The 57,671-nt window shown below is 63.7% G+C and carries 42 protein-coding genes and 1 pseudogene; 35 read left to right on the forward strand and 8 right to left on the reverse strand.

Annotated elements, in window-relative coordinates; all coding sequences use genetic code 11:
* Window positions 1-983 precede the first annotated feature (983 nt).
* From CR105_RS27965 to CR105_RS22160, 17 genes are all read left to right on the forward strand, one after another.
* On the forward strand, window positions 984-1,319 hold the full coding sequence (locus tag CR105_RS27965; RefSeq protein WP_131021790.1) for a hypothetical protein: 336 nt from the start codon (window positions 984-986) through the stop codon (window positions 1,317-1,319).
* 534 nt (window positions 1,320-1,853) lie between these two features.
* Complete coding sequence (locus CR105_RS22085) at window positions 1,854-2,894, forward strand: sensor domain-containing diguanylate cyclase (RefSeq protein ID WP_180288267.1); 1,041 nt, start codon at window positions 1,854-1,856, stop codon at window positions 2,892-2,894.
* Between the two features lie 34 nt (window positions 2,895-2,928).
* Window positions 2,929-3,789, forward strand: coding sequence for a sensor histidine kinase (locus CR105_RS22090; protein ID WP_131021791.1), 861 nt, complete (start codon window positions 2,929-2,931; stop codon window positions 3,787-3,789).
* Window positions 3,776-4,441 carry a response regulator gene (locus CR105_RS22095; RefSeq protein WP_099792264.1) on the forward strand — a complete coding sequence of 222 codons (666 nt, stop codon included), beginning with the start codon at window positions 3,776-3,778 and terminating at the stop codon, window positions 4,439-4,441. The genes CR105_RS22090 and CR105_RS22095 overlap by 14 nt, the downstream gene beginning before the upstream one ends.
* Before the next feature lie 130 nt (window positions 4,442-4,571).
* Entirely contained in the window at window positions 4,572-5,273 is a 702-nt protein-coding gene (locus tag CR105_RS22100) for a helix-turn-helix domain-containing protein (protein WP_180288268.1), read from the forward strand.
* A gap of 692 nt (window positions 5,274-5,965) precedes the next feature.
* Window positions 5,966-6,772: a GAF domain-containing protein gene (locus CR105_RS22105; RefSeq protein WP_131502011.1), complete on the forward strand. Its 807-nt coding sequence runs from the start codon at window positions 5,966-5,968 to the stop codon at window positions 6,770-6,772.
* An 18-nt stretch (window positions 6,773-6,790) separates the two neighbouring features.
* The gene (locus CR105_RS22110; RefSeq protein ID WP_099792270.1) at window positions 6,791-7,645 is read left to right on the forward strand and encodes an AMP-binding protein; all 855 of its coding nucleotides are present in this window, start codon (window positions 6,791-6,793) and stop codon (window positions 7,643-7,645) included.
* A gap of 48 nt (window positions 7,646-7,693) precedes the next feature.
* On the forward strand, window positions 7,694-15,118 hold the full coding sequence (locus CR105_RS22115; RefSeq protein WP_099792272.1) for a type I polyketide synthase: 7,425 nt from the start codon (window positions 7,694-7,696) through the stop codon (window positions 15,116-15,118).
* Window positions 15,119-15,164: 46 nt separating this feature from the next.
* On the forward strand, window positions 15,165-16,385 hold the full coding sequence (locus CR105_RS22120) for a 3-oxoacyl-[acyl-carrier-protein] synthase III C-terminal domain-containing protein (protein WP_099792274.1): 1,221 nt from the start codon (window positions 15,165-15,167) through the stop codon (window positions 16,383-16,385).
* The gene (locus CR105_RS22125; protein WP_099792276.1) at window positions 16,385-18,130 is read left to right on the forward strand and encodes a polyketide synthase dehydratase domain-containing protein; all 1,746 of its coding nucleotides are present in this window, start codon (window positions 16,385-16,387) and stop codon (window positions 18,128-18,130) included. The genes CR105_RS22120 and CR105_RS22125 overlap by 1 nt, the downstream gene beginning before the upstream one ends.
* A gap of 14 nt (window positions 18,131-18,144) precedes the next feature.
* On the forward strand, window positions 18,145-18,888 hold the full coding sequence (locus tag CR105_RS22130; protein WP_099792278.1) for an ABC transporter ATP-binding protein: 744 nt from the start codon (window positions 18,145-18,147) through the stop codon (window positions 18,886-18,888).
* Complete coding sequence (locus CR105_RS22135) at window positions 18,882-20,132, forward strand: ABC transporter permease (protein ID WP_099792280.1); 1,251 nt, start codon at window positions 18,882-18,884, stop codon at window positions 20,130-20,132. Before CR105_RS22130 ends, CR105_RS22135 begins: the two co-directional genes overlap by 7 nt.
* A 19-nt stretch (window positions 20,133-20,151) precedes the next feature.
* Window positions 20,152-20,913: an outer membrane lipoprotein-sorting protein gene (locus CR105_RS22140; RefSeq protein WP_099792281.1), complete on the forward strand. Its 762-nt coding sequence runs from the start codon at window positions 20,152-20,154 to the stop codon at window positions 20,911-20,913.
* 9 nt (window positions 20,914-20,922) lie between these two features.
* The gene (locus CR105_RS22145; protein WP_131021793.1) at window positions 20,923-22,128 is read left to right on the forward strand and encodes a hypothetical protein; all 1,206 of its coding nucleotides are present in this window, start codon (window positions 20,923-20,925) and stop codon (window positions 22,126-22,128) included.
* Window positions 22,129-22,148: 20 nt separating this feature from the next.
* Entirely contained in the window at window positions 22,149-23,495 is a 1,347-nt protein-coding gene (locus CR105_RS22150; protein ID WP_229414069.1) for a glycosyltransferase family 4 protein, read from the forward strand.
* Between the two features lie 31 nt (window positions 23,496-23,526).
* Window positions 23,527-24,921 (forward strand): HsdM family class I SAM-dependent methyltransferase, encoded by a 1,395-nt coding sequence (locus CR105_RS22155; RefSeq protein WP_099792285.1) that lies wholly within the window; start codon window positions 23,527-23,529, stop codon window positions 24,919-24,921.
* Window positions 24,914-25,171 carry a hypothetical protein gene (locus CR105_RS22160; RefSeq protein ID WP_099792287.1) on the forward strand — a complete coding sequence of 86 codons (258 nt, stop codon included), beginning with the start codon at window positions 24,914-24,916 and terminating at the stop codon, window positions 25,169-25,171. The genes CR105_RS22155 and CR105_RS22160 overlap by 8 nt, the downstream gene beginning before the upstream one ends.
* A gap of 82 nt (window positions 25,172-25,253) precedes the next feature.
* On the opposite strand, the gene CR105_RS22165 is transcribed toward CR105_RS22160, so the two are convergent.
* From CR105_RS22165 to CR105_RS22180, 4 genes are all read right to left on the reverse strand, one after another.
* The gene (locus tag CR105_RS22165) at window positions 25,254-26,423 is read right to left on the reverse strand and encodes an HlyD family type I secretion periplasmic adaptor subunit (protein WP_099792289.1); all 1,170 of its coding nucleotides are present in this window, start codon (window positions 26,421-26,423) and stop codon (window positions 25,254-25,256) included.
* Complete coding sequence (locus tag CR105_RS22170) at window positions 26,420-28,531, reverse strand: ATP-binding cassette domain-containing protein (protein WP_218968742.1); 2,112 nt, start codon at window positions 28,529-28,531, stop codon at window positions 26,420-26,422. The genes CR105_RS22165 and CR105_RS22170 overlap by 4 nt, the downstream gene beginning before the upstream one ends.
* A 40-nt stretch (window positions 28,532-28,571) precedes the next feature.
* Entirely contained in the window at window positions 28,572-29,855 is a 1,284-nt protein-coding gene (locus tag CR105_RS22175) for a TolC family protein (protein WP_099792291.1), read from the reverse strand.
* Window positions 29,856-29,978: 123 nt separating this feature from the next.
* Window positions 29,979-31,544, reverse strand: a complete 1,566-nt coding sequence (locus CR105_RS22180) for a hypothetical protein (protein ID WP_099792292.1) — start codon at window positions 31,542-31,544, stop codon at window positions 29,979-29,981.
* Window positions 31,545-31,961: 417 nt separating this feature from the next.
* Between CR105_RS22180 and CR105_RS27970 the strand changes: the two genes are divergently transcribed.
* The 4 genes from CR105_RS27970 (at window position 31,962) to CR105_RS22195 (ending at window position 35,506) form a co-directional block, all read left to right on the forward strand.
* Window positions 31,962-32,144 (forward strand): hypothetical protein, encoded by a 183-nt coding sequence (locus tag CR105_RS27970; RefSeq protein ID WP_131021794.1) that lies wholly within the window; start codon window positions 31,962-31,964, stop codon window positions 32,142-32,144.
* A 242-nt stretch (window positions 32,145-32,386) separates the two neighbouring features.
* The gene (locus tag CR105_RS22185; RefSeq protein ID WP_099792294.1) at window positions 32,387-33,775 is read left to right on the forward strand and encodes a flavin-containing monooxygenase; all 1,389 of its coding nucleotides are present in this window, start codon (window positions 32,387-32,389) and stop codon (window positions 33,773-33,775) included.
* Between the two features lie 4 nt (window positions 33,776-33,779).
* On the forward strand, window positions 33,780-34,592 hold the full coding sequence (locus tag CR105_RS22190; protein WP_099792296.1) for an alpha/beta hydrolase: 813 nt from the start codon (window positions 33,780-33,782) through the stop codon (window positions 34,590-34,592).
* Entirely contained in the window at window positions 34,535-35,506 is a 972-nt protein-coding gene (locus CR105_RS22195; RefSeq protein WP_229414070.1) for an SDR family NAD(P)-dependent oxidoreductase, read from the forward strand. Before CR105_RS22190 ends, CR105_RS22195 begins: the two co-directional genes overlap by 58 nt.
* Before the next feature lie 88 nt (window positions 35,507-35,594).
* Here the strand turns inward: CR105_RS22195 and CR105_RS22200 are convergent, their stop codons facing one another.
* The 3 genes from CR105_RS22200 to CR105_RS22210 form a co-directional block, all read right to left on the reverse strand.
* Window positions 35,595-36,881 carry a YihY/virulence factor BrkB family protein gene (locus CR105_RS22200; protein WP_229414071.1) on the reverse strand — a complete coding sequence of 429 codons (1,287 nt, stop codon included), beginning with the start codon at window positions 36,879-36,881 and terminating at the stop codon, window positions 35,595-35,597.
* A 219-nt stretch (window positions 36,882-37,100) separates the two neighbouring features.
* Window positions 37,101-37,226, reverse strand: coding sequence for a PEP-CTERM sorting domain-containing protein (locus tag CR105_RS22205; RefSeq protein ID WP_180288270.1), 126 nt, complete (start codon window positions 37,224-37,226; stop codon window positions 37,101-37,103).
* Window positions 37,227-37,511: 285 nt separating this feature from the next.
* Window positions 37,512-38,447 carry a helix-turn-helix domain-containing protein gene (locus tag CR105_RS22210; RefSeq protein WP_099792370.1) on the reverse strand — a complete coding sequence of 312 codons (936 nt, stop codon included), beginning with the start codon at window positions 38,445-38,447 and terminating at the stop codon, window positions 37,512-37,514.
* Between the two features lie 87 nt (window positions 38,448-38,534).
* On the opposite strand from CR105_RS22210, the gene CR105_RS22215 reads away from it, so the two are divergent.
* From CR105_RS22215 to CR105_RS22265, 11 genes and pseudogenes are all read left to right on the forward strand, one after another.
* Entirely contained in the window at window positions 38,535-39,959 is a 1,425-nt protein-coding gene (locus CR105_RS22215) for a cytochrome P450 (protein ID WP_099792302.1), read from the forward strand.
* A gap of 77 nt (window positions 39,960-40,036) precedes the next feature.
* Window positions 40,037-40,426, forward strand: coding sequence for a hypothetical protein (locus tag CR105_RS22220; protein ID WP_099792304.1), 390 nt, complete (start codon window positions 40,037-40,039; stop codon window positions 40,424-40,426).
* 140 nt (window positions 40,427-40,566) lie between these two features.
* On the forward strand, window positions 40,567-41,481 hold the full coding sequence (locus CR105_RS22225; protein ID WP_218968743.1) for an MBL fold metallo-hydrolase: 915 nt from the start codon (window positions 40,567-40,569) through the stop codon (window positions 41,479-41,481).
* A gap of 91 nt (window positions 41,482-41,572) precedes the next feature.
* Window positions 41,573-43,384, forward strand: a complete 1,812-nt coding sequence (locus tag CR105_RS22230) for a CIA30 family protein (protein ID WP_099792306.1) — start codon at window positions 41,573-41,575, stop codon at window positions 43,382-43,384.
* Between the two features lie 18 nt (window positions 43,385-43,402).
* The gene (locus CR105_RS22235) at window positions 43,403-44,497 is read left to right on the forward strand and encodes a sensor histidine kinase (protein ID WP_099792308.1); all 1,095 of its coding nucleotides are present in this window, start codon (window positions 43,403-43,405) and stop codon (window positions 44,495-44,497) included.
* Window positions 44,498-44,499: 2 nt separating this feature from the next.
* Window positions 44,500-45,105: a response regulator transcription factor gene (locus CR105_RS22240; RefSeq protein WP_180288271.1), complete on the forward strand. Its 606-nt coding sequence runs from the start codon at window positions 44,500-44,502 to the stop codon at window positions 45,103-45,105.
* A gap of 419 nt (window positions 45,106-45,524) precedes the next feature.
* Window positions 45,525-47,393 (forward strand): annotated as a pseudogene (locus CR105_RS22250) (CHASE domain-containing protein); the annotation flags it as partial.
* Window positions 47,388-48,362: an ATP-binding protein gene (locus CR105_RS29265; protein WP_370660700.1), complete on the forward strand. Its 975-nt coding sequence runs from the start codon at window positions 47,388-47,390 to the stop codon at window positions 48,360-48,362. The pseudogene CR105_RS22250 and the gene CR105_RS29265, both read left to right, overlap by 6 nt.
* A 12-nt stretch (window positions 48,363-48,374) precedes the next feature.
* The gene (locus CR105_RS22255) at window positions 48,375-48,764 is read left to right on the forward strand and encodes a DUF2946 domain-containing protein (protein WP_229414074.1); all 390 of its coding nucleotides are present in this window, start codon (window positions 48,375-48,377) and stop codon (window positions 48,762-48,764) included.
* 134 nt (window positions 48,765-48,898) lie between these two features.
* Window positions 48,899-51,178: a TonB-dependent receptor gene (locus CR105_RS22260; protein ID WP_099792316.1), complete on the forward strand. Its 2,280-nt coding sequence runs from the start codon at window positions 48,899-48,901 to the stop codon at window positions 51,176-51,178.
* A 12-nt stretch (window positions 51,179-51,190) separates the two neighbouring features.
* Window positions 51,191-52,522 (forward strand): PepSY-associated TM helix domain-containing protein, encoded by a 1,332-nt coding sequence (locus CR105_RS22265; RefSeq protein ID WP_099792318.1) that lies wholly within the window; start codon window positions 51,191-51,193, stop codon window positions 52,520-52,522.
* A 33-nt stretch (window positions 52,523-52,555) separates the two neighbouring features.
* Here CR105_RS22265 and CR105_RS28475 read toward each other — a convergent pair whose 3' ends face one another.
* Window positions 52,556-52,732 (reverse strand): hypothetical protein, encoded by a 177-nt coding sequence (locus CR105_RS28475; RefSeq protein WP_180288272.1) that lies wholly within the window; start codon window positions 52,730-52,732, stop codon window positions 52,556-52,558.
* A gap of 243 nt (window positions 52,733-52,975) precedes the next feature.
* Between CR105_RS28475 and CR105_RS22270 the strand changes: the two genes are divergently transcribed.
* The 3 genes from CR105_RS22270 to CR105_RS22280 all read left to right on the forward strand — a co-directional run bounded on the left by CR105_RS22270 (window position 52,976) and on the right by CR105_RS22280 (window position 57,532).
* Entirely contained in the window at window positions 52,976-53,860 is an 885-nt protein-coding gene (locus CR105_RS22270) for a CAP domain-containing protein (protein ID WP_180288273.1), read from the forward strand.
* 79 nt (window positions 53,861-53,939) lie between these two features.
* On the forward strand, window positions 53,940-56,312 hold the full coding sequence (locus CR105_RS22275; RefSeq protein WP_099792374.1) for a DNA polymerase II: 2,373 nt from the start codon (window positions 53,940-53,942) through the stop codon (window positions 56,310-56,312).
* Between the two features lie 143 nt (window positions 56,313-56,455).
* Window positions 56,456-57,532: a tartrate dehydrogenase gene (locus CR105_RS22280; protein WP_099792322.1), complete on the forward strand. Its 1,077-nt coding sequence runs from the start codon at window positions 56,456-56,458 to the stop codon at window positions 57,530-57,532.
* Window positions 57,533-57,671: the final 139 nt, after the last annotated feature.

Consider the following 57,671-nt stretch of genomic DNA (forward strand, 5'->3'; position numbering starts at 1 on the left):
ACGGGGCTCGTCAACAGGAGACCAAGGTGAAGCCGATGGTTTCCACGACAGTGAAGAACTCGATCGACCGGGTTGAACACAGATGAACGCAGGCATGGCGCGCCGGGTTCGGTGCCATGACGTCAACCGTTCCAACCGCCCGGTGCGGACCCGCATGCCGGGTGGTGTGGCAGGGGAGCGGCCTTCGGGCCGTCCCCTATGCCGATCCTCCGACATACCCAGTTGGAGAAACGCCAAGCATACCGCGCAGTGCAAAACGTCACTGGCAAACCGATGCATCCCCCGGTGTTCTGCGGTCTGACGGCAGCGGACCCAAAGCGCGCTCGTGTGTGAGAGCGGTAGCGGCCTGACCGACTTCGACCACCCGGCCGACATTACCCGTACCAGCAACTTCGTGCAGCGCCTTCAGCTGGCGCGCAGCGACCTTCAATTGTGAACCCGTATTGCCAGGCTCGACCGCGCCGACCTGTCGCTGCCGTACGGCTCGAGAAACGTCCAGTGCTGCGTCAGAATCCTGCAGATCTGCACGAGCCGGACCAATGATGCCGCGCCGGTGCGGGGCAAGAGGCAGCAGCATGTTCGCTCAGGCTGCATGGCAGGGAGTGGGCGTGTGGCAACTGGCCAATCAATGTTGTGCACTGTTTCAGATGGTTTTCTCGGATGGTTGCATTTTTTTAACTTCATCGAATAGCTGCATTTGTTCATCTCTGTTGAGTATGCGGTGACGAATCGCACAGTGTGAAACGGGATCCGCCGAACTATGTTGCGTCGCACCAGCGGAATTTAAGTACGCTTGGTATTTGGCAATTTTGGTTCTATCGGATCGGTTGGATGCGTTTATTGGCTAGTTCGCGGCAAAATCAGCTATAGCGAATGAATTTGATTAGATGCAGTTTTTTCTGTAACGGCATCCGGTTAAGATGTGCAGACCAAACACTCTGCGGTTAAACGGACCACCACCAAATAAATGTAGAGGAGAAATAATGACTTCGCGCACCGATGCCCCATATAAGCCGAGTCAACTTTTCGATGCACTTTGCAATATGCACGAATTGAAAACCGATTCTCAATTGGCGATCTTCCTTGGTGTTGGAAGTGCACAGATTTGCAAGGTCCGGCATGGCGTTCAGCCGATTTCGGCACCACTGCTGATCCGGGTCCATGAGGTCACTGGTATGGAGATCCGGGAAATCAAAGCGTTGATGGGCGATCGCAGAAGCAAGCAGCGTCCTTCGAAGAACAAGCTGGTCGTTTTCGATGCGCTTCGAGGGCAAGAACAATCGCACTGGCCATCATCGCCGCGCCAGGCAGTGGGCTAGGCAAAGCCGGCGACAATCGTATCGGCGCATGTCCGTATATATCGCCCGTCTACATAAACAGATTGGCATCTCCCGTCAATTAGTCCTCTAAAAAAATATTCTACTGCCAGCGAACAGTTTTCTGTAGTGCTCTTCCTGGCATTATAGGACGCCTGATATATGTCTCCGCAAATGGACGGGCAATAATAGAACTATCAGCAATATTTTATTTAACTCGTTATCGTTGGTCTCGTATTGTTAATAACAATACTGCGCAAATCATATACATTTCTGTAAATATGTATTGATTATCTGCGTCAATAAAAATTGCCATTTGGAATTTATGTGTCATTTCGCGGTAGCATAAGATAGTCAGTGCTGCGTCGCACCATTTTTGTTATTGTAGAGGTTTCGGTACTAATGAAATAATTCATTTTTATGCTTGGTGCATGGCTCTCCCAGCCAGTGTTCTTATGCGGGTGGATACCAGAAAAATGCCCGAAGACAGCAAAATGTGCCGCCGGAGTATTTAATGTTTGTCAATTGGAGAGATTGATGGCGCACGAATTGAACGATACATATCCTGTTCGCCCCCCGAGCATCTGTGCCCTGCTTGCGCAGGCCATTGATTCGGCAGGCGACGCGATCCTGATCATTGATGCGAACGATCGGGTAGTGTGGGCGAACCGGGCGTTTGCGCGCTTGAGCGGCTTTCAGCCGCACGAAGTCATCGGAGAACACTGCGCCACCCTGCGCGCACAAACTTCGCCCGCTGATTGCTACAGCGCTCTGCGCCACAGCCAACCGTCCCATATGGGGACCTGGCAGCGGGAATTGTGCAGTGTCCGGCGCGATGGAACCACCTATATTGCCGACGAGATCGTCACGCCATTGTGGGATCAGGGTGGAAAGCTCACCCATTTTGTAGCTGTACTGCACGATGTCACCCGAAGCAAGGAGGCGCTGCAGAAGGAGAGATTGCTGGCCAGCCAAGACATGCTGACGGGTCTGGCTGGTCGTGCACGTGTCACTGAGCTGTTGACCTCGGCCATTGCCGAAGCACAGCAGTCCGGTCGAATTCTTTCGGTTCTGTTCGTCGACCTCGATGGGTTTAAGAAGATCAACGATTCCCACGGTCATAGCGTCGGCGATGCGGTTCTCAAAGCCGTTGCAAGCAGGCTACAAAGCGTCATTCGGTGCAGTGATACCGTCGCCCGATTTGGTGGCGATGAGTTTGTGATTTTGCTTCCCACTGTTGCCAGCCGCCGGGTAGCCAGGCGGATTGGCATGCACGCAGTGGACCAGTTGTCGCAGCCATTTGCAGTTGGAATCGGACGTCACTCGCTTAGCGCGAGCGTCGGTCTGGCGTTTTTTCCGGAGCACGGCAGGTCATCCGAGTCGCTATTGAACAGCGCCGATGAGGCCATGTATCGGGCCAAAAGGCAGGGAGGCAGCCAGTTTCAAGTTGCCGATCTTGCCGCCGAGCCCATGCACCACGGCCGGTTTCGTGAAATCAGCGCGGTCGAACATTCGGCCGATCTGAACGGCTCGCACACTGACGAGCGCGGAAATCCCGGCACCCTTGTCGGCGGTTGACATAGGTCTTTTCATCTTCTACCAGAAACGCACCATGACGCTATTCGATCCAGATACTCAACCGACGGCATCCCCAAGTTCGGCCAGCCAGCCGCCGGGTGGCGCCAGGACCGCAGCATCGCCTGGCGTCAACGAAGCGATTCGAATGTCGCTGCCGGGCGATCTGAGGGGGGCGGCGGCGCCGTCATCGTTCGGCCGGGGCCACGCGCAATCCCGCCAGTCGAAACGCAGGTCGCATGCCGAGGACGCGCGATTTGCCGCCGTTCGGGAAGACGAACGTCAGCAAATCGCTCAGCAGATTCATGATGATCTGGGCGGCGTACTGACGGGGTTGAAGGCGTGTATTTCCGTAGTGATGGATCGCGCGACGCGTGCCGGTGCCGCGCCCGATCCGCTGCTGGTCGACGCCGCGGCGCTCGCCGACCTGGCGTTCCAGACGGTGCGCAAAATTGCCATGAATCTGTCGCCGCCGATGCTGGAACAAATGACTATCTGGACGGCGCTGGAATGCCAGGTCACCCGCTTGTCACGCCGCACAGGGATTGACATTGATTTTTCGATCGACCCAAACTTGGCGTCCATCGCGCTCGGGGAAGCGCGCATGACGGCTGTTTTTCGCCTGATTTGCGAGGCACTGACCAACATCGAGAAGCATTCGCAGGCGTCGAGGGGCTCGGTGCGGGTGGCTGCAACCGGCCGCTCGCTTAGCGTTACTGTCAGCGACAACGGAATCGGCTTGCGCCAGGGTGCGTACCGGAGCGGCATGACGCTTGGAATTTCAGGAATGAGTGAGCAGGCAAAGCGATTCGGCGGCGAACTGGTGCTGACGACTGACTGCGACGGTGGGACGGTAGTGCAATTGGCCATGCCGCTTGGACTCGATGATGGCGCCTAACACGGTCACGGTTGTCATTGTTGATGACCATCCGCTGGCGCGCACCGGGGTGCGCCGGATGTTGGACACTGCCGACGATCTCCACGTGGTCGCTGAAGCCGGCTCCGTCGAAGATGCTCTGGTCGAGATTGGCAAGGTGAATGTTCAAGTGGTCGTTCTCGACATCAGCATGCCGGGCACAAGCGGCATGAACTTGTTGCGCATCTTAAAGCGGACTCGACCGGAAATCGCAGTGCTGATGTTAAGCACGTACGCCGAAGAAACCTATGCCATCAGGGCATTGAAGAGCGGAGCGTCGGGATATCTTACCAAGGATGCGCCAATTGCGAGCCTGATCGCCGCCGTGCGCAAGGCCGCACTCGGAGGGCGACATTTCAGTACATCGTTCAACGAGCGCCTGGTGCAGCAGGTGCAAAACGGGGCCGTCAGCGGTCATCACGAACTGTCGCTGCGCGAATTCGATGTGATGCTGCGCCTGGCAGTCGGCGAATCGGTCACATCGATTGGCTTGGCAATGTTCCTGAGCCCCAAAACCATTTCGACATATCGCAGCCGCATCCTTGAAAAGCTCAACATCCATAACAACGCTGAATTGACCAGATACGCCATCGAAGAGGGATTGATACCGACTGACGGCCCGTGGACTGGTTAGCTATTTTACGAGTGTATACATCATGCATAGCACAACGAAACTGCTTCGCTTCGACGAGTCACGCGCCACATCTGGAATCACGGACATTTATGCCAGCCCATGTATGGCTTGCAGCGCTCGAAAAGCGTGCGTGTCCAATCTGTTTAGCGCGCAAGAATCATTGCAGTTCGAACAGCTTGTCGTCGGGCGCCGGCGGGTGGCTCGGCACGCCAGCCTATATCACGAGCACGACCGATTCGAAATGCTGTACGCGGTGCGCTACGGACAGTTCAAGCTATTGAGTCGCGATGCCAACGGCTCGCAACGCGTGGCGCAATTCTGCATGCCGGGGGACTTGGTCGGGCTAGATGCGATCGCTACCGGAAGGCATAACTTTCGGCTGATGGCGCTGGAGAACAGTGAAGTGTGTGAAATTCCTTTTGCGGGAGTCACGAAGATGATGGCGTCCGAACCGGCAATTCAGCGACGCTTCCTGCAATCGATGAGCCTGGCGCTAAACGACCAGTACGGGCGTTCCTCGCTGTTGTCTCTCGCCTCGCTGGATGAACGTTTTGCGAGCTTTTTGTTGCAAATGGGCGAACGTTACAGCAGGCTGGGATACTCGGAGAAGTCGTTTCGCCTCAGTATGACCAGGGGCGACATTGGCAGCTATCTCGGCACGACGGTGGAAAGCGTTAGTCGGCTAGTTTCGCGGTTCAACGCCCAAGGCGCCGTTTCGATTACCGGCCGCACCGTCGATTTGATCGACCGCGACCACCTGTTGTCGATCCTTAGCAGCGAGGATCCACCCTTCCAGGCAGCCAGCAACAATCTTAGCGGATCGCGCCACTGATCCACAATCACGCGGTTCGCGGTTTTGGATCCGCCGGGCTTTTTTTTGAGTGTGCACTCGTACCGATCCGTAAGGCATCCCCGACGCCCCGTCGCGCCACATGTCGCGGCATAACCACACATCCATCGCCAGCGCCGCCTTTTATCGGCCAGACAGGTGTCGTACCCGCTTTCGCCGCGCGCTTCAAAGCGGTCATTTCGACACATTTGCACTGTTGGTAGCCAAAAAACGACAGCGTAATGACACGTCTGCTGCCATGCACCAATTTGGATCATTTTCTATATGTGTCCGATTATCTCGACGATCTCTTGAGCGGGCATCCGGCATATTTTTCTATAAATCACAAGTGCCGGTTTCTGATTGGTGTGATTTGTGGTGATTTGATCGCTGGGATTGCAGAGTTGATTTTGCTCAAACGGGCGAATTTATCGAATGTTAATATTTACATGCGGTGTGGGCAATAATTCGTAAAGCGACGTTTTAATGATAGGTTGGATCGAAGATGCTTGAACAAGCGCGGGCGTGATTGGATCCGTTTTATGCCTCCTGTTGTGACGAATTCGGTGAATCGTTGTTGGCGGTGCGAGGGGGTCTGCCCAGCTGATGATGCGACCGCGATTCATGGGTTTTTCTTTGGCGACGACTAAGGTCGTGGGATCTGCGTGGAACACGAAATGGGGAGTGCGATTAATATGAGCGAGAATGAGGTTCTGAGATTGTGCAACGAGTTCGCGCGGGTCGAATCGCGCGGCAGTATGGAGGAATGCCTCGACGAATTATCCGGATTGGCCGCAAGGATACTCGGTGCGAAGGCCTGTACCATTTTACTGCTGAGCGAAGAGGACGTGGCCCGGGCCGGATTGCGCGACGGCCCCACGTTCGGCCTCCTGTCCGATCGCCTGGCATCACGCACATCGCTGCCGCAGCCGCTGACACCGCACGGCGCCCAGATCGTATCCATGGTGAGGGGCGGGCATGGCGAGATGGAAAGTATGGTCTCTCCGATCGTCTTGCGCGACAGAATCATTGGCGTCGTTCATGCCTGTCTACCGCTGCACGTGAACGGTTTCACGAATGCCGACCTGAATTTGTTCGGAATGATTACGCCGCTGATTACTAAATCGATCCAGGTGATTCAACTGCAGTACGTCTTGAAATCGCGGTTTGCGCAAATTGCGTTGACCAAGTCGAATGAATCGAGTGTGCGGGATTTGATTTCCGGTGTGTTGCAAAGCCCGAACCAGATTGCTCGGATCCTGGCCAAATCGTTTTATCGCGAAATGCTGAACGCAGGATTTAATACCGCACAGATTATCTTTGCTGCCACTGAGGTGATATCAGAACTGAGCGTCAGCTTGCGAAAGCATAGTGCCAGCAAAAAAAATCGGGACAGGCGTGCGGAAGAGGCGCTCGAGCTTGTATTTACTTCCATGGGCGAATCGCCGGGCGCGCTGTCGCAACCATCCCCAGTCAATGCCAGATCCAATGTTGCCGCATGAGGCGATTCAGTTGTTTCAATGTGCGCATCGAAGGCGGGTTCGGAGGAAATGATGGCAAATGGTGAGCGCGGATTCAGTATTGACGACAATTTCTTCGTATTATATGTGGACGACCAGTTATTGTATGCGGCATCGCAACAAAATATCGGCATCGATCATCGCGCCGATGAGGCGAGGCCGGTCTCTGGGCTGGCAGCGCACTTGACTGCCGTCTTGCGCGCCTACGCCCTCGCCTGGAATGCCTCGGCACACGGCGCGCCGCTGGCGCCCCTGCAGCGTCGCTTCGAAATCATCGCACGCACCAACCCGGGCGCGACGGCGGTTAGCTTCAAAGGCCGTGCGCTGACCTACGGCGAACTGGACGAGCAGGCCGATGAATTGGCACTGTATTTGCAACGCGATGGCCTGCTGCCCGGCAGTTTTTGTATGCTCAGGCTGGAACCGTCGCTGGCGCAGGTACGGGTAATGCTTGCCGTACTTAAAGCCGGAGCTGCCTGTCTGCAGTGCGATCCGGCTCTCCCACGTCAACGTATGGCTGCCGTGCTCGCGATGTTCCGGCCTGCGGTGCTGTTCGTGCGCGACGGTGCCGAATCCGACAGCGGCGCGCCAAGGACCATTCGCTGCCATGAAGAGGCCGCGTTACTGCCATACGGCTGGCCGGACGAAGTTCCCGTCGATGCCGCCACCCCGGCGCATGTGTTTGTCAGCCTTTCGGACCGCGGCTGCCTGTGCATCTCGGTGCGAACCCATCAGGCCCTGGGGGCGCAGCTGGAGAAGGGCGGCAGCGGCCGCTCCCCAACCGCCACCGACCCTGCCAGTTTTTGGCGCCCCCTGTCGGCCGGCGCTTCGCTGACGATCGTGTCGCGCCCGTAACCGGCAGCAGCAATAGCACATACCACGTTACAGAACCTGGAGACTTAAATGAAATCAGCTATATCGACCGGCACCGTGGCGCCCGCAGTCATCGCATTGAGCCCGCAACACCGGCTCGCGCCACAGATCGCGATCGCGGCCTGTCGCGCCGGTGCCCTCGGTTTGCTCGACATCGGCATTCGCGGCTTCGATGCCGACACCCGGCTTGCCGTGTCCGAACTGGTGCGTTCGACCCAGCTATTGGAGAATTGGGGCCTTCGTTGCGACCTGTTCGACGACGCCAGCAGCGCGCTGACAAAACTGGCCGGGCAAATCGGGCTGGCGACGCCGGCGCCGGTGCTGCTGCTGGCCGGGATCCGGTTCGACGAAATCGGCCAGGCCTGCGCCGCGGCGCGCGCGCTTGCACGCAGCGTCCTGCTCGAAGTGCGCAACCTGCCGGAGGCGCTCGCGGCGCAGCGCGCCGGCTACGACGCTGTGATCTTGAAGGGCAATGAAGCCGGCGGTCGCGTCGGCCAGCAGTCCGCCTTCATGCTGGCGCAGGAGTGCGCCGGCAAGCTGGACCTGCCGTATTGGATCCAGGGCGGGATCGGCGTGCATAGCGCTGCCGCCGTGGTGCTATCGGGCGCCGCCGGCGTGGTGCTGTGCGAGCAGCTGTGGCTGGCCGTGGAGGCGCCGCCGGCGCCGGCCGCGATCAGCTGGGACTTGCTCGACGGCAGCGAGACCGTACTGGCCGGCGCCGAGCGCACACCTTATCGCTGTTTCAGCCGCGCCGGACGCGACCGGTTGCGCCAGCTCGAGCGTGCAGTCGCGCAAGACGACGACTGGCAAGCGCTGTTGCTGGCGGGCTTGCGCGATCCTGACGCTGGGCTGCTGGCTACCGGCCAGGACATCGCGCTGGCGGGCCCGCTGGCCAGGCGCTACGGCACGGTGGGGCGGATCGTGACGGCGATCGGCCGCAGCATCGGCGAGCGCCTCGCGCTGGCGGCCGCGCAGCGCGCCCTGGCGCCGGACACGCCGCTGGCGCGCTCGCATGGCACACGCTTTCCGATCGCTCAGGGACCGATGACCCGCGTCAGCGACGTGGCGCCGTTCGCCAACGCCGTCGCCACTGAAGGCGCCTTGCCCTTCGTCGCGCTGGCCGTCATGCGCGGGCCGGAAGTGGCGACCATGCTCGCCGCCACCCGCGCAATCATGGGCGCGATGCCTTGGGGCGTCGGGATCCTTGGGTTCATGCCGCGCGAACTGCGCGATGAACAGCTCGCGGTGCTGCGCGAGATCAGGCCGCCGTTCGCGATCATCGCCGGCGGGCGCCCCAGCCAGGCGCGCGAACTCGACGCACTGGGCATCGTGACGTACCTGCATGTGCCGTCGCCAGGTTTGCTGCGCGGTTTCCTCGACGCCGGCGCGCGCCGCTTTATCTTCGAAGGCAGCGAATGCGGCGGCCATACCGGCCCGCGCACCAGCTTTGTGCTATGGCAGCAAGCCATCGACATACTGCTCGACGCGGCACTGAAAGACGCCGGCGCGGTGCACGTGCTGTTTGCCGGCGGCATCCATGATCCGCTGTCGGCTGCGATGGTCGCGCTGATGGCCGCGCCGCTGGTGGCGGCCGGCATGAAGATCGGCGTCCTGATGGGAACGGCCTATTTGTTTACCGACGAGATTGTGGCGAGCGGCGCCATCGTGGCAACGTTTCAGCAGCAGGCGATCGCCTGCGAGGAAACGTCGTTGTTGCAGTCCGGGGTCGGCATTTATACCCGCTGCGCCACCACCCCGTTCTGCGACGAGTTCGAGGCGTTGCGGCGCCAGCTCGTCATTGACAGCAAGTCCGATGAGGAAACCTTGATGGCGCTCGAGCTGATGAACATCGGCCGCCTGCGCATCGCCGCCAAAGGCATCACGCGCAATCGCGATCCCGCCGCGTCCGCCGAATCGCGCTATGTGCCGGTCGACGCCGAAGGACAACGCCACGAAGGCCTGTACATGTTGGGCGATGTGGCGCGCCTGCGTCAGCGCTCCGGCAGTCTTGCCGACCTGCACAGCGACGTCACGCTCGGCAGCATGGCGCTGCTCGACGCCCAGCTCGCGCGCAGCGCGCCGGCAGCGCGGCCGCGTGCGCGCGAGCCGATCGCCATCGTCGGCATGGCCTGCCATTTCCCAGGTGCACAAGGACTGCGCGAGTACTGGCAAAACATCGTGCGCGGGGTAAACGCGATCCGCGAGGTCACCGATGACCGCTGGTCGGCGGACCTGCTGTTCGATCCGCGCCGTGGTGTCGCCGACAAAGTGTACGCCACAGCGGGCGGCTTCCTCGACGATGTCGCCTTCGATCCACAGCGCTACGGCATCGCGCCGGCCAGCCTGAGCTCGATCGAGCCGGCACAGTTGCTGACGTTGGAGGTGGCGCGTCAGGCACTGGCCGACGCCGGCTTTGCCGATCGCCCGTTCGCGCGCGAACGCACCGCGTGCATCATCGCGGTGGGCGGCATGAACGACCTCGGCACGATCTACAATTTCCGTGCGCTGCTGCCGCATTACCTGGCCAAGGTCGAAGGCCTGCCCGAGGCGACCCGGCGCCACATCATCGACACCCTGTTCGCGCATGAATTGCCGAAGTGGACCGAGGACACCTTTCCCGGCATCCTCGGCAATGTCGTGGCCGGACGCATCGCCAACCGGCTCGACCTGGGCGGCAGCAATTTTACCGTCGATGCCGCCTGCGCCGCATCGCTCGCCGCGCTCGAGGTCGGGTTCCGTCAGCTACGTGACGGCGTTGCCGACGTCGCCCTGGTCGGCGGCGTCGATTGCACCAACAGCCCGATGGGGTTCATGTGTTTTTCCCAGACCTACGCGCTGTCTGCGCGTGGCCGCTCGCAGCCGTTCGACGCCGGCGCCGACGGCATCGTGATCAGCGAAGGGGTCGGCGCTGTCGTGCTCAAACGCCTGAGCGACGCCGAACGCGATGGCGACCGTATCTATGCCCTGGTCCACGGGGTCGGCAGCGCCAGCGACGGCCGCCATCGTAGCCTGACTGCGCCGCACCCACCCGGCCAGGTGATGGCGCTGCAGCGCGCCTACCACGATGCCGCCATCGATCCGGCCGCCGTCACCCTGATCGAAGCGCACGGCACCGGCACGGCGCTGGGCGACCAGTCCGAGGTCGCCGCGCTGACTGCGCTGCTGGGCGAGAGCGCCACCCCGGCGTGCGCGCTTGGCTCGGTCAAATCGATGATCGGCCATACCAAGGTCGCTGCCGGCATGGCCGGCCTGATCAAGGGTGTGCTGGCGCTGCAGCACCGGCTGCTGCCGCCGAGCATCGGCGTCGAGCGGCCGATCGCCGCCCTGCAGGCGGCCGGCTCGTCGTTGTATCTGAACAGCGAAGCGCGGCCATGGCTGCACCTCGGCCGCGCCCATCCGCGCTACTGCGGGGTCAGTGCCTTCGGTTTTGGCGGCACCAATTTTCACGCCGTGCTGGGCGAGTACACCGGCGCCTACCGGCCGGCCGACGCGCGCAGCCTGCAGCCGCGCGAGGCCGAGCTGTTCGCCTTCGCCGGCGCCAGCCGCGCCGAAATCGTCGGCGCGCTCAGGCACCTGCTCGATGGCCTGGCGCTGGCGCCGCAGGTGGACCTGGCCCAGCTGGCCTATTCGCTGTACCGTGAGCAGCATCTGATCCGGCGCGCCAATGGCGGCCAGCCGTGCCGGCTGGTGCTCGGCGCGGTCTCGCCCGACGACTTGCGCCAGAAACTGGCGCGTGCGCTGGCGCTGCTGGCCGAGCATGCGCCGTTCCCCAAGGCGCCCGGCATGCACTACCGCGAAAGCGTCGGCGCGGTGGGCGGCGTGTGTTTCCTGTTTCCCGGCCAGGGGGCCCAGCGCATCAACATGCTGCGCGAACTGGTGTCCGGCCTGCCGGCGCTGCATGCTTGCTTCGCGCAGCCCGACGACGCAGCGGCGGCGCCGCGCATCGCCGACCTGATCTATCCGCGACCGGCCTTCAGCGATGCCGAACGCAGCGTCCAGCAGCAGGCCCTGAACGCCACCGACATCGCCCAGCCAGCGCTGGGCATGGTCAACCTGGCCGCGTTCGATGTCTTGACCAGCTATGGCTTGCAGGCCGATTTCATGGCTGGCCACAGCTACGGCGAATATGTCGCCTTGTGTGCCGCCGGCGCGATCACCCGTGAGGAACTGGTGCGCCTGTCGCTGGCGCGCGGCCGCCTGGCGGCGGCGGCGCCGGAGGGCGCCATGGCTGCGCTCGACATCGGCGCCGCCGACGCGACCGCGGCGATCGGTCGCCACGGCCTGGCGCTGTCGGTGGCCAATCTGAATGCGCCGGACCAGACCATTGTCGCCGGTAGCATCAGTGTGCTCGAGGCGGCGCTCGCGCCGCTGGCGCAACAGGGCATCCGCGTCAAGCGGCTGGCCGTGGGCACCGCTTTTCACTGTGCCCACATGGCAGGGGTCGGCGTCGCGCTGGAGGCCGAACTGGCCAAGGTGCAATTCGTCGCCGCCCGCGTCGCCGTGTTTTGCAACGTGACGGCGGCGCCGTACCCGGCCGACGGCGCCCAGATGCGCGCGCTGCTGGCGCGTCATATCGTCGAGCCCGTGCGCTTTGCCGACGAAATCGAGGCGCTGTATGCCGCCGGTGCGCGCGTGTTCGTCGAGTGTGGGCCTGGCCTGACGCTCACCGGCCTGACCGCGCGGATCCTCGGACCGCGCGCCCATACGGTGCTGGCGCTCGATGCGCCGGAACGCGACGGCTGGGTCCAGCTGGCCCAGTTGCTGGGCCAGGCGGTGGCGGCCGGCTTGCCGGTCGATCTGTCACCCTGGTTTGCCGGGCGCGGACTGGCCGAGCGCCGCCTCGACGAGGTGTTTGCCGACGCCGTCCGGCGCACCAACCACGGCGCGCTGATCTGGCGCGTCAACGGCGGGCGTGCGCTGCCGTGGACGCATGCCGCCGGGGCGGTCGCCGGCGCGCGCTTGCGCTCGCCGGCGGCAGCTCCGGCGAGCGCCCTCGTCGCCGCACTACCGCGCACTTTGCCGGCCGCACTGCAGCCGGTCGCCACCCCCATCCACTACAGGAGAATCACGATGAGCACAGATGAACTCGGCCCAAAACGCCTTCCGCAACATGGCGCCGCCGCGGCACCGCCGGCCCACCCCGGACCGGCCGGGCAGCTAGAGCAGATCCAGGACGGCGTGGCACGCATGCTCGACTTTCAGAGCGAGCAACAGCATAGCTTGCGCCATTTCCTCGACTTCCAGGCACAGTTGGCGGGAATGCCCGGGCTGGCGCGGTCGCAGCCAGCCGCGCCGGCCCAGCGCCCCGGCGTGGCGCCGCCGATCGCGCTGCAGCAGCCACCCTTGCCGGCGCGCGCCGCGCCGCTCATGCAACGCAAGCTGGTGCGTCCGCCAGTGCTGCCAGCGCTGCCCCAGCGGGCAGCGGCGGCGCCGTCCACGGCCGCGTCCAGTGCGTTGGCGGCGGCCGTGGCGGCGCCCGCCGCGCCGCCTGCAGGCAACGCCACTGCGGCTGAATTCTCGGCCGAACTGCTGAAGGCGGTGTCGGCGCGTACCGGCTATCCGGTCGAGATGCTCGATATGGACGCCCACATGGAAGCTGACCTTGGCATCGATTCGATCAAGCGGATCGAGATCTTCAGCGGCCTGACGCAGCGCCACAGCCTGGTGGGCGAGGGCGACGAGGAACAGATGATCGAAGCCTTGTCCGGCTTCAAGACGCTGCGCGAGGTCGTCGCCTGGTATGCCGACCTGCTGGTGGCGCAACCGGCGCTCGTGGCAGGAGGTGCCTTGCCAAAAAAAGCGCCGACTCCACTTTCTCTGCAGCATGAGGAAGTGGAGTCGACCGACCCGTTGGCCCAGTCCGATCCGGTGCGCAGCTACGTCGTGCAGGCGCGCAGCGCCGTGCTCGCCGAGGCCGGCGTGCCGGCCGCCTGGCCGACGCGCTTTCCGGTAATCCTGGTCGGCAAGCCATCCGCGCTGGCCAGCGCCTTGTACGACCAGCTGGTCGGCCAGGGCCACGTGGTACGCCAGTTGGTGCCGGGGCCGTTTACCCGGCAGGTCGAACCGTCGCGCTACGAGGTCGATTTTTCCACCTGTGAATCGGTACTGGCGCTGGGGGGGCTGTGGCCGCCCGCCGAGGAACCGGTCGGTGCGCTGATCAACCTGATGGGCTGGACCGGCGACGACAGTGCAGCTGGCGATCATCGCCACGATGCGCGCGCTTTGTTTCTGTTGCTCAAACTGTTCGGCCCGGACCTGAGGCGCAGCGGCGCCGGCGGCGCCGGCCGCCTGGTCAATCTAACGGCGTTCGACGGCCGCTTCGGGCTGGGCGCGCACAGTGCGCTTTCGGTTGGCAGCGCCGGCACGCTGGGCGTGGCGAAATCGGCGGCGCGTGAGTGGGCCGAGGTGCGCGTGAAATGCATCGATGCGGCGCCGTTGGTCGAACCGGCCTGGCTGGCCACGCAGGTGCTGCGTGAAATGTTCGGTGCCGACCCCGAGATCGAGGTCGGCTACAACGCCGAGGGGCGCTGGCGCATCGACCTGGCCCCGCGCGTCATCGCGCGCGACGAACTGGCCGACCTGGCACTGGGGACCGACTCGGTGGTGCTGGTCACCGGCGGCGCCTATGGCATAACCGCCGACCTGACCCGGATGCTGGCCGAAAAATACCATCCGCGCCTGGTGTTGGTTGGCCGCAGCCCGCTGCCCGGCGACGAAGCGGTGAGCACGCGCGGCGTCGACGATCGCGCGGCGCTGCGGCGCCTGCTGATGGTCGAGTTGCGCGCAGGCGGCCAGAAAGTGACGCCGGTGCTGGTGGAAACCGAGCTGAACCGGATCCTCAAGGAGCGCCAGATCCGTCTCAACCTGGCCGCCTTGCAAGGGGCCGGCTGCACGCCGGAGTATCACTGCCTCGATGTGCGCGACGCCGGCGCGGTCGGCGCGCTGATCGACGACTTGTACACGCGCCTGGGCCGAATCGACGGCGTGCTGCACGGCGCCGGGGTGATCAGCGACAAGCTCATTGCCAGCAAGCCGCTGGCCGCCTTCGAGGCAGTGTTCGACACCAAGGTCGTGCCGGCCCTGGTGCTGGCGGCGAAGTTGCGCATGCCCGAGTTGCGCTTCATCGCCTTCTTTTCGTCCGTCGCCGGGCGGTTCGGCAACGTCGGCCAGGCCGACTACAGCGCGGCCAACGAGGTGCTCAACAAACTGGCCGGCCAGTTGAGCCACGCCTGGCCGCACTTGCATGCGCTTGCCATCAACTGGGGGCCGTGGGACGCCGGCATGGTCAGCGATGACCTGCGCCGCCTGTATGCGGCGCGCGCGATCCGCCCGATCGCGCCGGCGGCCGGGCGGCGTCACTTCCTCGACGAGCTCGAGCACGGACCGCACCGCCAGGCCGAAATCGTCATCGCTGCGAGCATCGGCCAGATTGCCGCCCTGCGCCTGGCGCGTTGAGTTGCCACTGACTAACTAACGATCGACTACTGACAAGGACTCTGAAATGAACACGTATGCCAATCCCATCCTCGTCAACTTCACGCCGGCGCAGGTCGTCAAACCGGTGCCCCAGCGGCTCGCCCTGGAGGTGTCCGCGTATGGCATGGCGCGCGGCTATTGCAAGCTGCACGGGATCGACAGCAAGGAAGGCAAGCGGCAGGCATTGGCCGAGATGCAAAGCAAGTTCAACAAGTATGCGGTGTCGGCCGAGCAGATCCGGCGGCGCCAGCTGGTCTTTTTTCCTCAACTCAAGGACATCCGCATCGCCGGCGGCGAACTGGTGCTGGCCGAACCGGAGTACGCGCCCCTGCGCATCTTCGCCGGCCCGGACGACACCAAGGGCGCCGACCTGAAGGTGCGTCACGCCAGTTACGGCCAGATCGTCGGCGACTGCCTGGCGCGCATGTACGACGACGACGCCACCGCGCCGGACGACCTGATCCACGTGACCTGCTCCGGCTACCTCGCCCCCAGCCCGGTCGAACGGCTCGTCGCGCGCAAGGAATGGTTCTCGACCACGGTGACCCACAGCTACCACATGGGCTGCTATGGCGCCTTCCCGGCAATCAAGATGGCGCACGGCTTTCTCGCCTCGGCGCACCACGGGGTCACCGCGCCCAAGGAACGGGTCGACATCGTCCATACCGAGCTGCTGTCGGCGCACAACAATTTCGAAGACTTCGCGGTCGAAAACATCATCACGATGACCTTGTTTGCCGACGGCTTCATCAACTATTCGGTGTGTTCGGATGACTACGTGCGCCGCCATGGCCTTCCCGGCCTGCGTATCCTCGCCTTCGACGAGCACCTGCTGCCCGATTCAGCCGACGACATGACGTGGGTGCCGGCGTCGCACCAGTTCCACATGACGCTGTCGGTGATGGTGCCGGTGGTGATCAAGCGCCACGTGTATGGGTTCGTGCTCGCCTTGCTGGGCGCGATCGGCATCGATTTCGAGGCCGACAAGCAGGCGCTGATGTTCGCGATCCATCCGGGCGGGCCGAAAATCGTCGAGCACATCCAGGAAGAACTTGGCTTGCGCGACGACCAGGTCGCCATCAGCAAATCGGTCTTCCGCGAGAACGGCAACATGTCGTCGGCGACCGTGCCGCACATCCTCAAGGCGATCATTGACGAATCGGCGGTACTGCCGGGTACGCGAATCGTCTGCTTGGGCTTTGGCCCCGGCTTGACCGTCACCGGACTGGTGCTGGAGAAGATCTGATGGCGCACCGCAACCACCATCTGGCCCCGGGCACCATGCCGGTCATCGGCCGCATGTTCGAAGCGGCGGCCGCGCCGGCGCCCGGCGCACGCGCGGCGCCACCGGCGCTGCCGTTCGTCGGCGACGTGCTCGACTGCATTGAAGGCGAGCGCATCACCGTCACGCGGCGCCTGACGCTCGGTCAGGACTTGTTCCTGGCGGACCACAATTTCGTCCACGCCACGAGTGTGAAGGCGCTGGCCGATTGCTTTCCGGTGGTGCCGATGACGGCCAGCCTGGAAATGCTGGCCGAGACCGCCGCTTGCCTGGCGCCCGGTTACGGCTTGACCGGGTTCGAAGCGGTGGTGGCGCGGCGCTGGATCGCCGTCGTCGACAGCGGCGAACTGGCGCTGCGCATCGAGGCCACGGTGGCATCGACCGATGCGGCGCAAGCTTGCGCGCGCATCGCGGTGCGCTTGTTCGCCGGCGGCCAACCGGTGCCGGCGATCGAGGCGACGGTGCTGCTCGGCGCCGGCTACGACGCCGCGCCGCCGGCGCAGACCAGGCCGGCGCACGGCGCGCAGACGCTCGACGCGGCCCGGCTATACAGCGAACGGCGGCTGTTCCACGGGCCGCGCTTCCAGGGCCTGCAAGGCGCCGTCGAGCTGGGGCCGCTGCACGCCTGCGCCACGCTGCGCGTTCTGCCGGCGCACGACTGGTTCGCGGGACAGCCGCAGCCGCAGTTGCTGTGCGATCCGGCGCTGCTCGATGCGGTCGGCCAGCTGCTGGGGGCCTGGGCGATGCAGCAAGGCAGCATCATCTTTCCGATCGGCCTGGACCGGCTCGACCTGTTTGGAGCGACCCCGGCGCACGGCACGCTGGTACCGGTGTACGTCAGCGTCGTCGGCCGGCAACTGAACACGCTTAGCGCCGACGTCGAAGTCGGCGATGGCGCGGGGGGCGTGTGGCTGCGCATCAGCGGCTGGAAATGCTGGCAATTTGCCTGGGCGCCGCAACTGGTCGATTTCCAGCGCGATCCGGCGCAGTTTCTGCTCAGCGATGCCCAGGCCCTGCCGGCGCCGCTGGCCGGTCTGGTCTGTCAGCGCGTGAGCGCGCAGCGGGTCGCCCGTTTCGATCGGGCACTGCTGGCGCGCAATTGTCTGCACGCCAGCGAGATGGCCGAATTTCACGCCAAGGCGGCATGGCCGCAACGCCAGCTGGAGTGGTTGCTCGGGCGCATCGCGGCGAAGGACGCGGCGCGCGCCTGGCACGCCGGTGCCGCCGGCGCCGGCCGCTTCCTGCACCCGGCCGGATTTGCGATCGATCACGATGACGCCGGCCAGCCGCGCATCACCTGCTGGCCCGGCCCGCTGGCGCCGCCATGCATCAGCATCGCCCACAGCGCGGGCCAGGCGATCGCCGTGGCCGGCGCCGCGCCTGCCGGTATCGATATCGAGCCGGTGGTCGCGCGCGACGATGCCTTCCTGGCCAGTTTCAGCAGCGCGCAAGAACGGCGCCTGCTGGCGCCCTGGCGCGGCGCGGAGCGCGACGCGTGGATCACCCGCTTGTGGTGCGCCAAGGAGGCGCTCGGCAAACGGCTGGGCAGCGGCGTGGCCGGTGCGCCTCAGCTGTTCGAAGCGCAGGCGCTGGCGCCTGATGGCAGCCTGCACCTGTGTCACCGCCCCAGCGGCTGCGAAGCACACATCCTCACCCTGCGCGACGGCGAGTTCGTGATTGCCGTCGATAGCCCGGATGCCAACCCCTGACCGAAGGAACTGCCATGTCCATTGCGCTTGCCGGACCCGGACCGCTGCTCGAAATGCGCGGCGTCAACAAACACTACCTGATGGGCGAGAGCCGGATCGACGCCCTGAAAGCGGTCAACGTGCAGATCGAGCCGGGCGAATTTGTCGCTGTCTGGGGACCGTCCGGCTCGGGGAAATCGACGTTCTGCAACCTGATCGGCCTGCTTGACGCGCCGTCGTCGGGCAGCGTGCATTTCCTCGGGCAGAACGCGGCCATGCTGTCGGACGACCAGCGCAGCGCGCTGCGCAACCGCGCGATCGGCTTCGTGTTCCAGGGATTTAACCTGATCCCGGTGCTGTCGGCGCTGGAAAACGTCATGCTGCCGCTGCAGGTCGGACAGGCCTCGGCGCAGGCGGCGCGCGTGGCGGCGCTGTCGCGGCTGGCCGAAGTGGGCCTGACCAGCCATCTGGCGCACCGCCCGGCCAAGTTGTCTGGCGGTCAGCAGCAACGCGTCGCCATCGCCCGCGCGCTGGTCGGCTCGCCGGCACTGGTGGTCGCCGACGAGCCAACCGCCAACCTCGATTCGGACAACGCGCTGAAGGTCATCGCCCTGATGCGTTCGATCAGCAAAAGCGACGGCACCGCCTTCGTCTTTTCCACCCACGACGAACGGTTGCTCGAGCGGGTCGACCGCCGCATCATGCTGCACGACGGCGCCGTCGTGGAGGACCGCAAGGCGCCGGCGGGCGCGCTGGCGTTGAGGGGAAAATCATGCTGACCTGGCTCAAACTGGCGCTCAGGAACCTGTTTCGCAATGGGCGACGGTCCTGGTTCACCATCCTCGCGATCGCATTCGGCTTCGTCGCGGTCAACGTGCTAGGCGGCTTTACCGCCTACATTTTCACCAACCTGCAAGACAGCTACATCTATGTCGAGGCGAACGGCCACGTGACCATCTTCAAGGCCGGCTTTCTCGACCAGGGCAAGCTCGAGCCGACCCGCTACCTGCTCAGCGAGGCCGAGCAGCAGGCGGTGCGCCAGGTGCTGGCACGCCATCCCGAGGCGCTGGTCGTCACGCCGCAGCTGCAGATTTCCGGCCTGCTCAGCAATGGCAAGGTGTCGACCATCTTTGTCGCGTCGGGCCGAGTGCCGTCGGACATCGATGCAATCGGCAGACTGGCCGACCGCGGCAGCGCACGGGTCAAGCTGTACGACGGCCAGCCGCTGGCGGACGCGGTCAGCCATGGAATCGGGGTCAGCCACGGCCTGGCCAAGGCGCTCAGCCTGCAACTGGGCACCACCGCGGTGGCCATGGCGCCCACCGTGACGGGCCAGATCAATGCCCTCGACGCCGAGCTGTACCAGTTGATCGATGCGCCCATCGAGGCGCTGGAAGACAAACTGGCACTGGTGCCGCTCAAGTTCGCACAGGCACTGTACGACACCACCAGCGTCGACCGGATCACCGTTTTGCTCGACAGTACTGCGCGCACCGACGCCATGCGCGCTGTGCTGGCGCGCGAGCTCAAGGCGGTCGGCATGGACCTCGACCTGCGGACCTGGAACGAGCTCTCGCCGTTCTACACCAAGGTCAAGCGCATGTTCGACGTGATCTTCGTGATCGCCTTTCTGATCGTGTTTACGATCGTGGTGATGAGTGTGGTCAACACCTTCACGATGGCCGTGCTTGAGCGCACGCGCGAGATCGGCACGCTGCGCGCACTGGGCGTCAAGCGGCGCGGCATCGTCGCCTTGTTTTCGCTGGAAAGCGTGGCGCTCGGCGGGCTGGGATCGGCGTGCGGCATCGCGCTCACGTTGCTGGTGGTCGCGCTGGTCGGCTGGCTGCAGCCGACCTGGATTCCGCCCCAGATCGCGCGCCGGGTGCCGCTGCAGATCCATCTCGTGCCCGCCTACTGGTTGTTCAGCACCTTGATGCTGGTGGCACTGTCGACCCTGTCGGCGATCATTCCCGCGCGCAAGGCTGCGCGCATGCCCATCACCAATGCACTCGGCTATGCCTGAGCCGACGCGAGGAAATCCCATGACGAACAGCCAACATGGCGTGAACGCATTGCAGGCGGCGCTGCTGATGCTGTCGCTGCTGCTGCCGATGCGGGCCGGCGCCGATCCGTCGGCCGCGGCAATCCTGCGCGATGCTGACCAGGCGCGCGGCAACGTCAGCGGCCTGGCCTGGCAGGTGACGATCGAGACGGTCAGCGACGAGCGCAGCACCGATGCCCTGGTCTATGACATGAAGGTGCGCGGCTTTAATGTTGCGGGCATGAGCCTGGCACCGCCCAAGTATCGCGGCAACAAGATCCTCATGGTCAACAACAACATGTGGTTCTACAAGCCTGGCCTGAGCAAGCCGGTGCCCATCTCGATGCGCCAGAAACTGATGGGGGAGGCGTCGTATGGCGACATCGCCTCGACCAACTACGCCGAGCACTATAGTGCGACGGCCTTGCCCGACGCCGACGTCAATGGCGAGCCGTGCTACGTGTTCGAGCTGACGGCGAAGGCCGAGAAGGTGACCTATGACCGGATTACCTACTGGGTGACGAAACGGCGCCATCTCGGCGTCAGGGCCGAGTACTTCACCGTGTCGGGCAAGAAGTTCAAATCGGCAACGATGGATTATGGCAACACGATCACGCTGGACGGCAAGGCGCAGCCCTTCCTTTCCCGCATCACGCTGCACGGCGAACTGCTCGACGGCGCCGTCACCTACCTGCAGCTACGCAGTCCGCGCATCGCCCCGATGCCGGACTATCTCTTTGACTTGAACTTGTTTATGCGATGAGGCTTGACGATGCGAAAACTATCCCTGATTGCTTTGCTTGGCCTCGGTTTGTGCGGCAGCGTGGACGCGGACGAAGCGCCGCCCAGCTTCGCCGACGAGCTGCGCAACGGCTTCTATTCCCGCATCAACGAATTTGGCTACGTGCTGCGCCAGGACACGCTCGATTCGCCCCTCAATCCCGGCAACGTGCTTGGCATCCCGCGCGACCAGGCAGTGCTGGAGCTGCGGCCCGACTTCAACCTGAAATTCGGCCAGGTCGAAATCGACTTCAAGCCGCGCTTGCGGTGGACCCACACGCGGGTGGTGACGGGCAGCAGCGCGCCGCTGCGGTCGCGGCGCGACGAGGCATTCGTCAACGAGGGTTCGGTGCGCTACCGCCTGTTCGACCGGCTGATTCTGAGCTATGGCCGCGAAAACCTGCAGTGGGGGCCATCGGCGCTGCTGTCGCCGTCGAATCCGTTCAACGCCAATAACGGCAGGAACAATCCGAACCTGGAACTGCCGGGCATGGACTACGCCCGCGCGGTGCTGGTTGCCAGCCCGGCGGTGACGATGTCGCTGATCGCCAACACCGGCAGGGGCCGGCTCGATGCGCGTGAGCGCTACCGCAAGGCGTTTGCCGCCAAGCTCGACTATACCGGCGACGATACCTTCTTTTCACTGATCGGTTCGCGCGCCGACGGCGAACGAGGCCGCATCGGCGCCTTCGCCGGCTGGAACGTCACCGATGCGCTGTCGATCCGGGTGGAAGGCAGTGCCGGGCATGCGGCCGGGGCGGATGTTGCCGCGACCGATCGCTACGCCGTCGAGCGGCGCGACCGCCAGCTGCTGGTCGGCGCCTCGTACACGACAATGGCCGGACCGACCATGTCGGCCGAATATTTTTTCAACAAGGATGGCTGTGCCGATGTGGCCATCGAGCTGTGCCTGCAGCGCCGCGGCGCGCTGCTCGACCCGCTGCGCCCGCTGGCGCGGCGTCGTTACGCGATGTTCCAGTATGTCGACACCAAGATCGGCGGCAAGCTGAACCTGGCGGTGCGCGCCATTCGCAACCTCGACGACCGGTCGGCGCAACTGATCGTCAGTGTCGAATACGAACTGGGAGAGCATTGGCTGCTGTATGCGATACCGACCTATTCCCGAGGCAGCCGCGCAAGCGAATTTGGCAGCGTGCTGCGACGCTCGCTGTTCGTCGGCGCCTCGTATACCTTCTAACGCACATGTGGGAGCATGCGATGACAAAGACCGCCAGTTTTGCATTCGTCACGATGGGCAGTGGCGATTTTCTCGGCTCCACCGTGCGCGACCTGGCGCTCGCCAATGCGCTGCACCGGCGCGGCTATCGGGTGACGGTGTACTGGATGATGGAAGCAAACGAGGACATGGTCGACCCGGGCGTGCAGCAGCGGGTGCTGTGCCACGGCACCCGCTATCACTTCGCGCAACCGTCCGGCCTGCTCGACCGGGTGGTGGGCAGCTTGCTGTTCATGTTGCCCCAGCGCCTGAGAGTGCGGGTCGTGCAGGGCAGCGCCGGCTATGTCGAGCGCTTGCTGGGAAACCTGATCGGCAGCCTGTATGGCCGGCCAGGAGGCGACCGCGCGCTGGCGCGGCGTCTGCGCGACTTCCTCGCGCAGGACCAGGTCAGTCACGTCCTGATGAGCTTCGCCTCGCTCGGGCCGCTGGCGATGCAGGCCAAGCGGATGGGCGGACACGACTTCGACTACCTGCTGACGTTTCAGGGCGACGAGCAGTTCGCCGCGCTTGCCGCCCGGCGCAATCTGCTCGAACCGTATCGCCAGCTGCTCAACGAGGCGGTGCGCGCATCGGCCTGGCCTGCCATCGTTGTCAGTCGCGACTATGTCGAGCGTATCGTCGACGAGCTGGCGGTAGCGCGCAGCGCCCTGGCCGTCGTGTATAACGGCGTGGCGCTACCGGCCGGCGGCGTCAGGCATTCGTTCGCCAGCCTGCAACTGGTGTTTCCCGGCCTGTCGCCGCATTTCCCGATTGTCACCTATGTCGGCCGTCAGGACGTCGAGAAAGGCATCGATCTGCTGCTGTATGCGGTGCGTCTGCTGGGCGGGCGTGACCTGGCGATCCAACTGGTGTTGTGCGGCTCGACCGCGAAGGGCACCGCCTACCGCAACGTGGTGGCCGATTTGGCCGAACACCTCGGACTGCGGATATTTCATGCCGGTTCGGTATCGATCAAAGTGCGCGATTCGCTGTATGCGCATAGCCATTGCGTGGTCTATCCATCGGTCAACCGCGAGCCGTTCGGCCTGGTGGTGGCCGAGGCAATGGCCCATGGCGCGCCGGCGCTGGTGCCCGACTACGGCGGCATTGGCGAAGTGGTGCGCGACGGCGACAAGATGGGTGGCCTGACCTTCAAGGCCTGGGACAGCGGCGACCTGGCCCGCCAGCTTGAACGCCTGCTGGTCGACCGCCAGCTGCATCGCCAGCTGGTCAGCAATACGCGCGCGCTGGCGGCGCGCTTTAGCGTCGACAACATGACCGACCAGGTACTCGGCCATGTCGGCATCGACGAACCGGCGCCGGCCATGGCGCGCGCCGGCGCGCGGTAGTCGCCTGCGCCGGTCAGTGTGAGGCTATCCCATGCCGCAGCATGACATTCGCCGCCGTATCGAGGCCATCTGGGCAGAGTGCTGGCGCAGCGGGATGTACGAACCGGTCGAGATCATGGAGCAGATGCTGTACTTGCTGTTCCTGCGCCGGCTCGACGATTTGCAGGCGAGCCGCCTGATCGGCCCGCTCCACGCGCCGCAAGGGCCGCTTTGGAGCCCGGCCGGCGCGGAGGACCACCTGATGCACTGGTCGCGTTTCAAGGACCTGCGCGGCGCCGAAATGTACGCCTTGCTGGCCGACCACGTGTTTCCCCGCCTGCGCTGTCTCGGCGGGCCTGGATCGGCCTACGCGCAGCATATGAAAGGCGTGCGCTTCAGCATCCCCAGCGCCGCCGCGCTGGCGCGACTGGTCACGCTGATCGAGGCGCTGCCACGCCAGGCCGGTCGGCGCGGCTGCGCGGCCTACGACTACCTTGCCGGCAAGCTTGCCGGCATCGGCGCACGGGGGGCATACACCACGCCGCCCTGCATCACCGGGCTGATGGTGGCCCTGGTGGCACCGTGCCCGGGCGATATCGTCTGCAGTCCGGTGGGCGGCGACGGTAATTTCCTGGTCGGCGTCGCCGAATACCTCGCGCAGTGCCATCCCGCAATGTTCGCCGACCCCAACGCGAGCGAACATTTCCACCACCGGATGTTTCATGCGTACGACTCCGACAAGACCATGTTGCGCATCGCTTGCATGAACCTGGCGCTGCGCGGCGTGATCAACCCCGATATCCGGTATACCAACAGCGTTGCGCCGGACGTGGCGGGCGAGGAAGACCGGTACTCGATCGTGCTGGCCCATCCTTCCACCGCTGGCCTGCGCCACCAGGATGCGGCCAGTACCGCGCACGCGGAAATTGTCATGGTGGCGCAGTTTCTGCGCATGTTAAAGCGTGGCGGACGCGCCGCCGTGATCGTGCCGCGGCATATCCTGAACGGATCCTCGCCGGCACATCTGGCGCTGCGCCGGCAGTTGGTCGAAGAGCAACAGGTCGATGCGGTCATCACGTTTTCTGCCGGGCTGTCCGACCGCCATGCCGGTTTGCCCAAGTCGCTGCTGCTATTTACGCGCACCGATTGCGGCGGCAACCACCCGATCTGGTTTTACGACGTCCAGTGCGACAGCGGCGACGCCGATGCCGCCGGCGCCGCGCAGCGCAACGCCAGGCGGCGAGGGCCGTGGCGTGGCGGCTCGCCAGCTGCCGGCAATGCTCACAACCGCGTTCCAGAGTTGATGCTGCGATGGGGGCAGGGCGGCGGCGCCGCAATCGGCGCCGGCAGGGCGGCACGCCTGCGGGTGCGTCGCGACCGGATTGCACGGGCGAGCCATTGCCGGTCAGTCAAACGATACCGGTCTGGCTGGCGCATGGATGGATGATCGAAGCGTCATGCACGGCGGGCCGAACAAGGGCGAACCGAACCACACTGCAGAGGTCTCCATGGTGCCACCAATCACTGGCAGCGACAAACGATGGGACGGCGTCGAGCGCCGGCTCGGCCCGATCAATCCGTTTCGTGTCGCCATCATCTTTGAGAGCGAGCTGGCCGATATGACACCCACGAATGCCGATCCCGAACCGGCATCGGCACCCGAGCGACTTGGCAGGCCAGACCCTGGCGGCGGCTGACGGCTGGTCTGTGCGACCCGGCGCGAGCCGGGCCCTGCGCCCGGCGTGCAGACAGGCCTGTGTGCTTCGGTCCGGCACGCCTTCAGCGTTCGCCCAGCGACTCCGACAGCGTTTTCGAAATCGGCTTGGTGAAGTAGCGCAGCACTGTCTTTCGCCCCGTATTGATTTCCACCGTGCCGGTCATGCCTGGCTGAATGACGATGCGCTCGGCATGCCGGCCAACGAGGTCGCGGCCATTGGTGCGGATCTGCACCCGGTAATAGGCTGGCTCATTGGCCCGCACATCCTCGTTGAGCGTATCGGCGCTGAGGTAGGTCACTTCGCCGTTGAGGGCGCCGTAGATCGCGTAGTCATACGCGTCAAGCTTCACCGCTGCCGGCAGGCCGGGCTTGACGAACGCAATATCGGCGGGCCGGATCTTCGCCTCAATGATCAGGTCTCCATCGGAGGGGACGATCTGCATGATCTCTTCGCCCGGCTTGGCAATCCCCCCGATCGTTGTCAGGCGGACATTGCGGATGATGCCATCCATCGGCGCGCGCACTTCCGTGAACCCGAGTTGTTCCTTGCGTTGGGTGAGGATTTGCAGCACACCGGCGAGCTCCTCTTCGGCCTTGACCAGGTCGGTTTGGCTGTCCTGTAGATACTTGTTGCGCCGATTCGTGATCTGCCCCTGCAGCTCGACGAGCTGACGCTGAAGCTTGAGGATCTCCGACCTGCTGACGTCGCCCGTCTCCAGCAGTGGCAGATTCATGTCCAGCTCGTCCCGGATCAGCCGCATCGATTTTTGCAAGGTGTCGACTTCCGCATGGATTGCGCCCTGGCGTTTCCTGAACAGGCTTAACTGGTTGTCGCGAAACTCCGGATATTTTGCCAGCCCGGCCGGAAAGCGTGGCGCGGTGCCGAACACCTCAGCGCTCAGGCGGGCCACGCCGGCTTGCAGCCCGGCTGCCCGGGCCGACGTTTCCAGGTAGGCCGCTTCGGCTTTGGTGCGGTCGAAGCGCGCCAACAATTGTCCTTGCCTGACCTGCGCGCCTTCGCGCACCGGCAGTTCGACCAGCATGCCGCCCTCGGAAACCTGGATGACCTGGTTGCGCGAACTGGCGATCACCTGACCGTTCGCCCGGGTGATCTGATCGAGTTCGGCCCAGCTGGCCCAGACCAGCAGGCCGCCGACAGCAAGCGCCGATCCCCAGATCAGGACACGCCCTTTGCCGGCGCGCGCTGCATCGCGCCGCAGCGGCGCCCTCATGCCGCAGCCTCTTCAAGCGTCGGTTGCATGGTCGCGGCCAGTCTGGCCAGGGCGGCGTCGCGCGGCGCATCGAGCACCACACGCCCGCGATGCAAGACGATCAAACGATCGAACAGTGGCAGCAGCGCCGTCTTGTGCGTCGCCGCCACCAGCGTCACGCCCTCGGCGGCGATTTCACGCAATATGCCGACCACCCGCGCCTCGGTCACCGCGTCCATTGCGCTGGTCGGCTCGTCGAGCAGCCAAATCCGCGGGCGTGCCAGTAACAGGCGCGTCACCGCAATGAGCTGCTTCTGGCCGCCCGACACGCCGCGTCCGCCTTCGGTGAGGGGCAGCGCCAAGCCTTTCGGGTGACTTAGCACGAGTTCGATCAGGCCGGTGCGGCGCGCCGCCTCAAGGATGGCATCCTCGCCGGGATCCTGCAGCCCGAGCACGAGATTGTCGCGCAGGCTTCCGCTGAACAGTCGTGTCTCCTGTGGCAGATAGCCGACGATCGCGCGCGCGGCCGCCGGCGCCAGCAGGGCCAGGTCTATTCCGCCCAACAATATTTGCCCGGCAGCGGGCCGATACATGCCCGACCCCAGTTTCAGCAAGGTGCTCTTGCCGGAACCGATACCGCCTATCAGTCCAATCCGTTCCCCCGGCTTGATGTCCAGACTAGGCAGCGACAGTGCCACGCGATTGATTGCGCCGTACGTAAAACTTGCTCCTTCGAACCGGAGCCCGCCTGCCAGATATTGCGGCGCGAGGGCATCGGCCGCGTCGTCGTCCTCGTTGGGCAACGCAATGATGTGATCGAGACCTTCGATCGCCGCGCGCGCCTGCGCCCATTGCAGCATCACCTGCGGCAGCTGGACGATCGGCATCAGGGCTCTTCCGCTGATGATGGAACACGCCATCAGCCCGCCCATCGTCAACCGGTTGTCGGTCACCAGCAATGCGCCGACTGCCACCAGCGCGACATACGATAGTTGCTGAAGCGTGGCGGTGAGGTTGTGCGACAGCGCGCTGCAGCGCCGCATGCGCTGGTCCGAATGGCCTGACTCGGCCACCAGCAGGTTCCAGCGCGCCAGGATCTTCCATTCGGCGCCGTTGGCCTTCAGCGATTCGATGCCGTCTGCAGCTTCGACCAGCAGCCCGGCCTTGCGATTGCTGGCAGACAGGTTCAGTCGCGCATGATGCTCGATCGCACGCTGGAACATCAGCCCTGCGGCGAGGGCAATCGGCAGCGCGATCAAGGGCACCACCACCAGCGAGCCGCCGATCAGGCCAATCATGACAATGAGCAACAGCGCGAATGGCACATCGGTCAACACAAACAGCGACGTCGAGGTCAGTGCCCCACGCACCATGTCAAACCCCTTGACCTGGGAGGCGAGCGTGCCGACCGAGGCCGGACGGGCCTCCATGCGGATGCCCAGCATCCGGTTGAAAAACCAGTCGGACAGCGCCTCGTCAATGGCGTTGCAGGTGCGGTCCACCGTGCTGCTGCGTACTTGCTTGAGAATGAATTCGAGGCCGATCGACATCGCCACGCCGACGGTCAGCACCCACAGCGTGTTGAAGCCCTGATTGGGGATCACCCGGTCGTACACCTGCATCGAAAAGAGCGACGTCGCCACCGCCAGCAGCGTGATCAGGCCGGTGGCCAGGACGGCATCGACAAAGACGCGCCGGTGCGCCAGCGCGGCCACTACCGTCAGATCGAGCGCGCCGGGTCGTCCGCCGCGCGCGCTGACGCTATGGCGTGGCAGGGAAACGCAGACGACGTCGTCGAGACGCGACAACGTCGATGCGGCGCCATTGTTTTCGAGCGCTTGCCAGCAGCCTGCGGCGTCGAGCGAATGCACCAGGCACCAGCCGATCGTCGGGGTGTACACCGCGAAGGGCAGGTCGCCCGGCGTCGGGTGGTGCAATTGAGCGCAGCGGCCGCGCAGTCCGGCGGCATCCCACAGCCCGGCGAACAGCCCGGCAGCGCCGTGGCGTTCATTCATCCGGCCGAGGGCGCGGTCGAGATCGCGGCGGCGGCCGGCGCCGCCGGCTTGACCGACGAGGTGAGCGGCCATGTCGATCATCTCGACAAGTCCGCTCTTGAGTGGCATGTTCATTGGTGCTCCTTCGTGGCAGGGTTGCTTGAGGTGTCGCTAACTAGCGTGACACTGGCGATGACAAGGGCGATGACTGTTGCAGTGGCGTCAAGGTGCCGGTCTGCGCGCCCAGTCGCAACGCCGCCGCGATGGCCTGGGCGTGCGTATCTTCCAGCGCAAACTGGGACTGAGTGGCTTCGCGCACCGCGTTCAGCACGTCGTTCCAGGTCTTTCGGCCAATCACGTACTGGCGCGTATAGGAATCGAACACCGCGCTGGACATCTCGCGCGAGCGGCGCGCGTTCGTCAGTCGCTGCCGAGCCGATAGCGACTCGTTCCAGTCCAGCATCACGCGCTCGCGGATGTCGCGTTCGGCCGCCTCGCGCGCCAGGCGCACCGCCTCGCGCCGCGCAATCGACGCGTTCACCGCCGACATGGCGGAAAGACCGGCTCCCGGTTGCGCCTGCAAAACGAGCATCGCCCGCGTCTCATTCGGACGGGCGCCAATATACTGGGTGCCGATGTTCCTTTCGAGGCGCAACGCCAGTTGCGGCATGTAGGCCGCACGACGCAGCGCGATCTCGGCCTCGGCAGTCGCTTCGTCATGGCCGAGGCGGCGCAGCAACGGCGAATAGGCCAACGCCTGTGCGATGACGTCGGCCATGCTGTTCGGCGGCAACGCCATCTCCAGCTCGGATGTGGCTGCCACCGGCGCGCCGGCCAGCTGGGTCAGTTGCGCCAGCGAACCGATCAGGCCCTGGGTCGCCGCCGATTCCTCGTTCATGGCCTGCAGCATGCGTGACTCGGCCAGGCTCTGATCGGTCAGGGTACTGACTTCCCGATCGACGCGCCGGCGAATCAAGGCGAGCAGTTTCTCGTGTTCCGTGACGCCGGCGCGGGCGTCTTTCTGGCGTGCCTGCTGGCGCATCGCTTCGGTATAGGCAGCGATCACGCGCAGCGCGATGGCCAGCCGCTCTTCGTCGAGTGCGGCGCCGCTGGCAGCGACCCTGGTGCCGGCCGCATCGATGGTGGCATTGATGCGCCCGCCGGTCCACAACAGCTGCTCGATGCGCACCACACCGGAACTGGCGCCGCTGTTCGCGGCGGCCGCCTCGACGCTGAGGGACGGGAAGCGCTGCCACTGGGCGCCATCGAGTTCGGCCCGTGCGGCAGCCTGGGCGGAGCGGCGGTTCTCGATTGCCGGATGGCTCAGCAGCGCCGACTGGAGGACGCGGTCGAATGGCCACGGTTGCGCGGCGACCTCGCGGGCCAGCGTGGCGACGAGGACGGCGAGCAGGGCGCTGGCCAAGAAGCGACCGTGCGATGTCAGTATCGTCGATTTCATATATGCATTTTTTTGCAGTGCTTCATTGCGCGTCGCCGCGACAGACGTCCGCTTGCGCGGACGGTGTCGCAAGCGGCGCGGGAGGGACGCTGCACCCCGCGCCGGTTGCGGTCAAAACATCAACTAGGCAAGGAAATTGGCCGACGTCAGTGCCGTAATGGTGATCCCGGAAAGGGCCACCAGCGCCGTTTCCGCCCCGTTGGCGTTCAGGTTCGTCGAGTGATACACCGTCACCGCGTTAATATGCGCAGGGTCGTTGATCACGATATAGCCTTGGGTCGCCACCACACTGTCGTCCTTGGCAATTGCCGCCGCCGCGTCAGCGATCGATATGGCGCCGCCGTTGAAGACAAAGACATTGTTGGCACCGAAGTCTGACCCTGCGCTCAGGCCAGTGGCCACCGAGTCCGTCAAGTTGGCAATCGCCGACAGGTCGATGATGTCGCGTGCCGCGTCGAACCCTGCAACGGCAACCGGACTGTGGTGTGCCACGGCGCTTGCCGCGGCCAGGTCCGCCACGCCCGTCACGCCAGAGGTGGCAGCGGCCACATCTGCAGCGGCCTTCAACGCCACCGCGTCGGTCAGTGCCGCATTGGCGTTGGCGGCGGCGGCGGCGGCGGCAACCACGTCGGCTCTGCCGGCAAGCTGCACCGCGGCGACCGATTCCTGCGCCCTGTTCAGCGCACCGAGCGCGGCCATGTCGGCGGCCGCGGCGGCAGCGAAAGCGCCCAGCGCGGCGACCGCCAGGCCGTCCAGGATGCCCGAGGCGACATCGACACCGGCCGCGGCCTGCGCGTCGTCGGCTGCTTCCGTCGCCAAGTCAGCGGCGCGGGCGTAAGCAGCGGCGTTTTCTGCCGACGGCGTGGTCAGATTGAGCAGTCGGGCGTCCTCCGCAACCTTTGCGAGGTCATCTGCAACAATTTTCAAGGCGGGCGCATCGGTCAAGTCGGCGCCTTTGGCAAATATCACGGCGGTCGCTTTTACCGCCGTGGCAGTGACCAGCAGTGCTTCGGTATCGGTCAGGCCGGCAACGGCTCCAGCTTGCTCGGCGGCAGCAATGTCGGCCGCTGCAAGCGCCTGCAATTGCGCCATGGACGTCACGCCGGTGCGCGCGAAGACCTCAAGCCGGACGGCGTTCGCCTCGGCGAGGGCCTGCTGTGCGCCGAGTGCCGCCTGGTCGGCAGCGGCGGCAGCATACGCCGCTGCCGCTGCTGCCGCCGCATTGTCGACAGCGGCGGCCTTGACCACCAGAGTACTGTTGACCATGGTGACCTTGGGCGCGATGCTCGGACTGACAGGGGCAGCCGCCGCAGCCTCGCCGCCGCCGCCGCCGGCAACCGCGACGCTGCCCGCAACCCCGGCCCCTAGCAAGGCGGTCATCGCGCCCGATGACAACGCGCTGGTCTCGGCGGCGGCGCCGACCGCAACCGCGCCGCCAACGGCTGCCGCCGCGGCGCGGGCTTCGACGCTTGTATCGGCCGCCGCGATGTCCGCATGTGCCAGCTGCACACCATCGAGCGACTGCGCCGCCCCGCCATCGTGGGGCGCATTGTCATCCTTATCGGCCGGCAGGACATCCTTGTCTTCATGCTTGGCCTTGACCTTGACCTTAACGACGTCGCCGCGCTTTCCCGGCGATACCAGGGTTTCGCCGGTATAAATTCCAGGACGTAAAAACGAGCCGGCCAAAACGGGCTCCGTGCCATCGCGCGGAACTGCTGATCGCCCGACAGGTGCGTTGCCTGCGCTAATTGCATATGAATTCGTAACCATTTGAGTCTTCCTTCCAAAGTTAAAAAACCGCTACGTCCGCGGTAACGCTGACAACCATCGTCGATCGAATAAAATGCAGAAGCTGAGAAGATGAAAACGTTGCAAACAACCCGATGGCCATTCAAAAATGGCTGTATGCAATTGCTGATGTCGAGAATAAATAATTGCATTCACGCGCATGCCGGGGCCGATAAGCAAAGCCAGTGGGAAACAATGTCGGATCGCACATGCCATATTCGTGATGCCTGTGCGAACAGGGCTGTGTTTGAATGTTTTGCACAAACAAGATTAACCAAAAAATTCGCTTCAAATTGAAATTTGAGGCCGATTTTGATGATCGTCAAAAATAAAAAGGCAAGCACGCACACCCTGAGGGAACTTATCGTCGTGGCGAAGAATGCCTTCCGCTCGCTTTGCTGCGTGTCACTCAATTTGCGGCATAGCGGTGGGCGTGCGGTCAGCTATTGCGCCGGCTGGGATTGGGCGTTGCGCGGGGAGGTTCAGGCGGCGAAGTGAGCGCCACACCCTGCTGTTGCAGGCCGGTTTGATACGGCAGCTTAATTTTGACAGCTATCAAAATTGCACCAAATACCAAAACCTGATCGTCTATTCTGGTTAATCTTTGGCAGGCGGACCTTGCGAAGCGAGCGAACCCGCCAAATACGGTGGCGGCATTTGAAGGAATAATCCGCTGGCACGGTATGGGATATAACCAATCAACGCGGTCCTGGCGACCGTTCTTCAGAAAGGCGGAAGGCATGACGGAGATTCGGCGTGTTTGTGTAATCGGAGCGGGTCCCAGTGGAATTGCCGCAGGAAAAAATTGTATCGAAATGGGACTCGACGTGGTGATTTTCGAGAAAAACAATAAAGTCGGCGGCAATTGGGTTTTCGATTCAAAAACCGGGCACTCGAGTGTCTACGAGAATACCCATATCATCAGTTCCAAAGCGTGGTCGGAATATGAGGACTTTCCGATGCCCGACGATTTCCCGGATTATCCGAGCCACGGGCAGCTTCAACTATATTTCGAGTCATATTCAAGATATTTCGGCGTGCACGAGATGATTCGTTTCAATCATATCGTCACGCACGTTACGCGTCGCGCTTCGGGCGATTGGCAGGTCGAGTATCTCGATTCGATGGGGCAGGCCGGCAGCGAAATTTTCCAGGTACTAATGGTATCGAACGGTCACCACTGGAACCCGAAGTACCCTCAGTTTGAAGGGACATTTTCCGGCGCTTTGATGCATTCCCATGACTTCAAAGGTGTCACTGAAGATTGGCGGGGGAAAAATGTGCTGGTAATCGGTGCCGGCAATTCTGCGTGTGACGTGGCGGTGGAATCGGCACGCATCGCCGGTAAAGTATGCATGTCGATGCGAAGTCCTCAATGGTTTCTGCCAAAATTCATGTTCGGAAAGCCATCGGATGTGATGGGTGCGCGCATCAGCTGGCTGCCGCGGCGCCTGCGCCAATTTGCCACACGCAAGGCGCTGCACCTCCTGCAAGGCTCATACCGTAACTATGGTCTGCCGATAAATGTGCGTCCACCTCTGAGCCACCATCCAACAATCAACTCGGATCTGCTTGACTTCATCCGTCACGGACGAGTCAAGCCGCGACCGGGAGTTCTGCGCCTGGACGGTGACATGGTCGAATTTACCGATCACTCGCGCGAAGCGTTCGATATCATCTGCGCGTGCACTGGATTCTGGACCACATTTCCATTCTTTGACCGCGACTTCATCGATTTCGAAACCGTGGAAAAAGTGCCGCTATACCGGAAGATGATGCACGCCGAGTATCGCAACCTCTATTTCATCGGCTTGTTCCAACCGCTTGGCTGCATATGGCCGCTGGCCGACTATCAGGCGAAACTGGCCTGTCTCGAGGTCCTCGGTAAGTATCGTCGCCCCGCCGATATGAAGGCCGCGATCCAACGCGAGCTCAACGATCCGCATTTCGATTTCGAAGGGGGCCAGCGGCATGCGATCCAAGTCGACTATCACCGCTTCCGAAATGATCTCAAAGCCGAGTTGCGAAAGGCGGGAATCGATATTGCAAAGGCGCCGATGGGCGTGAAGGGCCGCCACAAGAGATGGGGACGCATCGACAGGGCACATGACGCCGTCATCGTGAGTTAGGCCAATGCGGCCCGCGTTGATATTTGTACACGGCATGTGGAGTTCGCCGGGTGTCTGGGACGGCTGGATTCGCCGTTGCGAGGCGCGCGGATATGCTTGTGTCGCATTGGCACTGCCGGGACATGGCGAGAAATTCGCCGATTCGGCCTTGGCCGGCATCGGCTTGCGGGACTGTGCGACTGCCGTCGAGCGTGTCGCGCTCAACTACGACCACCCGGTACTGATCGGGCACTCGTTAGGCGGGCTGTTAACGCAGCAGGCATCGGCGCGGCTGGCGCTGTCGGCCGCTATACTCGTCAACAGCGCTGTGCCTGCGCCGATTTTCCCGCTGCGCCCTGTCATGCTGCCCGGATTCGCCCGTCATTTTGTCAAATGGGGGTTGTGGCGCAAGTCATTCCGACTATCCCGCCGGGAAGCCAATCATCTGCTGTTTAATGCGATGAGCTCGGATCAGCAAGACGCTTGTTATCGCCACCTGACTGCGGAGTCCGGGCGCGTCGCTTACGAGGTTGGTTTCGGCAAACTCAACTGGACTGGCTCGAATCGTGTTAATCGACCAGCAATTTCTTGCCCCATCCTCGCCTTGTCCGGTGTCCAGGACCATATTGTGCCAATCAGTGCCAGCAGGCGCATGGCAGCCTGGTATGGGGAGGCAATGGACTATCGCGAGTTTGCAGGGCATGCGCATTGGATGTTAAGCGAGCAGGACTGGATGATGCGCGCCGATGAGGTACTCGATTGGCTCCATCAAGTCGTTCAATGCAACTCAAACGCTTCAATCTGCACTCGGCACATGCCGCATCTCCAACCGGGATAAATATGCGCACTAAATATGCATTGACCGATAAGGTCGTTTGGATCACTGGCGCCGCAGGCGGAATCGGCGCAGCCAGCGCCAAAGCCATCTACGACGCGGGGGCTTGTTTAGTGCTGACAGACCTCACCCAAACGTCGGTCGATGCGCTCGTAGCAGGGATGGACTGCAAACGTGTTCTTGCCCAGTCGTTGGACGTCACCGATGCCTACCAGACAAAGAGTGTTGTGAATTGCGCCGTTGCCCGCTTTGGTCGACTGGATATAGCTATCGCAAACGCGGCAATTTCGTGGTCTGGTGAACCGGCCACCTTGATTTCTTGCGACGAGGCAGAGTTCGAAAGAATCGTGGAAGTTGACTTCCTGGGCGTCTGGCGAACCGTCAAGGCAGCGCTTCCGGAAGTCTTGCGCAACCGGGGACAGATCGTCGTGACTTCCTCCATTTATGCCTTTATCAATGGTATGGTCAATGCACCGTATGCCGCTTCCAAAGCTGCAGTGGAGTCGCTCGGACGATCGCTACGATCGGAGCTGGCTGGTACCGGCGCCAGTGCGAGTGTGCTTTATCCGGGGTGGACTTCCACGCCAATGGCCAAAGTGGCGTTCGGTGGCCATCCCGTCGCCACAGAACTGCTCAATACAATCATGCCAGCGCCGGCCCGACGTCCTATACCGCCCGAGGATGTCGCGCGTGCATTGGTCGAAGGGCTTGCGTGCCGCGCGCCACGAATTATTGTGCCACCGCGCTGGCGACCGGTATCCTTGTTGCGCGGGGTGCTGATGCTTGTCACTGATGAATATATTGACCGCTCCGCTGCGATGCATCGCCTGGTACGACGGATTGACATTCTCAGTCGCAGCGTGCACGCACGGGCTGGGAATGAGATGGAAAAATCCGTTGAGCAATCAACAAAATAGTTTGAAAGACGGGAGTTTAAAAAACGGCGTCCGCTAGGGTTCCACACTGTCCACCACAGCCGGCTGTCGCCGAATTTCGGCCGCATTGTCATTTTTGCGTCGGGCCGACACTCTTTTTGCTGTTTGCGTACACCCACGTGTATTCAGCGCCAAACAGGAAAATTTGCGCCGAATAGTAGAACCACGCGACGAGAATCACAAAAGAGCCCGCTGCGCCAAAGCCCGAGGCCACGCTCGATTTCGCCAGGTACAACCCGATCAATGATTTGCCCACGTTGAACAGCAAGGCTGTTACTGCGGACCCCATCCAAACATCGTGCCATGATATTTTCGCGGTCGGCATGATCTTGTAAATCATCGCAAAGAGAACTGTGAAGATGGCGAACGACGCGATGAAATTCAACACAGATGCCAAAACGCTCTCCGCCGCAGAGCCGCCGCCCAACCATTCGCTCGACGCTGCCAGCGCAGCGCTGACGACGAGAGAGAGCATCAGCATGAAAGCTAGTCCGAGAACCAGGCCGAAGGACAATACGCGGGCGCGCAGCCACCCCCACATGCCCGACGGTTTGTCTTTCGCCGGCACCTGCCAGATGCGGTCCAGATCACTTTGCAGCTCGGCGAAAATCGCAGTGGCGCCTATCAGTAAAAGAAAGCCTCCAACGATACTAGCGACAATTCCGGTGGACGGTTCACGCGCAGCTGTGAGCAAGCCCCGCACAGCAGTCGCGCCTTCCTCACCCATGATGCTTTGAAGCTGCCCGATAATTGCGGCTTGTGCAGCGTCCTGTCCGAATACCAACCCGGCAATCGCGATGACCAGGACCAGTAGCGGCGCCAGGGAAAACAGCGTGTAATACGAAAGCGCTGCCCCCATACTCGGCGCGTAATCATCCATCCATGCGTTGGCCGCCGCCACGCATATTTGCCACTGCCTGCCAATCCAGCTTGCTGAGGTTTGCTCGAACGTTGGGCGCTGCGGCGCCATTGTGGCGGGTTCAGCCTTCTTCACGTCAGACCCGGAGTCCTGTAAAGGGGTTGGAATATATTTAGTTTCGTGCAGGATCGGGGCGGAGGGGGCGACGCTGGCATTGCTCATGGCCGAGGCAACGGACGCTACCATTGAAACGATCAAACTACCAACCTGCAGAATACCGCCCGGGGCGTCGCTGCGTTCTGGCGCCATATTAGGTCGAGGCGTTTTCTTGCGCCTGACAAGAACATAGCCCGCCGCCGCGATTGCCAGGACAGCGCCGCCTCGCACGTACGGTGAGGAAAGCGCGTCCGATGCCTTCGATTTTAACGCATCGTATTGCCCATTCGTTCTCAACTCGGCGGCTTCGGCTTCATGCATTTCGTGAGCGGTGGTGGTCATATTGTCCTTGTTGGTCGGCATCCGTGCCGTGTGGTTCTGGAGTGACAGAAAAATGGTTTCGCCTATTTTAAAGACCCTCGACTTACCCCTCTGTGCGTTCACAAACTTACCCTCTGGGGCCAGCACGAAAAAAAAGCTCCCTCACGGGAGTTTTTTTCGCCTCTCAAATCTGATGCAAAACGCCCCGCGAGAGGGGCGTCAAATCTGTTCTTGGTTGTGTTACAGGCGGCGTCGCGCAGCGCCTGCTCCGAGAAGGCCCATGGCCAGCATGGCCAGTGTTGCCGGTTCCGGCACGGATTCTGACGCATCGGCTTTGATATCCAGTTGCGCGCTGAAAAATTCCAACGGGTCGCCTCGCCCGTAATCGCGCATAGACAGTGTCCAGGTACCAAACATATCCAGTCCATCAAAAGCCGACAGCGATCCGGCCGGACGGAAGCTTCCAGCCTGGATCCCTGGCCTGGCAGCGGATGGCTTCGTCGTCGAAGTTGACGCCGACGCGGCCCGCGCCGCTACCTGGGTGACATTCCACTAGATCAACGACTTAGGTGCCTTGGGAACCTCGCTCGGAAAGGGATATGTAAAGAAAGCCGACACGCAGCGCATGACTCTTTTGCGAGTGGGGCGGAATCACACCCATAACCGATACAGCCAAAACGATTCGTCCTCGGCAAACCGGTCGGCAAATTCTGTCGGCGAAAAACCGGTGACGCGCTTGGCTACGCGGCTCATGTGCGCCTGATCGGCAAATCCTTCGTCCTGCGCCAGCGCCGCCCATCCAAACGGCTGGCCAGTCTCGAAGCGCTCGCGCGCGGCGAAGAACAAGCCTTCCGTCCGCACCAGGGCTTGCCACTCGCGCATCGACCTGCCGCTGAACGATTTGATGCGTCGTTCCACGTGACGTGGACTTTGCTGACGCCGCCACTCCTGCGCCTTCCAGGCGAGACGCTCGACCCAATGGCGCCCGAGCTGGCGTAGCGATGGCTCGGACGAAGTGCGGCCTTGCAGCGCCTGCCACGGTCCCGCCAGATGGGCCGTCAGCACGGCCATCACGTCGGCATCGTCGCTGGCGAGCAGCGCCTCCCAGAGCGGCGTCCATTTGCTGCTCAGTATCTGGCTCACGGGCACAAAGCGGTCCTGGATTGCAGCCAGTTCCACCTCGAACAACGCTTGCGCTGCGTCCGCGGTAAAGCAGGCCATATAGCCGCGTCCCGAGGTCGGCGCCCACGTGGCGGTTGGGTGCGATTGGCTACCGGCGACGACGACCTGGGCGTTGAACGATAGCCAGCGCGGGCCATGTTCACCGCGCTCGATCAAGCCAACGTCCGAGCTCTGGAACCAGGAAATCGACACTAACGGTGATGCGGGAAAATGCGTCAGGCGTTGCGCGTCACTCAAGGACAGGCGGCAGATATCCCTGGCAACGAGCGCAACCAACGCTCCTTGCAATGCTGGCGGCGCCAAACGCAACGATGCACCCGACTCATTGAATTGCGTTTGCCCGGCGGACGCGCGGGGCGCACGCTCGAACGGATCAGGGCAAGAAGGTGGTTTTCCAGAAGGCATAGCCTCAAAGTATAGCAAGTAAAATTATCACTTCACCATGTCGTCTGGGTTCAAGACAGCGAGTAGCGGGCACTCGATACTAGCGGCATGAAACCATCCTCATCATCCAAATGCCCTTACGCCGGCGCCGCCGATCAACACGCCGCGGTTGCACCGACTCATTCGGCGGGCGAGTGGCCTCCCGGGCCTGCTGCCGGTTTAACGGGCTGGGGCCTGCTACGCCGCATGTCGAAAGATCTGTTGGGCACGGTGACCGAATGGCGGCGGCGCCACGGCGATATTGTCCACGTGCGGATCTGGCCTGAGCGCCAAATCGTCGTTTCCGAACCCCAGCTCGTGCGCGATCTGCTGGTCAACCATCACGAACGGTTGATCCGCTGGGAGCGCGGCGTTCAGGTGTTTTCACAGCTGCACGGGCAGAGCGTGCTGACGACCGAAGGCGACTTGTGGAAGTCCAAGCGCCAGGCGCTTCACGGAAATTTCACTCCGAAAACCGTTCAGTCCTACGTTCCGGCGATTGCAAGCGCAGCTGCCAAGGCGTTTTCGCAGTGGCAAGGCGGCGACGAAGATTACCCGGTCGAAAGCGCGCTGACCTCGCTGGCGATGGATGTCATTCTGCGCATGATGTTTTCCAGCGAGGCCGATGAAGACGCTCGTATCGCGGAACGGGCGGTGCACGACACGGCGCGCATGGCGAATTCGGAGATGTACTGGCCGGCAAGCTGGCCGGACTGGATGCCGTGGAAAGCAAGCAAGCGGCGGGGCATCAATGTGCTCAACCGCATGATCGACCGTTACATCCAGGCGCGATTGCTAATGCCGCCGGGCGACTGGCCCGAGGATATGCTCAGCCGGCTGCTGATATTGCATCGCGACGATCCAGTGGCGTGGCCGCTCAAAGCGGTACACGACGAATGCATGACGACATTTCTTGCCGGGCACGAAACCTCCGCTGCCACGTTGACCTGGTGGACCTGGTGCATGGCCGCGAATGCCGATACACAAGCGGCGGCGCGGCAGGAAGTCCAGGACATTTTGCAAGGCAGAGTGCCGACGGCGACCGACCTGCCCAAGCTCAGCTATCTGATCCAGACGCTCCAGGAAACGCTGCGCCTGTATCCAGCAGTCCCTGTGCTGATGAGCCGCCGCGCGGTTGGGCCCATATCGCTGGGTCAATGGCAACTACCGGCGCGCACCATGTTCATGGTGCCTGTGCAGCTGATGCACCACGACCCTAGGTGGTTTCCCGATCCACTCACGTTTTTCCCGCAGCGCTTTTCCGCCGGCGCACCCGACATTCCGCGTGGCGCGTTCATGCCTTTCGGCGCCGGCCCGCGCGTTTGCCTGGGCCAGCATCTGGCGATGACCGAGATGATCGTCATCGCAGCGATGTTGTTGCAGCGCTTTGCGGTAAAGGTACCGGCCGGAACGTCGGCACCCGAACCCGTGTTTAACATCACCCTGCGGCCAAGCCAGAAGCTTTGCCTGACGCTGTCTGAGCTTCCGGGATGACTACGGAACACCAGCAGAAAAGCTGCTGGCGCAGGTCGACGTCGCGATAGGCGAACCATTATGTTCAGAGAGAGACAATGCAAGCAATCCTGATGACTGCCGGCGTGCTTGCCATCGCCATCGGCCTGGTTCACTCCGTGTTCGGAGAGGTGCTGATCTTCCGCCACCTGCGAAAAGACGGGTTTGTTCCATCGATGGGGGCGGCGCCGCTTCGCGCCAGGCACATCGGCATTCTCTGGGCAACCTGGCACCTGGCGACCGTATTCGGCTGGGCTTTCGCAGGCGCGATTCTCAGGCTGGCGGTCGCTCCGGACGCCGCACCGGGCGCCGTTATCATGAGCGCCGCGGTCTTCGCCAACCTGGCTGGGGCTTTGCTTGTGCTGGTTGGCACCAGAGGACGGCATCCGGGCTGGATCGCGCTTTCAGCGGTGGCGGCGCTTGTCTGGTTTGGCGCGAAGGCCCCCTGACGCCGTCAATTCCGTCAATACCGTCAATACGGTCACTCCCAGACCAAGACGGCAGGCATTCGGCGCGATTGATCTGACGGAGGGCGTTGGAAAGGCCCCTGTGCTAGCCTTTTTGTAAGCTCGTTAACGGGGAGGCCGGCATGAAAAAATGGATGCGTGTGGCAATGACGATGCTGCTAATGACGGCTAATGTCGCGTGCGCACAGCCGGCGCCAGTGGCCCAACGCCTGGAGCTGCCGGGCGCGCCGTCACCCGACCAGGCCGACAACTCGATTCAGTTTGTCGGCACCGCCACTGTAATCATCCGTATCGCCGACATCACGATCCTGACCGATCCTAACTTCCTGCACAAAGGCGACAAGGTGCATCTGGGCTACGGGCTGACGGCCACGCGCTTGACCGACCCGGCCATGAACCTGGAAGCGTTGCCACCGATCGACCTGGTGATCCTGTCGCATTTTCACGAAGATCACTTCGACAAACTGGTGCAGCAAAAGCTCGACCGCAACCTGCCGATCGTGACCAATGCAGCGTCAGCGGAGCAGCTGCGCAAGCTCGGCTTCAAGCGGGCGACCGCGCTTGCAACATGGGGCCGGATCGACATCGTCAAGGGGGCCACGACGCTGACGGCGACGGCGATGCCGGGGCGCCATGGCCCGCTCGCGGTGGCCGCATTGCTGCCCGACGTGATGGGCACGATGCTGGAGTGGCGGCGCGCCGCGGCAAAACCCTACCGCATGTATATTAGCGGCGACACGATGGTCTACGGCGACATCGAAGAGATTCCGAAGCGCTACCCGGACATCGATCTGGCGCTGCTTCACCTGGGCGGCACGCGCATCCTGGGCGTGGTCACGGTGACGATGGACGCCAAAGAGGGCTTGCGCATGCTTCAGCTCATCGCGCCACAGCACGCCATCCCGATCCACTACGATGATTACGACCGCTTCAAGTCGCCGTTGTCGGACTTCCAGAAGGCAGTCAACGATGCTGGCCTGGCGAACAAGGTGAGCTACCTGAAACGCGGCGATACTTACCGCATTGGCGGTCAATAGATGACATTTGTAATGCGAAAGTCATGCCCTTTCGTTCTTGTCCGAGGGTTGCATAGTCCCTAGACTCGGCTCATCTTGAACCGGAGGGACTATGACTTTGATGACCTTGAAATACCTGGCCTTGGCGATCGGTCTTGGCTGTTCGGCCTCGGCATTTGCCGCCGTGACGCTGGTGCAGGACGTGCGCGTGTTCGACGGCGAACGCATGCACGCCAGGCGCTCGGTGCTGATCGATGGCGCAAAAATCGTCAACGCCGATTTTCGCGGCAAGGCGCCGGCTGGCGCCATCGTGGTCGACGGCGCCGGCAAGACGCTGTTGCCTGGGCTGATCGACGCCCACGTTCACGCCTACCGTCACCTCGAGCTGCCGCTGATGTTCGGCGTCACCACCCAGGTCGACATGTTCACCGGCGTCCCACTGATGCAGGACGTGGCGCGCAAGATGCGCGATGGGGCCAACGCCGGCCAGGCCGACCTGTTCTCCGCCGGCACCCTGGCCACCGCGCCGGGCGGTCACGGCACCGGCTACGGCATGGCGATCCCGACCATCACCAGTCCCCAGGAAGCGCAGGCGTTTGTCGACGCGCGCATTGCCGAAGGCTCGCACTTCATCAAGATCGTCATGGAAGAGGGCGTGGCCGGGCGCAAGTTGCAGTCGCTCGACGTGGCCACGGTGGGCGCCCTGATCCAGGCGGCGCATGCCCGCAACAAGCTGGCGGTGGTGCACATCAGCACCATGGCCAACGCTCGCGCCGCGCTGGAAGCGGGGGCCGACGGCCTGGTGCACCTGTTCATCGGCAAAGAGGCCGATCCGGCCGTCATCGGCGCGCTGGTGGCGCTGGCCAAACAACGCGGCGCTTTCGTGATCCCGACGTTTTCGGTCATGGAAAGCATGGCCGGCGTGAAGGCGGCCGATGTGCTGGGCGACCCGGGCATGACCGCGCTGCTCGACAAGGAACAGGCCCAGCCGCTTGCCAACACCTACGGCCGCCAGCCCGATAGCGCCTTGCTGACGGCGCCAAAAGCGCTGACGCGCGCGCTGCAGCAAGCCGGCGTGCCGGTGCTGGCCGGCAGCGACGCCGGCAATGCCGGCACCCAGCACGGCATCAGCCTGCATCACGAAATGGCGTCACTGGTGCAGGCGGGCCTGACGCCGCTGCAGGCACTCGCCGCCGCCACGGCCTTGCCGGCGCAGGCGTTCAAGCTCGGCCAGCGCGGCCGCATCGCCGACGGCTACAAGGCTGACCTGCTGCTGGTCAGCGGCGACCCGGCGGCCGACATTGCCAACACCCGCAACATCGTGACGGTGTGGAAGGATGGCGTCGATGTCTCGGCACTGCGCAGTGCCCAGCTGGCGCGCGTGGCGCAGGAAAAGCTGCCGAAGAATAACCAGCCGCTGGCGCTGCCCGCGGACGGCCGCATCAGCCTGTTCACCAAAGAAAAGCTCGCCAGTCCGATCGGCCACGGATGGATGCAGGCCAGCGACGCTTTCATGGGCGGCAAGTCGAGCGTCAAGCTCGATGTGCGCGAACCGGTCAATGGCCAGGCAGTGCTGGCGGTCCAGTCCGACATCGTGGCCGGCTTTGCCTATCCGTGGGCGGGCGTGACGTTTATGGCAGGCAAGCAACCGATGGCGGCCGGCGACCTGAGTGCTGCCAAAGTGATCCGCTTCAAGGTGCGCGGCGACGGCAACCAGTACAGCGTGAGCGTGATGTCGAAGGGGGCGAACATGCCGGGCAGCGTGCCGTTCACCGCGGAATCGGGGTGGCGCGAGGTGGCAATTCCGTTTTCGGCCTTCAAAGGCGTAGACGCGAGCGCCATCACCATGATAGCGTTTAATGCCGGCCCGAAACCCGGCGCCTATGCCTTCGAACTTTCCGATGTTCGCCTGATGTCCGACTAAGCTGGGAAAGGCTTCACCATGAACACCAGCATCAAACGCTTGATCCACGGTCCATGGCTGCCGCCTGCAATGGGGAAGGCGCCGTATCTGTGGATCGGCTCGCTGGTGTTTTTCCTGATGAAGTACTTCACCGTGAAGGTCAGCGCCACCGAGCTGGCGCTGGTTGCCGCCACCTTGCTCATCTTCCTGCCGGCCTATTTCCTCAGTTTCTGGCCCGGCCGCGGCAATCTGGCAGGCGTGATCCTGACCTGCCTGCTGGGCGTGGTGTGGGCGCCGTACAACTTTGGCGCCCACACGTTTTTCCTGTTTGCCACGGCCATGTGCGCCGGCATCATGCCGCTGCGGCGCGCCTACTTTGCGCTCGCCGGCGTGCTGGCGCTCGCCTTGCTGGTGCTGGTGACGGTCCAGACCATCGCCCTGATGTACCGCTTGCCGGTGGTCCTGATGGCGTTGCCGATCGGCCTGGCGGCAATCACGGACGCCACCTTGCGCCGCTCGCGCGAACAGTTGCAGCGCAAGCAGGAGGAAGTCGAGCACATCGCCACCATCGCCGAGCGCGAACGCATCTCGCGCGACCTGCACGACTTGCTGGGGCATACGCTCTCGCTGATCACCCTCAAGGCCGAACTGGCCGGCAAGCTGTTGGGCCGCAATGAAGCGGCCTGCCGCGCGGAGATCGCCGATATCGAGCACAGCGCGCGTAACGCCCTGGCCGAAGTACGCGCCGCGGTGAGCGGGTATCGCGAGAGCGGGCTGGCGCATGAACTGGCCGGCGCGCAGGCCAGCCTGGCCGCGGCCGGCGTTGCCATGGCAGTCGAAGTGCAGGCGTGCAAGCTGGCGGCGGCGACCGAAAACGTCATTGCGCTGGCCCTGCGCGAAGCGGTGACCAATATCGTGCGCCATTCAGGTGCGAGCCGCTGTGTGGTACGGCTGGCGCAGGAGGGCGGCATCCTCCGTTTCCGTATCGCCGACAACGGCAGCAAGACCGGCAGCATCCGCCCCGGCAACGGCCTGCTCGGCATGCGCGAACGGGTGGCGGCGCTGGGTGGGCAGCTCGATGTCGTCAACGAGCAGGGTATGACGCTGGAAATCACCTTGCCGATGAAAGGATGACGATGATACGAATTGTGATCGCCGAAGACCAGGCGCTGGTGCTCGGTGCGCTGGCAGCCCTGCTCGGGCTCGATGACGAGATCGAGGTGGTCGGCCGCGCCGTCAACGGCCAGCAGGCGCTGGCCTTGTGCCGCTCGGCCTCGCCCGACATCGTCCTGACCGATATCGAGATGCCGCTGATGACGGGGCTGGAACTGGCGGCCGCCCTGAAAGAGGAGGGCTGCGCATGCAAGGTCGTGATCGTGACGACGTTCGCACGCGCGGGCTACCTGCGCCGCGCCATGCAGGCCGGGGTGCGCGGCTACCTGCTCAAGGACGCGCCGGCCGACTCGCTGGCCGCGGCCATCCGCACGGTACACGCCGGCGGGCGCGCCATTGCGCCGGAACTGGCGATAGAGGGCTGGGGCGGCGAGCAGGATCCCTTGTCGGAACGCGAACGCCAGGTGCTGCGACTGGCAGGGGAGGGCAAGAGCGGGGCGGACATTGCCAAAGCAATTCACTTGTCGGAAGGGACGGTGCGCAATTACCTGTCGGAGGCCATCAGTAAATTAAATGCCGGCAATCGCGTGGAAGCGTTTCGGCTGGCGCGCGACGCCGGCTGGTTATGACGGCGCCGATCGGTTCGTGATATACATGGGTCACGGTCGGAAGTTTTTCACGGGCATCACAATGGAGGTTTTAGTTTTGCAGCAACCTTGCGCCACAGAATGCCGCCATCGCCGATAATGGCGGCAGTCCTTTCCTGATAGCGCACATGCCCATCAAATCTGCGATTCCGCCTCCGCCTGCCGATAGCACAGCCATTAACCCGCCGCCGGCGCGCGCCGCCTGGATTGTTGCCGTGGCGGTGTTGCTCGTTTCGTTGGTGGCAACCTACAGCGCCTGGCACACGGCGAACCGGCAACTGCAGGTCTTTCAGCAGGCCGAGTTCGATTTCGCGGTGCGCCAGAGCGTGCGGCGCATCGAGCAGCGCATGTCGATCTACCAGCAGGTCCAGCGCAGCACCCAGGCGTACCTGCTCGGTTCGATGAATGTCGATGCCGGCGACTTCCGCCTGTTTGTGCAATCGCTGCGGCTCGACGAGAATTTTCCCGGCATCCAGGGCGTGGCCCTCGTCAAGCTGCTTGAAGCGTCGCAAGTCGATGCGCACGTGAGCGGCATGCAAGCCACGCATCCGGGCTACCGGGTCCATCCCGCCGGTCCGCGACCGATGTATTCGTCGATCACGCATATCGAGCCGCTTACCGGGCTGAACCTGCGCGCGCCCGGTTTCGACATGCTGTCCGAGCCGAACCGCCGGGCGGCGATGGAGCGCGCGCGCGACACCGGCCAGGCCGCAGCTTCCGGCAAGGTGCGACTGATCCAGGAAGACGGCAAAGGCGAATAGGCCGGCCTGGTCATGTATTTACCGGTGTACCGCCGGGCGGCGCCGGTGGCATCACTCGAGCAGCGGCGCGCCAGCCTGATCGGCTGGGTCGGCGCGCCGTTCCGCATGGACGACCTGATGAACGGCCTGCGTCCCGAGCGCGCCGGCGACATCATCCTGTCGATTCACGACGGCGCCGAAATGACGCCGGCGTCGCTGCTGTACAGCTCCGATTCGCCCAACTCGGCCGAGGCGCGGCACGCATCCTACTTCAGCAGCACCCAGCGAATCGACGTCGCCGGCCGGCCGTGGACACTGGCGCTGCGCTCGGCGCCGCTGCTCGAGACGCGCCTGGACTCGGATCGTCCGGACGTCATCGCGCTGGTCGGCAGCATCGTCAGCTTGCTGCTGGCGCTGCTGGTGTGGGCGCTGGCCTCGGGCCGCGGGCGCGCGCTGGCGCTGGTCGACGCCGTCACGCGCCAGCTGCGCGACAGCGAGTTTCGCTGGAAGTACGCGCTCGAAGGCGCCGGCGACGGCGTGTGGGACTGGGACCGCTCCACCGATTCAGTGGTGTTCTCGACGCGCTGGAAACAGATGCTCGGATACGACGACGCCGACATCGCCGACCGGGTCGCGGAACTCAAGCGCCTGATCCACCCGGACGATCTGCCGCCGGTGCGCGCCATCGTGCGCGACTACCTTGCCGCCACCGGCGGCAACTACGAGGCGGAGTTTCGCATGCTGTGCAAGGACGGCAGCTGGCGCTGGATACTGGCGCGCGGCATGGCGGTTACGCGCGATGCAGCCGGCAACCCGGTGCGCACGATCGGCACCCACACCGATATCAGCCGATCGCGCGAGGATGCGGACGATTTGCGCACCGCCAATGCGCGCCTGGCGGCGGAGCGGCAACGGGTGCAGGTGATCCTCGACCATTCGCACGACGCGTTTGTCGCCGTCGCGCAGGACGGTCGCATCACCGACTGGAACGCCAAGGCAGAAGCGATGTTCGGCTGGACGGCGGCCGAAGCGGTTGGCCAGCAACTGACCTCGCTGATCGTGCCGGCAGAGCAGCGAAACGCGCACAGCGCGGTGTTCGCGCGTTTCCTGCACAGTGGCGACGCCGAAGAGATCGGCAACGTGTTGGAGATCAACACCTTGCATCGCAGCGGGCGGGTCGTGCCGGTCGAACTCGCGATCGGCCGGTTTCCCCAGGATGGCGCCCATGCCGTCAGCGTGTTTATCCGCGACATCTCGGACCGCAAGCTGGCCCAGCGCCTCGAGCACGACCGTTCGCGCGCGCTGGAAGAGGCGCGCACCGCATTGAGCCACGCGCAGAAGCTCGAATCGGTCGGCAAGCTCACCGGCGGCATCGCCCACGACTTCAACAATGTGCTGCACATCATCGGCGGTAACGTGCAGTTGCTGCAGCTGTTCACGGGCCTCGACGAGCGCGTCACGAAGCGCCTGGCCAGCATTCAGGGCGCGGTCGACCGCGGCGCCAAGCTGTCGTCGCAACTGCTGATGTTCGCGCGGCGCCAGCCGCTCAAGCCGGTGGCCGTCAACGCCCAGCGCGCCTTGCGCGACATGGACGACCTGCTGCAGCGCGCGATCGGCGAGCAGGTCACGCTGGCCATCGTGTCCGAACCAGGACTGTGGAACACGCTGGCCGACCTGGGCCAGCTGGAAAACGTCATCCTCAACCTGGCGATCAATGCGCGCGACGCCATGCCGGACGGCGGCACGCTGAAGATCGACTTGCGCAACGTCACGCTGCGCGCCGGCGAAGCGCCGGCGTGGGTCGACGCGATTGCCGGCGATTACGTGCGCCTGTCGATCACCGACAGCGGCGTCGGCATGCCGCCCGAGGTCGTCGCGATGGCATTCGAACCGTTCTTCACCACCAAGCCGATCGGCTCGGGCACCGGCCTTGGCCTGAGCATGGCGTACGGCTTCGTCAAGCAAAGCGACGGCCACATCCATATCGAAAGCGCGCCAGGGCAGGGCGCCACCGTGGTGATCCATCTGCCGCGCTCGGATGCGCCGGACGAAGAGGCGCTGGCGCCAACGCCGCTGATCGCGGTCGGCGGCAGCGAAACGGTACTGGTGGTCGAGGACGACGCCGACGTCAAGGCGACCGCGGTCGGCATGCTGCGCGAGCTGGGCTACCATGTGCTCGATGCGCACGACGGCGAAAGCGCGCTCGCGGTGATCCGCGGCGGCGCCGCCATCGACGTGCTGTTTACCGATGTCGTGATGCCCGGTCCGGTGTCGAGCACGCAGCTGGCGGCGGCGGCGCGCGAGCTGCTGCCGCGCATTGCGGTGTTGTACACGTCCGGCTACACGCAAAATGCGCTGACCACCGGCGGGCGATTGCACGACGGCGTGCAGCTCATTGGCAAGCCCTACCGCAGCGAGCAGCTGGCGCACAAGATCCGCGAAGTGCTGGCGATCCCGTTGCAAAACGATGGTGTCGAAAAGAGAATTTCTTCGCACTGATATAATCCTGCCATGGGATTGACATTGATAACTCGACGCTTTGCCGCCTGGCTCGCCTGTTTTGCGATCCTGTTCGCTGCGCTCGCGCCGTCGATTTCCCATGCGTTCACGCCGCCCAATAGCCAGACCTGGGCCGAAATCTGTACCGCCAATGGCCTAAGCATGGTCATGGTCGGCGACGATGGTGGCGCCCCCGCCGAGCCGTCCACCAAACTGTCGCATCTGGAGCATTGCCCCTTCTGCAGCAGCCACGGCGGTTCGCTGGCGTTGCTGCCGCCCGCCGGCATGACCGTCCCGCTGATCGACACGCAAGATTCGCGTCCATCTCTCTTCTTTCAATCCCCGCATCCGCTTCCGATCTGGACTTCGGCGCAGTCGCGCGCTCCCCCCGCGCGCGCCTGATTCCACCGCACGCCACCTCGCCAACTTCTGACCTGTCGCCAAGCAGAGTTGCGCGTTCGGCGCAAGATCGCTTCGCCACCTGCGCGTCCTGCGCATGCGTGGCGCCCAAGAACGAATCCGGAAGAACAGAACCGATGCACTCACCACTGACACCTCTCGCCGCGGCATTGCTGCTCGCCATATCCGCCGGTGCGTTCGCGCAGAGCGCGACCATCAGCACCGTCACCATCAACGGCGGCCGCCCGACGTCGCTGCCGGCGCAAATACCCACCACCATCGAAGGCATCACCGCCGAGCAGATCGAGCAGACCATCAACGCCAGCGACAGCGAAGACGCGCTGAAATATCTGCCCAGCCTGCTGGTGCGCAAGCGTTTCATCGGCGACTACAACCACGCGGTCCTGTCCACGCGCGCGTCCGGCACCGGCAACAGCGCGCGCTCGATGGTGTATGCCGACGGCATCCTGCTGTCGAATTATTTGGGCAACGGCGCCGGCTTCACGCCGCGCTGGGGCATGGTCACGCCGGAAGAAATCGAGCGGGTGGACGTGCTGTATGGCCCGTTTTCGGCCGCCTACGCCGGCAACTCGGTCGGCGCGGTGGTCGACTATGTGACGCGCATGCCGGCGAAGTTCGAAGTGCACGCCAAGCTCGGCTACGCGACGCAAAAATTCGACATGGTCAGCACCAGCGAGCGCAATGCCGGCAAGCAGGCCAGCGCGTCGGTGGGCAGCCGCAGCGGCAAGTTTGCCTGGTGGTTCAACGTGAACCGCCTCGACAGCACCGGCCAGCCGCTCGTGTTCGCCAGCCGCTTGCTCAGCGATGGCGTGGCGCCCGCTGCCGGCACGCCAGTCGTGACCGGCGCTGTCGCAGGCAGAAACAACAGAGGCCAGGACTGGTGGCTGCTCGGCACCACGACCAGTTATCACACCGTGCAGGATCACGCCAAGCTGAAGCTTGCCTACGACCTGACGCCGACAATGCGCGCCAGCTACACCTTCGGCTTCTGGAAGAACGATACCGACGGCGGCGCCAGCAGCTACCTGCGCGACACGGCCGGCAATCCTGTCTACGCCGGCAATGTCGTCATCGGTGCTCGCCAGTACAACCTGAACGCTCCGACACTGGCGTTCGCCCCCAATCTGAATGCGCTGGAACACCTGACGCACGGCCTGTCGGTCAAGACAAATACCAAAGGCGTGTTCGATTGGGAAGTGGCGGCCAGCTTGTACGACTACCACAACGATATGCTGCGCGCGCCGACCGCCACCTTGCCGGCAGCGTTCGCTGGCGGCGCCGGCCGCATCACCGACCTGGACGGTACGGGCTGGCACACCTTGAACCTGCGCGGCACCTGGCGCCCGGCACGCATCGACCGCGGCGTCGGCGCCCACGTGGTCGACTTCGGCTACCAGCAAGATGGTTATCGGCTGCGCACCCTCGTCAGCAGCACGAGCGACTGGATCCACGGCGTGGCCGGCGCTCGGTTCTCCGCCTTCCACGGCAACACTGCGCTCAAGAGCCTGTACGCGCAGGACACCTGGACCATCTCGCCCGACTGGAAGACGACGCTGGGCGCGCGCTACGAGCGCTGGCGTGCTTACGGAGGCGAACTGGGCAATGCCAGCGCGATCGTTCGATTTGGCCAGGAGCGCAACGAGGCGCACTGGTCGCCGAAAGCGGCCCTCGCTTACCAGGTCAATGCGGATTGGGTGGTGAAAGCGTCGACCGGCCGCGCCGTGCGCATGCCGACAGTTGGCGAGCTGTACCAGGGCTCGATCAGCGGCGACGCGATCGTCAACACCGACCCGAACCTGAAGCCCGAGAAATCGTGTACCAGCGAACTGAGCGCCGAGCACAACCCCGGCAACGGCACGCTGCGCACCACCTTGTTTTTCGAGCGTACGCGCGACGCGCTGTACTCGCAGGCGCTGACGCAGACAGTTACGACCGTTCAAAATGTCGATAGAATCCGTACCAACGGCGTAGAGTTATCGTGGCAGACGAGCGACCTCGGCATCAAGGGGCTGGAGCTCAGCAGCAGCGCAACCTATACTGATTCGATCATCACCGCCAACAGGAACTATGCGGCAAGCCTAGGCAAGCAGCAGCCGCGCGTGCCGAAGTGGCGCGCCACCGCGGTGGCCAGCTTCAAGCAGAACGAGCGCCTGGCCTACACCCTGGCCGCGCGCTACAGCGGCGTGCAATACGGGCAGTTGGACAACAGCGACACGAACGGTTTCAGTTACCTCGGCTTCAGCAAGTTTTTCGTCGTCGATGCGCGTGTGCGCTTCAAGCTCGACAAGCAATGGAGCGCCGCTGTCGGTATCGACAACCTGAACAATTACAAGTACTGGGCTTTCCACCCGTACACCCAGCGCACCGTGGTGGCCGAGCTGAAGTTTGACCTGTAAAGGAACGCGACAATGCAAACTACCGACACCGACATCGCGCGTCGCCGCAGCATCTTGTGGCGCATCCACTTCTGGTCGGCGCTGATTGCGTCACCGTTCCTGCTGGTTGCCGCGCTCACCGGCATCCTCTATATTTTCACGCCGCAAATCGAGGCGGTCCAACTAGGCTGGCTTGACCAGGTCGAGCCAGCCGGCGCGATGCGTCCGCTCGATGATGCGGTGGCGGCCGCCAGCGACGCCGCCCCCGCTGAATGGCGCCTGCAATCAGTGCTGCCCGCGTACGGCGAGCGCGATTCGGTGAAGGCGGTGTTTGTCGAGGATGCGGGCGCCGGTGAAGGCCATCATCACGGGGCCGCCACCGCCAAGCCCGCTGCGACGCTCGCTCCGGTGCAACCGATCACGGTCTACGTCGATCCCTACACCGCGGCTGTGATCGGCACGGTGGCCAACGACAAGCGCTTCGGCAACTGGGCCAAGAACCTCCATTCGCGCCTGCTGCAAGGAGACAGCTGGCGCTGGATGATCGAGCTGGCCACCAGCGCGATGATGGTCATGCTGCTGAGCGGTGTGGCGCTGTGGTGGCCATCGGCGAAGCAGCCTGCGCTGCCGCAGCCGGGCGCGCGCGGGCGCATCGCCTGGAAGCAGTGGCATGCGTTTCTTGGTGTGGCGTTGAGCGTGCTGACGCTGACGATGCTGGCCACCGGCCTTACCTGGAGCAAGTACGCCGGCGAGCAGATCCGCAGTGCGCGCGATGCGCTGGGCCAGGCGCCGCCGCGCGTGCCGGCCAATCTCGAGTCCGCCCATCACGAGACCGGTTTGACATGGCAGGCCGCGTGGAACATCACGCGGCGCAGCGCGCCCGATGTCGCCGTGCAGCTGACGCCGCCGCGCAGCATGCACGGCGTCTGGCGCGCGAGCTCAGCCGATCCAAGCCGGCCGACGAAAAAGTTCGACCTGGCGCTGGACGCTGCCGATGGCGAGCAGCTGTATTTCGCCGGTTGGGACAAGCAGACTGCCTTCAGCAAGGCGACCGCGATCGGCATTCCATTTCATCGCGGCGAATTCGGCTGGTGGAACCAGGCGCTGCTGCTGCTGTTCGGCGTCGGCGTGCTGTTCTCGCTGGTCTCCGGCTGGGTGATGTATTTCAAGCGGCGCCAGCCAGGCTCGCTGGGCGTGCCGCGACTGGCGCCTGGGACGTGGAGGGCAGCCGCCATGCCTGCTGTGGCGGCAGTGGCGCTGAGTGTGCTCATGCCCGTGCTGGCGGTCGCCACGCTGGCCGTGTTGCTGATCGAGTTGCTGTTGCGCTCGTATCCCCGATTCGCGTCAGCGAGTGCGCACCCGTAGCGCCTGATGCCGCCGCGCGACGCTATCTGCCGGTCAGCGGCGCAACTGTTCCGGCGGCGCCTTCAGCACCCGTTCCGTCAAATCGGAATCAATACCGCGCATCTTCAAAAAGGTGCGCGCTACATCAGTGCCGAACGCGGTCTTCATCGCGATCGCCTCGCGGACTTTTTCTTCTGTGTCTTGATCCTTGCGCTCATGCAGTTCTTCCATGACTTTCTCCCGGTAAGTGATGCATTTATAGCACGAACGCAAGCTTGCCGCCGCATTTGAAAGCGTGCTGTGCCTGATGTTTTTGATAGGCGATTCTTTTGACCACATCGTCCGCCCGCTGGCAGCAACATCTTGAAACGATTTGGTCAGATGATAGTGCCGCACGGCATGCTACTGTGCCCGAACTCGACGGCAGGCGCCCACTCTAATGCTTGTCACAACATCATTCACAGAGCGTGTACCTTGAAAAATCGTCTACTCAACATCGGCCCGGTCGCGATGGCGCGCTGCCTGCTCGCCTGCCTTCCGATGATCGCCGTATCGGCGCATGCACAGGACCGCGACTCGCTCGTCGACCTCATCAACGACTACCGCGCTGATCCGGGCAGCTGCGAAGGCTGGGAGGTGGACCCGGTGGCGCCGCTGGCCCAGCATCGCGCGCTTGGCCGGCTGTACGTGGGGCGCGGCGCTTCGCTGCAGCAGGCGCTCGCGACGGCCGGCTACAGCGGCGCCCACGCCAAGGCGATCTACATCACCGGCCCGCGCGACGAGTACGCGGCAATGGACGCGTTCCAGCGGGCCTACTGCAAGATCCTGCTCAGCACAGAATTTACCGCCGTCGGCGCCGGGCGCAGCGGCGACACCTGGCAGGTCGTGTTCGCCCGCCCGGCAGCGCCGGCCCCGGTTGCCCGGCTGCCCGATGCGCGCAACACCAGCCAGATCCTGCTCGACGCCGTCAACCGCGCACGGTCCACCGATCGCAGCTGCGGCAACCGGCGCTTCGCCGCGGCGCCGGCGCTCACGCTCAACCCTTCGCTCGGTGCGGCTGCGCTGGCCCACAGCGTCGACATGGCGCGGCAGGGCTATTTCAGCCACCAGGGCAAGGATGGCAAGGAAGTCGAGCAGCGCGCGGTCCAGGCCGGCTATCGCTGGCGTGGCATCGGCGAGAACATCGCGCTGGGGCAAAGCACGCCGGAAGAAGCGATGGCCGGATGGCTCGCCAGTCCCGGCCACTGCGCCAACATCATGAACCGCTGGTTCACCGAAATGGGCGCCGCCTTCGCCACCGGCGGCGGGCGCGACCGCTCGCGCGTCTACTGGACGCAAGTGTTCGGCCAGCCGAAGTAATTCGACCACAGGGCGTAAAATCGAGGCTGGCACGCACGCGATGCGTTTTACAGACTGATTGGCGCCCGAAGGCAATTCGTTGGATCAACTACAGCAAGGTTTTCTCCTCACCCGACATTGGCGCGACACGCCCGCCGGCACCGAAGTCGAGTTCTGGCTGGCGACCGACGACGGTCCGCGCCAGGTCCGGCTGGCGCCGCATCCATCGGTGGCGTTCATCCCCGCCGAGCAGCGCGAGCAGGCCGAAGCGGTGCTGCTGGGCGAGCGCGGCGTCGAGCTGCGGCCGTTGGCGCTGAGCGACTTCCATCACCGCCCCGTGCTCGGCCTGTATTGCACCCAATACCGCCAGCTGATGAAGCTGGCCAAGCGATTGAAAGAATACGGCATCGACGTCTACGAATCCGACGTGCGCCCGCCCGAGCGCTACCTGATGGAGCGCTTCATCACCGCGCCGGTCTTCTTTGGCGGCCAGCCTGGTCCCGATGGCAAAGGCCCGTTGATCGACGGCCAATTGAAGCCTGCGCCGGGATACCGCCCGTCGCTCAAGCTCGTCTCGCTCGACATCGAGACCACCGCCCACGGCGACCTGTACTGCATCGGCCTGGAAGGCTGCGGCCAGCGCCAGGTCTACATGCTCGGCCCGCCCAACGGCAGCGACGAGCCGCTCGACTTCGACCTCGAATATTGCGACACCCGCGCGCAGTTGCTGCAGCGCCTCAACGAATGGATCGAGCGGCACGATCCTGACGCCATCATCGGCTGGAACGTGGTGCAGTTCGACCTGCGCGTGCTGCAGCGCCACGCCGAGCGCTACAACGTGCCGCTGCGCTTCGGCCGCGACGGCAGCCCGATGGAGTGGCGCGAACACGGCGGCAGGCAAGGTCATTTCTTTGCCGCCGCCGCCGGCCGCCTGATCATCGACGGCATCGACGCGCTCAAGTCGGCAACGTGGAGTTTTTCGTCGTTCTCGCTCGAACATGTATCGCAGACGCTGCTGGGCGAAGGCAAGTCGATCGACAATCCATACCAGCGCATGGATGAAATCAACCGACGCTTCGCCGAAGACAAGCCGGCCCTGGCGCGCTACAACCTGAAAGACTGCGAGCTGGTCACGCGCATCTTCGCCAAGACGGAGCTGCTGACGTTTCTGCTGGAGCGCGCCAGCGTGACAGGCCTGGCCGCCGATCGCAGCGGCGGTTCGGTCGCCGCCTTCGAGCATTTATACATGCCGATGATGCACCGCCAGGGTTACGTGGCGCCGAACCTGGGCGACGTCGAAGGCGGCGACAGCCCCGGCGGCTTTGTCATGGATTCGCGGTCCGGGCTGTACGACTCGGTGCTGGTGCTCGATTACAAGAGCCTGTATCCGTCGATCATTCGCACCTTTCTGATCGACCCGGTGGGCCTGGTGGTGGGCACGCGCGACGATAACGATGCGCCGTCGGTGGAAGGCTTTCGCGGCGCGCGCTTTTCGCGCGACAAGCACTGCCTGCCGGCCATCGTCAAGCAGATCTGGGATGGACGCGATGCCGCAAAGCGCGAGCAGAACAAGCCGCTGTCGCAGGCGCTGAAGATCATCATGAATGCGTTCTATGGCGTGCTGGGGTCAAACGGCTGCCGCTTTTTCGATCCGCGGCTGGCGTCCTCGATTACCTTGCGCGGCCACGAGATCATGCACCATACGCGCAGGCTGATCGAAGAGAAGGGCTACCAGGTTATCTACGGCGATACCGATTCGACGTTTGTGTGGCTGCGCCACGCACACAGCGAGGAGGCCGCGGCGGAGATTGGCCGCGCGCTGGTCCGGCATGTCAACGAATGGTTCGATCAGTACCTGCTTACGCAATTCGGACTGGAAAACGCGCTGGAGCTGCAATTCGAAACCCATTACCGGCGCTTTTTGATGCCGACGATCCGCGGCTCGGAAGAGGGCAGCAAGAAACGCTACGCCGGCATGACGCGCAAAGCCGATGGCAGCGAGCAGATGATTTACAAGGGCCTGGAGACGGTGCGCAGCGACTGGACGCCGCTGGCGCAGCAATTCCAGCAAGCGCTGTATCTGCGCATATTCAAGGGCGAGCCGTATCAGGATTATGTGCGCGACTATGCGAGCCGCACCGTCAGCGGCGAACTCGACGAGCTGCTGGTGTATCGCAAGCGGCTGCGCCGGCCGCTCGACGACTACGAGCGCAACGTGCCGCCGCATGTGCGCGCGGCGCGCATCGCCGACGAATTCAATCGGCAGCAGGGAAGGCCGCTGCAATACCAGAACGGCGGCTGGATCCGCTACGTGATCACGCTGGCGGGGCCGGAGCCGCTGGAAGCGCGGCGCTCGCCGATCGACTACGAACATTACCTGTCGCGCCAGCTGCAGCCGGTCGCCGACGCCATCCTGCCATTCGTGCGCGACGATTTCACGGCGCTCACCAGCCAGCAGCAAACCCTGTTCTAGCGGCAGTTCACGTCGCTTTCGCCAGCAGGAAGCGCAGCACCTGAAGACTCGCGATCGGACATTCGTCGTGCGGCGGCCGCGGCTTCATCGAATGGCGGAATCGAGTAAGATCGACCACTCACGCTTCTTACCAGACATTCAACATGAAAACCCAGAAAATCGCAGTGATCGCCGGCGACGGCATCGGCAACGAAGTCATGCCGGAGGGCTTGCGCGTGCTGCGCGCGGCCGCGCAAAAATTTAACCTCGCGCTCGAGTTCGTCACGATGGACTGGGCCAACTGCGACTACTACGTCAAGCACGGCCAGATGATGCCCGACGACTGGCGCCAGCAACTCGACGGCTGCGACGCCATCTATTTCGGCGCCGCCGGCATGCCGGACGTGGTGCCCGACCACATCTCGCTGTGGGGCTCGCTGCTCAAGTTCCGCCGCGAGTTCGACCAGTACGTCAACCTGCGCCCGGTGCGCCTGATGCCAGGCGTGCCGTGCCCGCTGGCCAACCGCACGCCCGGCGACATCGATTTCTACGTCGTGCGCGAAAACACCGAAGGCGAATACTCGTCCGTCGGCGGCATCATGTTCGAAGGCACCGACCGCGAAGTCGTCACGCAGGCCTCGATCTTCACGCGCAAGGGCACCGACCGCATCCTCAAGTACGCCTTCGACCTGGCGCAAAGCCGCCCGAAAAAGCACCTGACGTCGGCCACCAAATCGAACGGCATCTCGATCAGCATGCCTTACTGGGATTCGCGCGTGGAAACGATGGCGCCGTCGTATCCGGAGGTGCGATGGGACAAGTACCACATCGACATCCTGTGCGCGCGCTTCGTGCTCTCGCCCGAGCGCTTCGACGTGGTGGTGGCGTCGAACCTGTTCGGCGATATCCTGTCCGACCTCGGCCCTGCCTGCACCGGCACGATCGGCATCGCGCCGTCGGCCAACCTCAATCCGGAGCGCAACTTCCCGTCGCTGTTCGAACCGGTGCACGGCTCGGCGCCTGACATCTTCGGCAAGAACATCGCCAACCCGATCGGCATGATCTGGTCCGGCGCGATGATGCTCGACTTCCTCGGCAACGGCGACGCCGGCTACACGGCCGCGCACGATGCCATCCTCAAGGCCATCGAAGCGGTGCTGCTGCAGGGACCGACCACGCCCGACCTCGGTGGTGGCGCGAATACAACGGAAGTTGGCAAAGCAATCGCCCTAGCACTATGACTTTATAGCGCACTAGCGCTATATCAAACGTTGTGCGCGCGGTCGCTTCCTAATCGGCGGCCGCTTGAACCACCGACATCCATTTCCGTCGAAAGAGGGTGACCCGTGGCGTCCCTGGGGACAGGGCCGTGATGGGTCG

Origin of the sequence: Massilia eurypsychrophila, from assembly GCF_002760655.1 — a bacterium.
Classification (GTDB): domain Bacteria; phylum Pseudomonadota; class Gammaproteobacteria; order Burkholderiales; family Burkholderiaceae_D; genus JAFCUW01.

Excerpts from the sequence above, each read along its gene's own strand:
- CR105_RS22090 (WP_131021791.1), top strand. The coding sequence starts at position 2,929 with ATGACGCTATTCGATCCAGATACTCAACCGACGGCATCCCCAAGTTCG.
- CR105_RS22085 (WP_180288267.1), top strand. The coding sequence starts at position 1,854 with ATGGCGCACGAATTGAACGATACATATCCTGTTCGCCCCCCGAGCATC.
- CR105_RS22160 (WP_099792287.1), top strand. The coding sequence starts at position 24,914 with ATGGATGATCGAAGCGTCATGCACGGCGGGCCGAACAAGGGCGAACCG.
- CR105_RS22230 (WP_099792306.1), top strand. The coding sequence starts at position 41,573 with ATGACTTTGATGACCTTGAAATACCTGGCCTTGGCGATCGGTCTTGGC.
- CR105_RS22190 (WP_099792296.1), top strand. The coding sequence starts at position 33,780 with ATGCGGCCCGCGTTGATATTTGTACACGGCATGTGGAGTTCGCCGGGT.
- CR105_RS22115 (WP_099792272.1), top strand. The coding sequence starts at position 7,694 with ATGAAATCAGCTATATCGACCGGCACCGTGGCGCCCGCAGTCATCGCA.
- CR105_RS22185 (WP_099792294.1), top strand. The coding sequence starts at position 32,387 with ATGACGGAGATTCGGCGTGTTTGTGTAATCGGAGCGGGTCCCAGTGGA.
- CR105_RS27970 (WP_131021794.1), top strand. The coding sequence starts at position 31,962 with ATGATCGTCAAAAATAAAAAGGCAAGCACGCACACCCTGAGGGAACTT.
- CR105_RS22175 (WP_099792291.1), bottom strand. The coding sequence starts at position 29,855 with ATGAAATCGACGATACTGACATCGCACGGTCGCTTCTTGGCCAGCGCC.
- CR105_RS22130 (WP_099792278.1), top strand. The coding sequence starts at position 18,145 with ATGTCCATTGCGCTTGCCGGACCCGGACCGCTGCTCGAAATGCGCGGC.
- CR105_RS22145 (WP_131021793.1), top strand. The coding sequence starts at position 20,923 with ATGCGAAAACTATCCCTGATTGCTTTGCTTGGCCTCGGTTTGTGCGGC.
- CR105_RS22225 (WP_218968743.1), top strand. The coding sequence starts at position 40,567 with ATGAAAAAATGGATGCGTGTGGCAATGACGATGCTGCTAATGACGGCT.
- CR105_RS22280 (WP_099792322.1), top strand. The coding sequence starts at position 56,456 with ATGAAAACCCAGAAAATCGCAGTGATCGCCGGCGACGGCATCGGCAAC.
- CR105_RS22155 (WP_099792285.1), top strand. The coding sequence starts at position 23,527 with ATGCCGCAGCATGACATTCGCCGCCGTATCGAGGCCATCTGGGCAGAG.
- CR105_RS22210 (WP_099792370.1), bottom strand. The coding sequence starts at position 38,447 with ATGCCTTCTGGAAAACCACCTTCTTGCCCTGATCCGTTCGAGCGTGCG.
- CR105_RS22220 (WP_099792304.1), top strand. The coding sequence starts at position 40,037 with ATGCAAGCAATCCTGATGACTGCCGGCGTGCTTGCCATCGCCATCGGC.
- CR105_RS22110 (WP_099792270.1), top strand. The coding sequence starts at position 6,791 with ATGTGCGCATCGAAGGCGGGTTCGGAGGAAATGATGGCAAATGGTGAG.
- CR105_RS22200 (WP_229414071.1), bottom strand. The coding sequence starts at position 36,881 with ATGACCACCACCGCTCACGAAATGCATGAAGCCGAAGCCGCCGAGTTG.
- CR105_RS22255 (WP_229414074.1), top strand. The coding sequence starts at position 48,375 with ATGGGATTGACATTGATAACTCGACGCTTTGCCGCCTGGCTCGCCTGT.
- CR105_RS22125 (WP_099792276.1), top strand. The coding sequence starts at position 16,385 with ATGGCGCACCGCAACCACCATCTGGCCCCGGGCACCATGCCGGTCATC.
- CR105_RS22260 (WP_099792316.1), top strand. The coding sequence starts at position 48,899 with ATGCACTCACCACTGACACCTCTCGCCGCGGCATTGCTGCTCGCCATA.
- CR105_RS22135 (WP_099792280.1), top strand. The coding sequence starts at position 18,882 with ATGCTGACCTGGCTCAAACTGGCGCTCAGGAACCTGTTTCGCAATGGG.
- CR105_RS27965 (WP_131021790.1), top strand. The coding sequence starts at position 984 with ATGACTTCGCGCACCGATGCCCCATATAAGCCGAGTCAACTTTTCGAT.
- CR105_RS22215 (WP_099792302.1), top strand. The coding sequence starts at position 38,535 with ATGAAACCATCCTCATCATCCAAATGCCCTTACGCCGGCGCCGCCGAT.
- CR105_RS22165 (WP_099792289.1), bottom strand. The coding sequence starts at position 26,423 with ATGAGGGCGCCGCTGCGGCGCGATGCAGCGCGCGCCGGCAAAGGGCGT.
- CR105_RS29265 (WP_370660700.1), top strand. The coding sequence starts at position 47,388 with ATGTTCGCGCGGCGCCAGCCGCTCAAGCCGGTGGCCGTCAACGCCCAG.
- CR105_RS22095 (WP_099792264.1), top strand. The coding sequence starts at position 3,776 with ATGATGGCGCCTAACACGGTCACGGTTGTCATTGTTGATGACCATCCG.
- CR105_RS28475 (WP_180288272.1), bottom strand. The coding sequence starts at position 52,732 with ATGGAAGAACTGCATGAGCGCAAGGATCAAGACACAGAAGAAAAAGTC.
- CR105_RS22235 (WP_099792308.1), top strand. The coding sequence starts at position 43,403 with ATGAACACCAGCATCAAACGCTTGATCCACGGTCCATGGCTGCCGCCT.
- CR105_RS22195 (WP_229414070.1), top strand. The coding sequence starts at position 34,535 with ATGCAACTCAAACGCTTCAATCTGCACTCGGCACATGCCGCATCTCCA.
- CR105_RS22120 (WP_099792274.1), top strand. The coding sequence starts at position 15,165 with ATGAACACGTATGCCAATCCCATCCTCGTCAACTTCACGCCGGCGCAG.
- CR105_RS22105 (WP_131502011.1), top strand. The coding sequence starts at position 5,966 with ATGAGCGAGAATGAGGTTCTGAGATTGTGCAACGAGTTCGCGCGGGTC.
- CR105_RS22170 (WP_218968742.1), bottom strand. The coding sequence starts at position 28,531 with ATGAACATGCCACTCAAGAGCGGACTTGTCGAGATGATCGACATGGCC.
- CR105_RS22265 (WP_099792318.1), top strand. The coding sequence starts at position 51,191 with ATGCAAACTACCGACACCGACATCGCGCGTCGCCGCAGCATCTTGTGG.
- CR105_RS22150 (WP_229414069.1), top strand. The coding sequence starts at position 22,149 with ATGACAAAGACCGCCAGTTTTGCATTCGTCACGATGGGCAGTGGCGAT.
- CR105_RS22240 (WP_180288271.1), top strand. The coding sequence starts at position 44,500 with ATGATACGAATTGTGATCGCCGAAGACCAGGCGCTGGTGCTCGGTGCG.
- CR105_RS22140 (WP_099792281.1), top strand. The coding sequence starts at position 20,152 with ATGACGAACAGCCAACATGGCGTGAACGCATTGCAGGCGGCGCTGCTG.